At 69.0% G+C, this 56,757-nt stretch carries 49 protein-coding genes, 1 tRNA gene and 1 riboswitch; of the genes, 26 read left to right on the forward strand and 24 right to left on the reverse strand.

Translation table 11 applies throughout. The annotated features are described in order from the left end of the window. Positions 1-31: 31 nt before the first annotated feature. Both E6C76_RS22270 and ilvA read left to right on the forward strand, forming a co-directional pair. Positions 32-1,648 (forward strand): GGDEF domain-containing response regulator, encoded by a 1,617-nt coding sequence (locus tag E6C76_RS22270; RefSeq protein ID WP_230976246.1) that lies wholly within the window; start codon positions 32-34, stop codon positions 1,646-1,648. Between the two features lie 74 nt (positions 1,649-1,722). Continuing rightward, on the forward strand, positions 1,723-3,243 hold the full coding sequence (gene ilvA / locus E6C76_RS11180) for a threonine ammonia-lyase, biosynthetic (RefSeq protein ID WP_136348334.1): 1,521 nt from the start codon (positions 1,723-1,725) through the stop codon (positions 3,241-3,243). On the opposite strand, the gene E6C76_RS11185 is transcribed toward ilvA, so the two are convergent. Continuing rightward, positions 3,222-3,839, reverse strand: coding sequence for a 5-formyltetrahydrofolate cyclo-ligase (locus E6C76_RS11185; RefSeq protein ID WP_136348335.1), 618 nt, complete (start codon positions 3,837-3,839; stop codon positions 3,222-3,224). The genes ilvA and E6C76_RS11185 overlap by 22 nt on opposite strands. 41 nt (positions 3,840-3,880) lie before the next feature. On the opposite strand from E6C76_RS11185, the gene E6C76_RS11190 reads away from it, so the two are divergent. The 3 genes from E6C76_RS11190 to E6C76_RS11200 all read left to right on the forward strand — a co-directional run bounded on the left by E6C76_RS11190 (position 3,881) and on the right by E6C76_RS11200 (position 8,209). Continuing rightward, positions 3,881-5,812 (forward strand): lytic transglycosylase domain-containing protein, encoded by a 1,932-nt coding sequence (locus E6C76_RS11190; protein ID WP_136348336.1) that lies wholly within the window; start codon positions 3,881-3,883, stop codon positions 5,810-5,812. A 220-nt stretch (positions 5,813-6,032) separates the two neighbouring features. Further along, the gene (locus E6C76_RS11195) at positions 6,033-6,995 is read left to right on the forward strand and encodes a complex I NDUFA9 subunit family protein (RefSeq protein WP_136348337.1); all 963 of its coding nucleotides are present in this window, start codon (positions 6,033-6,035) and stop codon (positions 6,993-6,995) included. Beyond that, positions 6,995-8,209 carry a multifunctional CCA addition/repair protein gene (locus E6C76_RS11200; RefSeq protein ID WP_136348338.1) on the forward strand — a complete coding sequence of 405 codons (1,215 nt, stop codon included), beginning with the start codon at positions 6,995-6,997 and terminating at the stop codon, positions 8,207-8,209. Before E6C76_RS11195 ends, E6C76_RS11200 begins: the two co-directional genes overlap by 1 nt. On the opposite strand, the gene E6C76_RS11205 is transcribed toward E6C76_RS11200, so the two are convergent. The 4 genes from E6C76_RS11205 to E6C76_RS11220 form a co-directional block, all read right to left on the reverse strand. Continuing rightward, positions 8,187-9,305, reverse strand: coding sequence for a metal-dependent hydrolase (locus E6C76_RS11205; RefSeq protein ID WP_136348339.1), 1,119 nt, complete (start codon positions 9,303-9,305; stop codon positions 8,187-8,189). The two genes, E6C76_RS11200 and E6C76_RS11205, sit on opposite strands and share 23 nt — an antisense overlap. 63 nt (positions 9,306-9,368) lie before the next feature. Next, on the reverse strand, positions 9,369-10,769 hold the full coding sequence (gene adeC / locus E6C76_RS11210; RefSeq protein WP_136348340.1) for an AdeC/AdeK/OprM family multidrug efflux complex outer membrane factor: 1,401 nt from the start codon (positions 10,767-10,769) through the stop codon (positions 9,369-9,371). Continuing rightward, positions 10,769-13,933, reverse strand: coding sequence for an efflux RND transporter permease subunit (locus E6C76_RS11215; RefSeq protein WP_136348341.1), 3,165 nt, complete (start codon positions 13,931-13,933; stop codon positions 10,769-10,771). Before E6C76_RS11215 ends, adeC begins: the two co-directional genes overlap by 1 nt. Before the next feature lie 11 nt (positions 13,934-13,944). Next, a complete protein-coding gene (locus E6C76_RS11220; RefSeq protein ID WP_136348342.1) occupies positions 13,945-15,123 on the reverse strand; it encodes an efflux RND transporter periplasmic adaptor subunit in 1,179 nt (392 codons plus the stop codon). A gap of 169 nt (positions 15,124-15,292) precedes the next feature. On the opposite strand from E6C76_RS11220, the gene E6C76_RS11225 reads away from it, so the two are divergent. The 4 genes from E6C76_RS11225 to E6C76_RS22060 all read left to right on the forward strand — a co-directional run bounded on the left by E6C76_RS11225 (position 15,293) and on the right by E6C76_RS22060 (position 21,344). Then, positions 15,293-15,946 (forward strand): TetR/AcrR family transcriptional regulator, encoded by a 654-nt coding sequence (locus E6C76_RS11225; RefSeq protein WP_136348343.1) that lies wholly within the window; start codon positions 15,293-15,295, stop codon positions 15,944-15,946. A gap of 161 nt (positions 15,947-16,107) precedes the next feature. Then, the gene (locus E6C76_RS11230; RefSeq protein ID WP_168734318.1) at positions 16,108-18,114 is read left to right on the forward strand and encodes a TonB-dependent receptor plug domain-containing protein; all 2,007 of its coding nucleotides are present in this window, start codon (positions 16,108-16,110) and stop codon (positions 18,112-18,114) included. Between the two features lie 313 nt (positions 18,115-18,427). After that, positions 18,428-19,117, forward strand: a complete 690-nt coding sequence (locus E6C76_RS11235; protein WP_168734319.1) for an ABC transporter substrate-binding protein — start codon at positions 18,428-18,430, stop codon at positions 19,115-19,117. Positions 19,118-19,283: 166 nt separating this feature from the next. Continuing rightward, the gene (locus tag E6C76_RS22060) at positions 19,284-21,344 is read left to right on the forward strand and encodes a diguanylate cyclase (RefSeq protein WP_230976271.1); all 2,061 of its coding nucleotides are present in this window, start codon (positions 19,284-19,286) and stop codon (positions 21,342-21,344) included. A 19-nt stretch (positions 21,345-21,363) separates the two neighbouring features. Here E6C76_RS22060 and E6C76_RS11245 read toward each other — a convergent pair whose 3' ends face one another. The 5 genes from E6C76_RS11245 to acuR all read right to left on the reverse strand — a co-directional run bounded on the left by E6C76_RS11245 (position 21,364) and on the right by acuR (position 25,625). Then, the gene (locus E6C76_RS11245; protein WP_211090196.1) at positions 21,364-21,534 is read right to left on the reverse strand and encodes a DUF1127 domain-containing protein; all 171 of its coding nucleotides are present in this window, start codon (positions 21,532-21,534) and stop codon (positions 21,364-21,366) included. Between the two features lie 166 nt (positions 21,535-21,700). Beyond that, positions 21,701-23,224 carry an AAA family ATPase gene (locus E6C76_RS11250; RefSeq protein WP_136348346.1) on the reverse strand — a complete coding sequence of 508 codons (1,524 nt, stop codon included), beginning with the start codon at positions 23,222-23,224 and terminating at the stop codon, positions 21,701-21,703. A 112-nt stretch (positions 23,225-23,336) separates the two neighbouring features. Continuing rightward, entirely contained in the window at positions 23,337-23,915 is a 579-nt protein-coding gene (locus E6C76_RS11255) for a peroxidase-related enzyme (RefSeq protein WP_136348347.1), read from the reverse strand. Positions 23,916-23,956: 41 nt separating this feature from the next. Then, positions 23,957-24,940: an acrylyl-CoA reductase (NADPH) gene (acuI, locus tag E6C76_RS11260; RefSeq protein ID WP_136348348.1), complete on the reverse strand. Its 984-nt coding sequence runs from the start codon at positions 24,938-24,940 to the stop codon at positions 23,957-23,959. A gap of 49 nt (positions 24,941-24,989) precedes the next feature. After that, complete coding sequence (gene acuR / locus E6C76_RS11265) at positions 24,990-25,625, reverse strand: acrylate utilization transcriptional regulator AcuR (protein WP_136348349.1); 636 nt, start codon at positions 25,623-25,625, stop codon at positions 24,990-24,992. Positions 25,626-25,714: 89 nt separating this feature from the next. Continuing rightward, a riboswitch (cobalamin riboswitch) is annotated at positions 25,715-25,932 on the forward strand. Between the two features lie 164 nt (positions 25,933-26,096). Between acuR and cobO the strand changes: the two genes are divergently transcribed. The 10 genes from cobO to E6C76_RS11315 all read left to right on the forward strand — a co-directional run bounded on the left by cobO (position 26,097) and on the right by E6C76_RS11315 (position 37,860). Continuing rightward, complete coding sequence (gene cobO / locus E6C76_RS11270) at positions 26,097-26,708, forward strand: cob(I)yrinic acid a,c-diamide adenosyltransferase (RefSeq protein WP_136348350.1); 612 nt, start codon at positions 26,097-26,099, stop codon at positions 26,706-26,708. Then, positions 26,708-27,568 (forward strand): ABC transporter substrate-binding protein, encoded by an 861-nt coding sequence (locus E6C76_RS11275; RefSeq protein ID WP_136348351.1) that lies wholly within the window; start codon positions 26,708-26,710, stop codon positions 27,566-27,568. The genes cobO and E6C76_RS11275 overlap by 1 nt, the downstream gene beginning before the upstream one ends. After that, positions 27,565-28,575 (forward strand): FecCD family ABC transporter permease, encoded by a 1,011-nt coding sequence (locus E6C76_RS11280; protein WP_136348352.1) that lies wholly within the window; start codon positions 27,565-27,567, stop codon positions 28,573-28,575. Before E6C76_RS11275 ends, E6C76_RS11280 begins: the two co-directional genes overlap by 4 nt. Continuing rightward, positions 28,572-29,396 carry an ABC transporter ATP-binding protein gene (locus tag E6C76_RS11285; protein WP_136348353.1) on the forward strand — a complete coding sequence of 275 codons (825 nt, stop codon included), beginning with the start codon at positions 28,572-28,574 and terminating at the stop codon, positions 29,394-29,396. The genes E6C76_RS11280 and E6C76_RS11285 overlap by 4 nt, the downstream gene beginning before the upstream one ends. A 22-nt stretch (positions 29,397-29,418) precedes the next feature. Then, the gene (gene cobW, locus E6C76_RS11290; RefSeq protein ID WP_136348354.1) at positions 29,419-30,495 is read left to right on the forward strand and encodes a cobalamin biosynthesis protein CobW; all 1,077 of its coding nucleotides are present in this window, start codon (positions 29,419-29,421) and stop codon (positions 30,493-30,495) included. After that, entirely contained in the window at positions 30,495-34,265 is a 3,771-nt protein-coding gene (gene cobN / locus E6C76_RS11295) for a cobaltochelatase subunit CobN (RefSeq protein WP_136348355.1), read from the forward strand. Before cobW ends, cobN begins: the two co-directional genes overlap by 1 nt. Next, positions 34,262-35,287, forward strand: coding sequence for an ATP-binding protein (locus E6C76_RS11300; protein ID WP_136348356.1), 1,026 nt, complete (start codon positions 34,262-34,264; stop codon positions 35,285-35,287). The genes cobN and E6C76_RS11300 overlap by 4 nt, the downstream gene beginning before the upstream one ends. Positions 35,288-35,499: 212 nt before the next feature. Beyond that, positions 35,500-35,943: a vWA domain-containing protein gene (locus E6C76_RS11305; RefSeq protein WP_230976247.1), complete on the forward strand. Its 444-nt coding sequence runs from the start codon at positions 35,500-35,502 to the stop codon at positions 35,941-35,943. Positions 35,944-35,995: 52 nt separating this feature from the next. Continuing rightward, positions 35,996-36,676, forward strand: a complete 681-nt coding sequence (locus tag E6C76_RS11310; protein WP_136348357.1) for an energy-coupling factor ABC transporter permease — start codon at positions 35,996-35,998, stop codon at positions 36,674-36,676. A gap of 218 nt (positions 36,677-36,894) precedes the next feature. Continuing rightward, positions 36,895-37,860 (forward strand): magnesium and cobalt transport protein CorA, encoded by a 966-nt coding sequence (locus E6C76_RS11315; RefSeq protein ID WP_136348358.1) that lies wholly within the window; start codon positions 36,895-36,897, stop codon positions 37,858-37,860. Between the two features lie 53 nt (positions 37,861-37,913). Here the strand turns inward: E6C76_RS11315 and E6C76_RS11320 are convergent. Continuing rightward, a tRNA-Arg gene (locus E6C76_RS11320) sits at positions 37,914-37,990 on the reverse strand. 146 nt (positions 37,991-38,136) lie between these two features. Between E6C76_RS11320 and E6C76_RS11325 the strand changes: the two genes are divergently transcribed. Then, positions 38,137-38,598, forward strand: a complete 462-nt coding sequence (locus tag E6C76_RS11325; RefSeq protein ID WP_136348359.1) for a c-type cytochrome — start codon at positions 38,137-38,139, stop codon at positions 38,596-38,598. A 69-nt stretch (positions 38,599-38,667) separates the two neighbouring features. Here the strand turns inward: E6C76_RS11325 and E6C76_RS11330 are convergent, their stop codons facing one another. Then, positions 38,668-40,656 (reverse strand): UvrD-helicase domain-containing protein, encoded by a 1,989-nt coding sequence (locus E6C76_RS11330; RefSeq protein ID WP_136348360.1) that lies wholly within the window; start codon positions 40,654-40,656, stop codon positions 38,668-38,670. Between the two features lie 7 nt (positions 40,657-40,663). Continuing rightward, complete coding sequence (locus E6C76_RS11335; protein ID WP_136348361.1) at positions 40,664-41,347, reverse strand: DUF4197 domain-containing protein; 684 nt, start codon at positions 41,345-41,347, stop codon at positions 40,664-40,666. A 29-nt stretch (positions 41,348-41,376) separates the two neighbouring features. On the opposite strand from E6C76_RS11335, the gene E6C76_RS11340 reads away from it, so the two are divergent. Both E6C76_RS11340 and E6C76_RS11345 read left to right on the forward strand, forming a co-directional pair. Further along, complete coding sequence (locus E6C76_RS11340; protein WP_136348362.1) at positions 41,377-41,874, forward strand: TlpA family protein disulfide reductase; 498 nt, start codon at positions 41,377-41,379, stop codon at positions 41,872-41,874. Between the two features lie 11 nt (positions 41,875-41,885). Continuing rightward, the gene (locus E6C76_RS11345) at positions 41,886-42,077 is read left to right on the forward strand and encodes a YqaE/Pmp3 family membrane protein (RefSeq protein WP_136348363.1); all 192 of its coding nucleotides are present in this window, start codon (positions 41,886-41,888) and stop codon (positions 42,075-42,077) included. Positions 42,078-42,141: 64 nt separating this feature from the next. Here E6C76_RS11345 and lipA read toward each other — a convergent pair whose 3' ends face one another. The 11 genes from lipA to E6C76_RS11400 form a co-directional block, all read right to left on the reverse strand. Further along, positions 42,142-43,089 (reverse strand): lipoyl synthase, encoded by a 948-nt coding sequence (lipA, locus tag E6C76_RS11350; protein WP_136348364.1) that lies wholly within the window; start codon positions 43,087-43,089, stop codon positions 42,142-42,144. Between the two features lie 49 nt (positions 43,090-43,138). Next, positions 43,139-43,798 (reverse strand): lipoyl(octanoyl) transferase LipB, encoded by a 660-nt coding sequence (gene lipB / locus E6C76_RS11355; protein WP_136348686.1) that lies wholly within the window; start codon positions 43,796-43,798, stop codon positions 43,139-43,141. 8 nt (positions 43,799-43,806) lie between these two features. After that, positions 43,807-44,088 carry a YbeD family protein gene (locus E6C76_RS11360; RefSeq protein ID WP_136348365.1) on the reverse strand — a complete coding sequence of 94 codons (282 nt, stop codon included), beginning with the start codon at positions 44,086-44,088 and terminating at the stop codon, positions 43,807-43,809. Then, entirely contained in the window at positions 44,081-44,938 is an 858-nt protein-coding gene (locus E6C76_RS11365) for a D-amino acid aminotransferase (RefSeq protein ID WP_136348366.1), read from the reverse strand. The genes E6C76_RS11360 and E6C76_RS11365 overlap by 8 nt, the downstream gene beginning before the upstream one ends. A gap of 28 nt (positions 44,939-44,966) precedes the next feature. Beyond that, complete coding sequence (locus E6C76_RS11370; RefSeq protein ID WP_408003480.1) at positions 44,967-46,097, reverse strand: D-alanyl-D-alanine carboxypeptidase family protein; 1,131 nt, start codon at positions 46,095-46,097, stop codon at positions 44,967-44,969. A 112-nt stretch (positions 46,098-46,209) separates the two neighbouring features. Continuing rightward, positions 46,210-47,145 (reverse strand): septal ring lytic transglycosylase RlpA family protein, encoded by a 936-nt coding sequence (locus E6C76_RS11375; RefSeq protein ID WP_136348367.1) that lies wholly within the window; start codon positions 47,143-47,145, stop codon positions 46,210-46,212. Positions 47,146-47,160: 15 nt separating this feature from the next. Next, positions 47,161-48,303: a rod shape-determining protein RodA gene (gene rodA / locus E6C76_RS11380; RefSeq protein WP_136348688.1), complete on the reverse strand. Its 1,143-nt coding sequence runs from the start codon at positions 48,301-48,303 to the stop codon at positions 47,161-47,163. Continuing rightward, positions 48,303-50,186, reverse strand: a complete 1,884-nt coding sequence (gene mrdA, locus E6C76_RS11385) for a penicillin-binding protein 2 (protein ID WP_136348368.1) — start codon at positions 50,184-50,186, stop codon at positions 48,303-48,305. Before mrdA ends, rodA begins: the two co-directional genes overlap by 1 nt. 12 nt (positions 50,187-50,198) lie before the next feature. Then, on the reverse strand, positions 50,199-50,720 hold the full coding sequence (gene mreD / locus E6C76_RS11390) for a rod shape-determining protein MreD (RefSeq protein WP_136348369.1): 522 nt from the start codon (positions 50,718-50,720) through the stop codon (positions 50,199-50,201). 3 nt (positions 50,721-50,723) lie between these two features. Further along, complete coding sequence (gene mreC / locus E6C76_RS11395; RefSeq protein WP_136348370.1) at positions 50,724-51,611, reverse strand: rod shape-determining protein MreC; 888 nt, start codon at positions 51,609-51,611, stop codon at positions 50,724-50,726. 54 nt (positions 51,612-51,665) lie between these two features. After that, entirely contained in the window at positions 51,666-52,709 is a 1,044-nt protein-coding gene (locus E6C76_RS11400; protein WP_136348371.1) for a rod shape-determining protein, read from the reverse strand. Positions 52,710-52,904: 195 nt separating this feature from the next. Between E6C76_RS11400 and gatC the strand changes: the two genes are divergently transcribed. Genes gatC through gatB form a run of 4 tightly spaced genes read left to right on the forward strand, consistent with a single transcriptional unit; the run spans position 52,905 to position 56,710 of the window. After that, positions 52,905-53,192, forward strand: coding sequence for an Asp-tRNA(Asn)/Glu-tRNA(Gln) amidotransferase subunit GatC (gatC, locus tag E6C76_RS11405; protein ID WP_136348372.1), 288 nt, complete (start codon positions 52,905-52,907; stop codon positions 53,190-53,192). A 54-nt stretch (positions 53,193-53,246) separates the two neighbouring features. Next, complete coding sequence (gene gatA, locus E6C76_RS11410) at positions 53,247-54,704, forward strand: Asp-tRNA(Asn)/Glu-tRNA(Gln) amidotransferase subunit GatA (RefSeq protein ID WP_136348373.1); 1,458 nt, start codon at positions 53,247-53,249, stop codon at positions 54,702-54,704. Positions 54,705-54,709: 5 nt separating this feature from the next. Then, positions 54,710-55,216 carry a hypothetical protein gene (locus tag E6C76_RS11415; RefSeq protein ID WP_168734321.1) on the forward strand — a complete coding sequence of 169 codons (507 nt, stop codon included), beginning with the start codon at positions 54,710-54,712 and terminating at the stop codon, positions 55,214-55,216. Between the two features lie 24 nt (positions 55,217-55,240). After that, positions 55,241-56,710, forward strand: coding sequence for an Asp-tRNA(Asn)/Glu-tRNA(Gln) amidotransferase subunit GatB (gene gatB / locus E6C76_RS11420; protein ID WP_136348375.1), 1,470 nt, complete (start codon positions 55,241-55,243; stop codon positions 56,708-56,710). The last annotated feature ends 47 nt before the right edge of the window (positions 56,711-56,757 follow it).

Here is a 56,757-nt window from a genome sequence, read left to right on the forward strand (position 1 = left end):
ATAATCAGTGGCTGTGCGAGACCGCTTTTTGATGAACACCCAGCCTCTTTCCCACTTCGACGACCGTCTGCACGCCCTGCGCGAGCGCTGGGAACAATACGTTGCCGGCGGACAGCTGGAGCAGTTCGTCGAGTTCGCCGTGGCGCTCAACAGTCTGGTCGAGCATTTCGCCCGTCTGCGCCTGCCCGGCCTGACGCGCTTGTGCGAAGGACTGGAGAACGCCGTGCTGCCCCATATCGGCGATCCGTCCGCGCACCCGCTGGGCCCGCAGGCGGTGGCCTCGCTGCAGCGCCAGCTCGATGCGCTGTTCGGCTCGGTGAGTACCTCGCGCAACGGTTCGGTGCCGGTGCGCCGCCAGACCGAGGGCGTGCCGGTGCGCGACGGCGAGTGGGTGAAGCCACGCGAGGTGTGGATCGTCAGCGCCGCCGCGGACGACGAGGTGGCCGACGGCCTCAGCCGCCAACTGCGCTTCTTCGGCTTCAAGATCACCCGGGTGGATTGGCACAACGTGCCCGAGGACACGGAGCTGCCGCTGGCCGTGCTGTTCGTTCCGGCGCGCGCGCGGGCCGAAGTCGATGCCGAGGCCCTGCGCCAGATCGCTGTGTTCCGCGCCGCATGCCCTGCCAGCCAGTTGTTCTACCTGGGCGTGGCGGCCTTCATCGAGCCCATCGTCGCGCTGATGCGCGCGGGGATCGATGTGGCGGTACCGGCCGACGAGCAGCCGGCCATGGTGGTCAATCGCATTCTCGACCTGATCCAGACCGAGGAACAGGACAAGTACCGCGTGCTGGTGGTGGAGGATTCGCGCGTGGCCGCGACGCTGATCCGCCGTACGCTGGCCGAGCACGGCATCGACAGCCACGCCATCGCCGACCCCGGCACCCTGCTCGACACCCTGAAGGACTACCGTCCCGACCTGATCCTGATGGACATGTACATGCCGCGCTTCAACGGCGTGGAGGCCACCCGGGTGCTGCGCCAGATGTCGGCCTATCACACCCTGCCCATCGTCTATCTGTCGGGCGAGTCCAACATCGGCATGCAGGTCGAGGCGCTGCGCCTGGGCGGCGACCAGTTCCTCATCAAACCCTTCAACCCGGTGCTGCTGGCCGCCGTGGTGAAGACCAAGATCGCCCGCTTCCGGGAGATGCAGCGTTCCACGCAGGTGGATGGACTCACCGGCCTGCTCAACCATTCCGCCGCCAAGGCGAGGCTGAAGGCGCTGGTGGAGGCCGCCGGCTACGAAGGGCGGTTCACCGTGGCCATGCTCGACATCGACCATTTCAAGTCGGTCAACGACACCTACGGCCATCCGGTGGGCGACCAGGTCATCCGCGGGCTGGCCTGGCTGCTCAAGGCGCGCCTGCGCGAAGGCGACCTGATCGGCCGCTATGGCGGCGAAGAGTTCATCGTTGCCCTGCCGGGTACCGACGTCCTGCTCGCACAGGCGGTCTTCGACCGCATCCGCAGTGATTTCGCCGCGCTGCCGCACACCCATCCGTGCGGTGTGCTGTACGCCACCTTCAGCGCCGGGGTAGCCGGCTATCCCGCCCAGGACAGCGCCTCGGCGCTCACCGAGGCCGCCGACCAGGCGCTGCTGCAGGCCAAGAGCCTGGGGCGCAACCGGGTGGAAGCCGCGCCCGACTGAACGTGCGCCCTTGCCGCGGCGCATCATCGGCTGCTACGCTCGATCCCTTTCGCCGTACGCGCACAGCCTCCGCCATGACCGCCGCCAGCCCGGATTATCTGGAACGCATCCTCAATGCCCAGGTATACGACGTGGCCGAGCCCACCCCGCTCGAACTCGCCGACAACCTGTCCGCCCGCCTGCACAACCGCATCCACTTCAAGCGCGAGGACATGCAGCCGGTGTTCAGCTTCAAGCTGCGCGGCGCCTACAACAAGATGGCGCAGCTTTCGCCGCAGGCCCTCAAGCGCGGAGTGATCTGTGCTTCCGCCGGCAACCACGCCCAGGGTGTGGCGCTGTCGGCGCAGAAGCTGGGCGTGCGCGCGGTCATCGTCATGCCCACCTCCACCCCGCAGATCAAGGTCGACGCGGTGAAGGCGCGCGGCGGCGAGGTGGTGCTGGCCGGCGATTCGTATTCCGACGCCTACGCCCGCGCGCTGGAGCTGGAGAAGGAGGAAAAGCTCACCTTCGTGCACCCTTTCGACGATCCGGACGTGATCGCCGGGCAGGGCACCATCGGCATGGAGATCCTGCGCGATCACGCCAAACCCATCCATGCGATCTTCTGTGCGGTGGGCGGCGGCGGGCTGATCGCCGGGGTGGCCGCCTACGTCAAGCGCCTGCGCCCGGAAACCCGCATCATCGGCGTGGAAGCGGTGGATGCCGACGCGATGACCCGCTCGCTGGCCGCTGGCCGCCGGGTAGAGTTGGAGCAGGTCGGCCTGTTCGCCGACGGCGCGGCGGTGAAGCTGGTCGGCACGGAAACCTTCCGCCTGTGCCAGCAGTATGTCGATGAGATGATTCTGGTGGATAACGACGCCATCTGTGCGGCCATCAAGGACGTCTTCGAGGACACCCGCTCCATTCTCGAACCGGCCGGCGCGCTGGCCGTGGCCGGCGCCAAGGAATACGCCAAGCGCAACAAACTGCGCGACAAGAGCCTGGTGGCGGTGTGCTCCGGCGCCAACATGAACTTCGATCGCCTGCGCTTCGTCGCCGAGCGCGCCGAACTGGGCGAGCAGCGCGAGGCCGTGCTGGCGGTGAGCATTCCGGAAAAGCCGGGCTCCTTCCGCAAGTTCATCGGCGTGCTGGGCAACCGCAACATCACCGAGTTCAACTACCGCTATGCGGACGCCGCCACCGCGCACATCTTCGTCGGCGTCACCGTGCACAACCGCGCCGAGGCCGGCCGACTCACCGAGATGCTGGCGCGCCATGAGCTGCCGGCGGTCGATCTGACCGACGACGAGATGGCCAAGACCCACGTGCGCTACATGGTGGGCGGCCGCGCCCCGCAGGTGGACAACGAACTGATCTACCGCTTCACTTTCCCCGAGCGCCCCGGCGCGCTGATGAACTTCCTCTCCAACCTGCATTCGGACTGGAACATCAGCCTGTTTCACTACCGCAACCATGGCGCCGACTTCGGCCGCGTGCTGGTGGGCATGCAGGTACCGCCGGGGGATCGTGGTGCCTTCCAGGAATTCCTCGACCGCCTGGGCTACGACTACATCGACGAAACGGCCAACCCCGTCTACCGGCTGTTCCTCGGCTGATCCACGCCGGGGCGGAACACCCCCGCCTCGGTGACCAGCCAGTCCATCGGCCGGTCGTGCGACTGCGGCAGCACGCTGTCCGCGCGACCCAGTTCGAAGCCCACGCCGATCGCCACCATGGGCAGCGCTGCCAGGGTGCGGTCGAAATACCCGCCGCCATAGCCCAGCCGATAACCGGCCGCGTCGAAGGCGTTCAACGGGATCAACACCGCATCCGGCACGAGGGCCTCGCCGCTTTCCGGATAGGGGATGCCGTGGCGGTCGACCGCCATCGGTACGTCCACCGACCAGCGCCGGAACACCAGCGGGTGGTCGCGCTCCAGCACCACCGGCAGCGCCGCCGTGCGCCGTGCGCCGCCCGCCTGCCAGCGGCTCATCCACGCGCGCAGATCCGGCTCTCCCCGCCACGGCCAGCAGAACGCCAGCACGCCCGGCGAGAGATCTGCGCACAAGGTATCGAGGTGGGTTTCGATACGCGTTTCCAGACCGGCTCGCGTATTGGCATCCAGCGCTTCGCGGCGTGCCACGGCCTGCGCGCGCAGCCGCCTGCGGGCGTCTTCCGGGGCAGGTGTAACAGCGCTGGAGGCGTCGTTCATTGTGATAACTTGGTCAGCTTATGTGCGGGGGATGGTAAGCGATGGTGAAGCGGTTGTGGGGAGGGCTGGCGCTGATCGGCTGGCTGCTGGCGAACGGATCGGCAATGGCGCAGAGCGGCGACGCGCGCATCCTTGCCGCGCGCGAAGCCTTGCGCACCGGCGACCGCGCCACCCTCGAACGCCTTGCCGCGCAGCGCCAGCCGCATGAGCTGGATGCGTATGTGCAGTACTGGCTGCTGTTCAACCGCCTGGCCCGCCCTGAACCGCCCCCGGCCAATGAACTGCGCGAGTTCCTCGCCGCCCACGAGGGCACCCTGCTGGCCGAGCGCCTGCGCGGCGACTGGCTGCGCCGCCTGGCCAAGGACGGCGAGTGGCGCGAGTACCTGAACGTCTACGCCGGCCTGCAGCGCCCCGACGATGAGCTGACCTGTCAGTCCTGGCGCGCCCGCCAGACCCTCGGGGATGCCCAGGTGGTGGCCGAGGTCGCCGCGCTGTGGAACGAGCGGGTGAATCACCACGCCGCCTGTGAGCCCGTGCTGCGTGCGCTGGCGCTGGAGCGGCGCGTCTCGGTGGACGACATCTGGTCGCGCATCCGCCGCCAAGTGGAAGGGCGCGATACCGCGCCGGCCAGCGTCACGTTGAGCTGGCTGCCGGTCGGCGAGGCGCCCTCGCAGGCCGATTTCAACCGCGCACTGGGCAATCCGGGCCAATACCTCGCCGCCTTGCCCGCCACTGCGCTGGAGCAACGCGCCGGGCGGGAACTGGTATTGGCGGCCATCGTGCGTCTGGCGCGCGAGAACCCCGAGGAAGCCTATTTGCACCTGCTGCGGCTGGGTGACCGGCTGGGCGCCGAGAAGGCCGCCCAGGCCCACGCCGCGCTCGCCCTGCGCGCGGCCTACCGCCAGCTGCCGCAGGCGGTGGACTGGTTCGTCGCGGCCGGGGATGCGCCGCTGTCCGCCGAGCAGCGTGCCTGGCGCGTGCGCAGCGCATTGCGCGTGGGCGACTGGGGGCGGGTGCGGCAGGGCATCGAGGCCTTGCCGGCCGCCGAGCGCGAGCGGCCCGAATGGATTTACTGGCTGGCACGCGCCCATGTGGCGCTGGGCAGTCCGGAGCTGGCCACGCTGCTGTACGAGCGCATTGCCGCCGAGCCGAATTTCTACGGCCTGCTGGCCGCCGAGGAGCTGGGTAGCCGTTTCGTGCTGCCGGGGCGCGCCGGTGGCGTGATGGCGCCCGACCGTGCGCGGGCCGAGGGCGATCCGGGGCTGCGCCGTGCGCTCGCGCTGTACCGCCTGGACATGCGTCTGGACGCGGTGCGTGAATGGAACTGGGCGCTGCGTGGCCGCGACGAGGGTTTCCTGCTGGCCGCCGCCGAGCTGGCGCTGCGCAACGACATCTACGACCGCGCGATCAACACCGCCGAACTCGCGGGCGCGGCGGCGCATTTCGAATTGCGCTTCATCACGCCGTACCGTCAGGTGATCGAACCGCAGGTGCAGCGCCAGGGGCTGGACATGAGCTGGGTGTATGGCCTGATGCGCCAGGAAAGCCGCTTCATCGCACCCGCACGTTCGAGCGCCGGCGCGCAGGGGCTGATGCAGGTGATGCCGGCCACCGGCAAATGGGTGGCGGGCAAGATCGGCCTGCGCAACTACCATCCGCGCATGCTGACCGATCCGGACACCAATGTGCTGCTGGGCACCAGCTACATGCGCCTGATCCTGGACGATCTGGACAATCATCCGGTGCTCGCCTCCGCCGGCTACAACGCCGGGCCCGGCCGTGCGCGCCGCTGGCGCGACGATCGTCCCATGGAAGGGGCGATCTATGCGGAAACCATTCCCTTCGACGAAACGCGCGATTACGTCAAGAAGGTGATGGCCAACACGGTCATCTACGCGGCCATGCTCGAAGGCCGCCCGCAGTCCCTGAAGAGCCGCCTGGGGGTGGTGGCGCCCCGTCCGCCCGGCAGTTGAGCGGTGGGGTCGGTGCGGGTCCGTGCAAGGCAGGCCGGCAAGGCGCGCGCTGCCACGGCGTGTTGACCATGGCCATACTGCTGGAAGCCGTCGCAAGCTCAAGCCGTTTTACGCCTTCGCCAGGCGTCACCGATCCAGTGGGCGCGTCCAACTGCGGTTTCTAGGATAATCGGCCGCATGGTGGTGGCTGCCGCTGCCCCGCCGATTGGAGGATGCGCGCATGAACCCGGAACAAGTCGTACTGGTCGGAGGCTCCGGCTTTCTCGGTGCCGCGCTGGCGAACCGCCTGTGCGCGACCGGGGTCGCGGTGACGGTACCCACGCGGCGGCGTGCGCGTGCGGGGCATCTTCTGCTGCTGCCCAACGTCACGGTCGTGGAAGTCGATGTACGGAGCCCCGGCGTGCTGGAGGGCTTGTTCACGGGCGCCGACGCGGTGGTGAACCTGGTCGGTGTGCTGCATTCGCGTCCCGGCACGCCATGGGGGCCGGGTTTCGAGGAGGCCCACGTCGCCCTGCCGAAACGCATCGTGGCGGCCTGCGAAAAGGCCGGGGTGGGGCGTCTGGTGCATGTCAGCGCGTTGGGCGCCGATGCCGCCGGGCCGTCCGAATATCTGCGCTCCAAGGCGGCCGGCGAGGAGGCCGTCCGCGCCGCCCATCTGTCCTGGACGATTCTGCGTCCGTCCGTGGTGTTCGGTCGTGGCGACCGCTTCCTGAATCTGTTCGCCACGCTCGCCAGGCGGTTTCCGCTGTTGCCGCTGGCCTGCGCCGATGCGCGCTTCCAGCCGGTGTGGGTGGAGGACGTGGCCGAGGCCGCGTGGCGCTCGCTGCGGGAATCCGCGGCGGCCGGACAGGCCTGCGAGCTTGCCGGGCCGCGTGTCTATACGCTGCGGGAACTGGTCGCCTATGCCGCCGAGGTGGGTGGTCGCCCGCGTCGCATCGTCGCCTTGCCGAACGCCCTGGCAACCTTGCAGGCCGCGCTGATGGAGCTTGCGCCCGAGCCGCTGATGAGCCGCGATAATCTGCGCTCCATGCGGGTCGACAGCGTGGCCAGCGGCGCGCCCCTGCCCTTCGGCCTGACGCCGACGCCGCTGGAGGCGGTGGCGCCGGGCTGGCTGGGCGATGGAGGCGCGAGCCGACGCTACGACGACTTTCGCCGCGGCGCACGGCGTGGGGGCGTGCGTTGATGCGTTGCTACGTGGTGGGCGGCGCGGTGCGCGACGAACTGCTCGGCCTGCCGGTGCGCGACCGGGACTGGGTGGTGGTGGGCGCCACGCCGGAAGATCTGCTGGCGCGCGGATTCCGTCCAGTGGGCAAGGATTTCCCGGTGTTCCTGCACCCGGAGACCCATGAGGAATACGCGCTGGCGCGTACCGAACGCAAGACCGGACGCGGCTACAAGGGCTTCGCTTTCCACACCGAGCCGGACGTGACGCTGGAAGAGGATCTGGCACGCCGCGACCTGACCATCAACGCCATCGCGCGCGCCGAGGACGGCACGCTGGTCGATCCCTATGGCGGGCGGGCCGATCTGGCGGCGCGGTGCTTCCGCCACGTCGGCCCGGCCTTCGCCGAGGATCCGGTGCGCATCCTGCGGGTGGCGCGTTTTGCGGCGCGCTTCGCCGATTTCGCCGTGGCGCCGGAAACCCTGGCGCTGATGCGCGGCATGGTCAGCAGCGGCGAGGTGGATCACCTGGTGCCCGAACGGGTCTGGCAGGAACTCGCGCGCGGGCTGATGGAGGCCAGTCCGTCGCGGATGATCCGGGTGCTGCGCGATTGCGGCGCGCTGGCGCGCATCCTGCCGGAAGTGGATCGCCTGTTCGGCGTGCCGCAGCCGGAGAAATATCATCCCGAAGTGGACACCGGCGAACACGTGCTGCGCGTGATCGACCGGGCCGCCGCGGCCGGCCAGCCGTTGGCGGTGCGCTGGGCCTGCCTGCTGCACGATCTGGGCAAGGCCGACACGCCGGCGGCACTGCTGCCGCGCCACCATGGGCACGAGGCGCGCGGCGTGCCGCGCGTGCGCGCGCTCTGCGAGCGCTTGAAAGCGCCTGCCGATTGCCGTGAGCTGGCCGAACTGGTGGCGCGCGAACACGGTGTGCTCGCGCTGGCCGAAGAGCTGCGCCCGGAGACCATGGTGAAGGTGCTCGAACGCGTCGACGCCCTGCGCCGCCCCGAGCGTTTCGAACTGGCGCTGGCCGCCTGTGCCTGCGACCACCAGGGCCGTCCGGGCCACGAGGAGCGTGAATACGCGCCAGCCGGCCATTGGCGCACGGCGCTGGCCGTACTGCGTGCGGTGGATGCCGGGGCGATTGCGCGTGAATGCGCGGACCGCACGCGCATCCCGGAACGCATCCACGCCGCGCGTGTGGAAGCCGTCAGGGCCGCGCGGCGGAAGTGAGCGGTGCGCGGCTGTCGTCGTCCAGCCAGCGTGCGCCGTCCCCGGAGAGTGCGTAGAGCCGCCATGGGCCATCCGCCGAGGGGGCGCACAGGCCGTAGCGGAACGGCCGATGATCGCGCTGCGGGATGTCGAAGCGCAGATCGCGGAAGGCGGCGCAGCGCTGGCCTTGCGGGCCGTCGGCGACCTGGTCGAGCACCGGGAACATGGAAAACCAGCGGAAGAAGGCGAACTCGTCGGCCTGCCACACCGCGCGCGCGAAGGCTTTGTCCCCGGCGCCGCCGAACATCGGCAGGCGGATCCACCCGGCCTGGGCCACCGGCAGATAGGGCGCGGAAAAGCGGCGGATGAAGGAAGCGTCCGGGGTGACGGTGAGCGCCTCGGTGCGCCGCGTGTTGAGGTGGGTGAGGTGATAGGCGCTGCCATCAAACAGCACCACCGTCCAGTTGAACGGCGAAGCCGGACGCGGCGCGGCATCGATGTGTTCGATGGCGATGCCGTGCGCGGCGGCGTAGGCCCGTCCGGCATCGATGGCTTCGCTGCGTCCCTGCCAACTGAGGCCGACCCAGCCGGCCAGCGCGGCGAAAGCGAGCACGGCGGGCAGCCGGCTGCGTCGCCAGACGGCGCTGGCGAGCAGGCCGGCGATCAGGATGCCGGTGAACACCAGATCGATGATGAAGGTGGTGCCCAGGCCGAAGCGCCAGTCGGAGAACGGTGCCAGCATCATGGTGCCGAACTGGGTGATGAAATCGCCGGCGATGTGGATCAGCACACCGCCCAGGGCCACCGGGTAGAAGCCGCGCCAGGAAGGCCGTCCGGCGGTGCTCCAGGCCGCCAGCCGTGCCATCAGCCAGGCGAGCGGCAGGGCCCACAGCGGGGCCAGCAGCAGCGAATGGGTCACGCCGCGGTGGCCGCGCAGATAGGTGATCTCGGAGATGTAGCCGAGAACGAAGTCGATGTCTGGAAAGGCTCCGGCGGCGGCACCGGCGAGCACCGCGGCCAGCGCCGCCGGGCGCCGGTCATCGGCGGGTGCGCCGGCCGGGCGTGCCATCACGCGGCCGAGCAGGGCGCCGGACAGGGCGTGGGTGAGGGTGTCCATTGTGGGGAAAGGCGCGGTGGCTCGCGCGGCAGGATGCGCGAGCCACCGTGGCCGGCCGGCGGTTTAGTGCCAGCCGCCGCCCAGCGCCTTGTACACCGCGATGCGGTTGCCGGCCTCGGCCAGGCGCGCCGAGATCAGCTGCAGTTCGGCACTGTACAGCGTGCGCTGTGCGTCGAGCAGGGTCAGGAAGCTATCCACGCCGGCTTCGTAGCGCGCTTCGGAGAGGCGATAGCTGTCCTGCGCCGCCTCCACCGCCTTGCGCTGCGCATCGAGGGTTTCATCCGCGTTGGCGCGGTCGGCGAGTGCATCGGCGACTTCGCGGAAGGCGGTCTGGATGGTGTTCTCGTACTGCGCCACGGCGATGTCGCGGCTGACCTCGGCGACGTCCAGGCTGGCGGCCAACCGGCCGGCCTGGAAGATCGGCAGGGTGAGTTGCGGGATGAAGGTCCACGCGCGCGTGCCGCCGTCGAACAGGCCGCTCAGTTCCGGGCTCACGCTGCCCGTCGTCGCAGTCAGCGAGATGGTCGGGAAGAACGCCGCGCGGGCCGCGCCGATGTTGGCGTTGGCCGCGCGCAGGGCGTGCTCTGCGGAGACCACGTCGGGGCGGCGGACCAAGACCTCGGCGGGCAGGCCGGCCGGCAGTTCGGCCAGGCGGGTGGCCTGGGCGTCCAGGCGCTCTGGCAGCCATTCGGCGGGGATCTGGTCGCCGGCCAGCAGGTTCAGCGCATTCAGCGCGCGCGCGGCCAGCGCGGTGTAGCTCGCCACGTTGGCGCGCGCGGTTTCCGCCGCGCTTTCCGCCTGGCGCAATTCCAGGCGGGAGGAGGCGCCCACGTCGAAACTGGCCTGCACCAGTTCCAGCGTCTTGCGGCGGGTTTCCAGCGTGCGTTCGGCCAGCGCGAGATTCTCGCGGTCGGCGGCCAGTTGCAGCCAGGCCGTGGCGACCTCGGCCACCACGCCGAGGCGGGTGGCGCGCTGGGCTTCCTCGGTGGCCAAGTATTGCTCCAGCGCGGCGTCGCGCAGGCTGCGCACGCGGCCGAACAGGTCGAGCTCCCAGCTGGCGATGCCCACGTTGACGCCGTACTGGCGGCTGATCACCGTTTCACCGGTGGTGCTCACGCTTTCCGGCACGCGCTGGGCGTTCTGGTTGGCGGTGAGGCCCAGCGAGGGGAACAGGTCGGCGCGCTGGATGCGGTACTGCGCGCGGGCCTTCTCGATGTTGAGCACGGCCACGCGCAGGTTGCGGTTGTGCTCCAGCGCGCGTTCGATGACCTGGCGCAGGCGCGCGTCGGTGAACACCTCGGCCCACGGGCTGTCGGCGTCGATGGCAGCTTCACCGCCGGTGGCCGGTGCGTTCCAGGTGGCCGCCACGGGGGCGGCCGGGCGCACGTAGTCGGGTGCAAGCGTGGTGCAGGCGCTCAGGCCGGCGGCGGCCAGCGCGAGGGTGAGAATGCGGAGCCGGTTCATCAACGGGCCTCCCCGGTATCGGTATGTGCGGCCGTGGTCTGTTCGGCCGGCTTGTCCTTGAAGATCCGCTTGATCACCACATAGAACAGCGGAATGAAGAAGATGCCCAGCGCGGTGGCGGAGATGGTGCCGCCCAGCACGCCGGTGCCGATGGCGTTCTGGCTGCCGGCGCCGGCGCCGGTGGCCTTGGCCAGCGGCAGCACGCCGAGGCCGAAGGCCAGCGAGGTCATCAGGATCGGACGCAGACGCATGCGCACTGCTTCCAGGGTGGCGGCGACGAGTTCCTTGCCTTCGCGTTCCATCTGCTCCTTGGCGAATTCCACGATCAGGATCGCGTTCTTCGCCGACAGACCGATGGTGGCGAGCAGGCCGACCTGGAAGTATACGTCGTTGGACAGCCCGCGCCCGGTGGCCGCGAGGATGGCGCCGAGCACGCCCAGCGGCACCACCAGCATGACCGCGAACGGTACCGACCAGCTTTCATACAGTGCGGCCAGGCAGAGGAACACCACGATCAGCGAGAGTGCGTACAGCGCCGGGGCCTGCGAGCCGGAACGGCGTTCCTCGTACGAGGTGCCCGTCCATTCGTAGCCGATGCCCGGCGGCAGCTTGGCGATCAGCTCTTCCATCGCGGTCATGGCCGTACCGGACGAAACGCCGGGTGCGCCCTGGCCCTGGATCTGCACCGCGGGCTGGCCGTTGTAGCGCTCCAGGCGCGGCGAGCCGAAGGTCCAGTGCCCGGTGGCGAAGGCGGACAGCGGGACCATCTCGCCGGCATTGTTGCGTACGTACCATTTGTTGAGATCCTCGGGGGTCATGCGCCCCGGGGCGTCCGACTGCATGTACACCTTCTTGATGCGCCCGCGGTCGATGAAGTCATTGACGTACAGGCCGCCCCAGCCGGTCGACAGCGTGGCGTTGATGTCGGCCACGCTGATGCCCAGCGCGCCGGCCTTGGCGTGGTCGACGTCGAGCACATACTCCTGCATGTCTTCCTGGCCGTTCGGGCGCACCGCCACCAGACGGGAATCCTGTCCGGCCATGCCGAGCAACTGGTTGCGCGCGGCGATCAGCGCATCGTGGCCGAGGCCGCCGCGATCCTGCAACTGCAGGTCGAAGCCGTTGGCGGTGCCCAGTTCCAGCACCGCCGGCGGCACGAAGGCGAACACCATGGCTTCCTTGATCTGCGAGAAGGCGGCCATGGCCCGGCCGGCCACCGCATTCACGTGCCCGGTGGCGCCCGCGCGCTCATCCCAGTCGCGCAGGTGCACGAAGCCGATGGCCATGTTCTGGCCGGAACCGGCAAAGCTGAAGCCGGCCACGGTGAAGATGGACTTGGCGTAATCCTTTTCGTCCACCAGGAAGTGCTCCTCCACCTTCTTCAGCACTTCCACGGTGCGTTCCTGGGTGGCGCCCGCCGGCAGGGTGACCTGTGTGAACAGGATGCCCTGGTCTTCTTCCGGCAGGAAGGAGGTCGGCATGCGCAGGAACAGGAAGGCGAGCACGCCGAAGATCACCGCATAGATCAGCAGGAAGCGCCCGGTACGGTGCAGGATGCTGTTCACCGCCGATTCATAGCGCCGGGTGTTGCGTTCGAACATGCGGTTGAACCAGCCGAAGAAGCCGGAGAACCAGCCGCCCTCGGAGATGCTGTGGCCCTTTTCCACGGGTTTCAGCATGGTCGCGCACAGCGCCGGGGTGAACACGATGGCCACCAGCACCGACAGCCCCATCGCCGAGACGATGGTGATCGAGAACTGGCGGTAGATCACCCCGGTGGAGCCGCCGAAGAAGGCCATCGGCACGAACACCGCCGACAGCACCAGACCGATGCCGATCAGTGCGCCGGTGATCTGGCCCATCGACTTGCGGGTGGCTTCCTTGGGTGGCAGCCCCTCCTCGCTCATGATGCGCTCGACGTTCTCGACCACCACGATGGCGTCGTCCACCAGCAGGCCGATGGCGAGCACCACACCGAACATGGTCAGCGTGTTGATCGAGAAACCGAAGGCCGCCATCATGCCGAAGGTGCCCAGCAGCACCACCGGCACGGCGATGGTCGGGATCAGCGTGGCGCGCAGGTTCTGCAGGAACAGGAACATCACCAGGAAGACCAGCACGACGGCTTCGATCAGGGTCTTCACCACCTCCTGGATCGACAGGCGCACGAACGGCGTCGTGTCGTATGGCAGGACGACCTCCACGCCTTCCGGGAAGTAGTGCGCCATCTCCTCGATGGCCTCGTTCACCGCCTTGGCCGTATCGAGCGCATTGGCGCCCGCCGCCAGCTTGATGCCGATGCCGGCTGCCGGCTGGCCGTTGTAGCGTGCGGTGAAGCCGTAGCTTTCCGCGCCCATTTCGACGCGGGCCACGTCACGCAGGCGCACCTCGCCGCCCTGGGCGGAAGTTCTCAGCAGGATGTTCTCGAACTGCTCGACCGTCTGCAGGCGGCTTTGCACCGTGATCGAGGCGGTGAAGCCCTGCCCCGGCAGCGACGGCGCGCCGCCCAGCGAACCGGCGGAGACCTGGGCGTTCTGCGCGGCCAGCGCGGCCTGCACGTCCGAGGGCATCAGCTTGTAGTTGTTCAGCCTGGCGGGGTCCAGCCAGATGCGCATCGAGTACTGCGAGCCGAACACCTGCACCTCGCCCACGCCGGTCACCCGCGACAGCGGGTCCTGCACGGTGGACACGAGGAAGTCGGACAGGTCGGTGTTGTCCAGGCTGCCGTCCTTGGAGACGAAGCCCAGCACCAACAGGAAGTTGCGGGTAGATTTGGCCACCGTCACACCCTGCTGCTGCACCGCCTGGGGCAGCAGCGGCAGCGAGGTCTGCAGCTTGTTCTGCACCTGCACCTGGGCGATGTCCGGATCGGTGCCGGCGTCGAAGGTCAGCGTGACGGTGGCGCGGCCGTAGGAATCCGAGGTGGAGTTCATGTACAGCAGGCCGTCCAGACCGGTCATCTTCTGTTCGATGATCTGCGTCACGGAGTCCTCCACCGCCTTCGCGGTGGCGCCCGGGTAGGACGCATTGATGGCGATCTGCGGCGGCGCGATGGCCGGATACTGGGAAACCGGCAGCTCCAGGATGGACAGCGCGCCGGCCAGCATGATGACGATGGCGACCACCCATGCGAAGATGGGTCGGTCTATGAAGAAACGGGCCATGGATCAGCTCCTTAGTTGGCCGGCGCGGCGGCAGGGGGCGTTGCGGCTGCGGCCTGGGGATCGACCACGGCGCCGGCGCGCACGCGCTGCAGACCCTCGATGATCACCCGTTCGCCATCCTTGAGGCCGGCGCGCACGACCCAGCGGTCTTCCAGCGCACGCTCCACCTCCACCGTGCGGGCTTCCACCTTGTTCTCGGCATTCACCACCATGACCAGGGCGTTGCCCTTGGGGTCGCGGCTGAGCGCGGCATGCGGTACCAGGATCACGTCGTTGCTGCTGCCGTGTTCGATGCGCGCACGCACGTACATGCCCGGCAGCAGTTCCCCGTTGGGGTTGGGGAATACCGTGCGCAGGGTCACGCTGCCGGTACCCGGATCCACGGAAACCTCGGAGAACTCCAGATGGCCGGGGGTGGTGTACTCGCTGCCATCCTCGAGCAGCAGGCGGACCGGCACGCTGTCGGCGGTTTCCGTGCTGACGCGGCCGTCGGCCAGATCGCGGCGCAGCTTCAGCAGTTCGGTGCTCGATTGGGTGAGATCCACGTAGATTGGATCCAGCTTCTGGATGGTCACCAGCGCATCGGCCTGATTGGCGGTGACCAGCGCGCCCGGCGTCACGCTGGAGCGTCCGGCACGGCCGGCGATCGGCGCGGCGACCTTGGTGAAGGCCAGATCCACGCGCGCCTTGTCCAGCGCGGCGCGCGCGCTGGCCACGTCGGCTTCGGCCAGTTTGAACGCGGCCTGGGCTTCGTCGTTGGCCTGCTTGCTGACAGCCTGGATGTTGATCAGCCCGGCATAGCGTTCGGCCGTCAGGCGGGCGACGTCGCGATTCGCTTCGGCGCGGGCGAGCGAAGCGGCTGCCGCGTCATAGGTGGCCTGGTAGGTGGCAGGATCGATCTGATAGAGCAACTCCCCGGCCTTGACCTCGGTACCTTCGCGGAACACGCGCTGCTTGACCAGGCCGGTCACCTGCGGGCGTACCTCGGCGATCAGGGAAGGCGTGATGCGGCCCGGCAGCTCGAGCACCAGCGGCACGCTGGCGGACCGCACCTCGACCACCGACACCTTGGGGGCCTGGGGCGCGGCGGCGGCCTGCTCGGATTGCCCCTTGCCGCAGGCGGCGAGGCTCAGGGCGGCGGTCAACGCCAGTACCAGCACGGCCGGCTGCCGGCTCTTGTCGATCTGCATGGGGAAACCTCTCGTCATATTGAAAGCGGCCGGTACGCGCGAGCGGGCCGGCCGATGGAACACATGGGTTAGAATGCTTATTCTAGATTGAGCGCTCATTCTATGCTAGCCTTCGATCACCCGCAAGTACGGCGAATCAGTAGATGTTGCAACGCAATAGGAGTTCCAGATGAGCGCAGATCCGTGCTCCCAGACCGAATGTTCGCGGAGCGAAGCCCGCCGGACGCAGATTCTGGATGCGGCCAGGGACTGCTTCCGGCAGTATGGTTTTCATGGCGCGAGCATTTCGCGGATTTGTAAACAGGCTGGTATGAGCCCCGGCCATATCTACCACTATTTCGAGAACAAGGAAGCGATCATCGCGGCCATCGTCGAGCAGGATCTGAGCCGCCTGCTCACCATGACCGCCGGGCTGCACCAGTGCACGGATCTGCACAATGTAATTCGCAACTGCAGCGCGGAAGGCGTGCATGAGAACCTGAACGGCGACGTTGCCGCACTCAAGCTGGAAATATACGCCGAAGGCTCGCGTAATCCGCGGGTGGCCGAGATTGTGCACGCCGCCGACCGCAGCACCCGCGAGACCATGAAAGAAACCATGCGGGCCACCCGCGCCAGTTTCGGCTTTCACGATGACGATTCCTGGCTGGACGGCCTGGTGGAATTCTTCGCCACGCTCTATGACGGCCTGCTGGTACGTTCGGTGCGCAACCCACAAGTCTCCCGCGAGGCACTCGTGACCCTGTTCCAGCGGGTCACCATGGATCTGTTGACGTCGCCTGCGCTCGACAACGGAGTTTCGTCACACGCCAGGTCGCGTTAAGCATTGACCGGGTCTTCCTCTCATGCGAGCCTGCAATCCGTGCAATGTGTTGCGGAATGTATTCGGCAGGGAGGAGGCACTTGGATTGCTTGGGACGGCGTTCGGTGGGCTGGCGCAGGGATGGCGTGCGGGCTCGTCTGCGCGGCCGGCTTCCAAGGCGCTTGCTGAGCGGCTTTCTGTTTTCGTCCCTGACGGTGTCCGGCGGACAGCTGCAGGCCGCGGAAGAAGTGTTCTTCACCGATCTGCCCATCGTCGCTTCGGTGAGCCGCCTGCCCCAGCGGCTGGCCGATACGCCTTCGTCGGTGACGGTCATCGACCGGGAGATGATCCGGGCCTCCGGTGCCCGCGCGCTCAACGACGTGCTCCGCCTGGTACCTGGCTTCCAGACCTTCACCGCCAGTGACAAACCCACGCGGGTCAATTACCACGGCATCACCGACGACTCGGATTTCTCCCCGCGCGTGCAAGTGCTGGTCGACGGCCGTTCATTGCATTCGCCGCTGTTCCGCGGCGGCATGAACTGGGAACTGCCGCCCGTCGCCTTGGAGGATATCGAACGTATCGAGGTGGTGCGCGGTTCCAATACCACCTCCTATGGAACGAACGCGTTCCTCGGGGTGGTGAATATCATTACCACCGATCCCGCCCTGGCTCACGGCACTTCCATTTCAGCCAGCAACGGCACCCAGGGCGTGCGCGACTACACGCTGCGCACGGCGGGCGCGCTGGGGATGGCCGGGCACTTCCGGCTGACGATGCAGGAGCAGGCGGACGAGGGCCTGGATCATCGTGCCGTTCCCCTGGAGGATCAGAACTGGCGGGACAGGAACCGTACCCGCCTGCTCGATCTGCGCGCCAATTTCCAGCTGGACACCCGCAATCACCTCGACCTGCAATTCGGCCGGGTGGAAAACCGCCGCCTGACCGGCCGGGTGGATGTGTCGACGGGAGCGCCCAGGCCCAGCGACCCTTTGCGGCCACTGGACCAGTCATCGACCTGGATGCAAGGGCGCTGGCTGTACACCATCTCCCCGGAAGCCGATTTTTCCCTGCGCTATACCTACAACGAGGATCGGCTGGAGAATGCCGTCATGCTTCCGCAGTACGGGAAGTACGATCCAGGCGGAGGGCGTGGCGTACGCCATGAAATCGAGGCTCTGCACACACTCCTGCCCAGTGAACATACGCGCTTGGTGTGGGGGGCGAGTTGGCGGTACGACACGCTGAAGTCTCCCTCCATGCTGGACGATGTGGGAGAGGTCAGCCGGCGGGTTGGCAGAGTCTTCGTGAATGGCGAGTGGCGGCCGTGGGCCTGGTTCACCGGTAACCTGGGCGTATCGTACGAATACGATGCGTTTGCCGGACGACATACCGCGCCGCGTGCCAGCGCGGCATTCCATCTGACGCCGGAGAACACGCTGCGCCTGGGCTATTCGCGGGCATGGCGCAATCTCGACACGCTGGACTACCGTGCCCGGCAGCGAATCAGCCCGACGGAGTTCGAGTGGCTTGGCAACCCCGATTTGCCCGCCGAAGGCCTGGAGAGCTGGGAACTGGCCTATCTGGGCGACTGGCGGGCGCTGCGGATGAGTCTGGATGTGCGCCACTTCCGCGAGCGCGTGTCGGACCGTCCGATCCAGCGCATCAGGGCTGTCGCCGGCGAGCCCTACACCGTGCAGCCCGTCCACGATCTGCTCGTCAAAGGCTATGAATTCCAATGGAAATGGCAGCCGGTCAAGGATACCCGGCTCGCCGTCTCCCATGCCCGCGTCCGTATCGACGGGGAGCTTACGAGTGTCGGGCGGCGTCTGGCGGATCCGGCCACGGGCAGCAATTTCTCGAGGCCTGCCAACCTTATCCTCTATATGGATCTGTCCGAGCAGTCCGCGCCGAGCCGATCCTCTTCGCTGCTGCTCATGCAAAGGCTGCCCTGGGGGGTCGAATTCTCCCTGGCGCGCTATTGGGTGCGCGACATCAAATGGACGCGCAATACGAACACCGGAAAGTACAACCGGACGGATGCGCGGATCGGCTACCCGTTCGTGATCGGCCGGCAGCGCGGGGAACTGGCCTATACCGTCCAATCGCTGGATGGCGCGCATGCGGAGGAACGCATGGAGCGCATCGTTGAGCGGCGGCACTGGATGACACTACGACTCGACTTCTAGGGCTGTTGATGCTCAGGCCGTGTGCCCCATGAAACGCATGTTAACAGACCCCAGGCCGCGTGCCTTCTCCGGGAGCCGAACAGGGCATATGCTTCTCGGGCTCCGATGTCTCGCCGTGGCATGGCTGGCCGCCACCCTGGGTGCGGCGCCAGCCCATGCGCTGGATGTTGCGCTCGTGCTTTCCAATGGCGGAGGCGTGTACTCCCTGTTTGCGGAAGCGATGCAAGCGACGAGGCCGGACGCGGGATACTCCATTACTGCAGCGGGCAATGTGGAAGATGGCGTGGATGGTCGGGTCTTGGAGAGCGCGGATTTGATCCTTGCCGCCGGTGCGCCGGCGGCCGAGGCCGCGCTGAGTCGTTCCCGGACACCCGTGTACGCTGTGCTGATCGGGCAGAAAGTGTTCCAGGATCTGCGCCTGCGCTATCCGGATGCCAAGTTGTCCGCCGTACTCCTCGACCAGCCCCTCGAACGCCAGCTTGCCCTCATGCGCGCGGTGCTGCCCGAAGCGCAGCGGGTTGGCGTGCTGCTGGGGCCGGATACCGGGGCGCTGCGTGGGCGGCTGGAAAATGCGGCGGCGGCGGCGGGCCTGCGTCTGGCTGCCTGGCCGGTATCCACGCAGGCGGAGATACTGCCCGCGCTGGAGCGGGCGCTCGACGCTTCCGACGCGCTGCTCGCCTTGCCGGATCCGTTGGCTGCCGGCCCGGGCGCCGCGCGCACCATCCTGCTCACCAGCTATCGCTACCGCAGGCCGGTGTTCGCGTATTCGCGCGCCTATGTGGAGGCCGGCGCGCTGGCGGCGGTGTTCAGCACACCGGGCGATGTCGCACGCGAGGTGGCGGACTGGCTGCGCGGCACACGCGGCGGCGTCCGCCTGCCGCCGCCGCGCCCCGCACGGCATTTCGACGTGGCGCTCAACCGGCAGGTGGCGCGCGCACTCCATCTCGACCTGCCGGACGAAGCCACCGTGCTCGCCCGTCTGCGCGAACGGGAGCAGCCATGAGCGCCCCCGCCCGGCCGCCCGAAGGGGGCGCTCGCCCTCCCTTGGGGAGGATGTCGCGCAGCGACAGGAGGGTAGTCCAGTGAGCGCCCCCGTCCGGCCGCCCGGGTTGCAGGTGGCCTCCCCTGTGGAGGCGGTGCATGACGAAAGGAGCAGGCGCCCGTTGAGTGTGCTGCCCCGCCTCACGCTGCGCCAGCGTCTGTTGCTGGTGGTCCTGCTGCCGGCCGCCGTGCTGGCTGGCGTGATCGCCTCCCTGTTTGTCGCGCGTGGCACCCAGGCCGCCGATGACGCGCTCCGCGAGCGCGGTCTGGCGATCGTCAGTTTTCTGGCGCCGGCCGCCGAGTACGGGGTGATCTCGGGCAATCGCAGTACCCTGACGACGTTGATCCAGGCGGTACTCGAACAGCGCGATGTGGCCGCCGCGGCGATCTACGACCGTGCCGGCGAATTGCTCGCGATCAGTGGACGGCCGCGCCTGGCGGCGCCGGAGCGCATCCGTGCCGCGAGCGAGGCGGGTGTGCTTGAAAAGCGCGACGACCGCCTCACCCTGGCCGCGCCGGTGATCACCGCACCGCTGGTGGTGGATGACCTGGATGGCGGCTTTGCGGGCAGCCCCGCCCTGCAACCGGTCATCGAGGTGGGCTGGGTGTATGTCGAACTCGACACCCGTGCGCTGAGCAGTGAAAAGCGCACCATCGTGTTCACCACCCTGGCGCTCTCCCTGGGGGTGCTCGCGCTGACCGCCGCGCTCGCGGTGCGCCTCGCGCGCGCGGTGACCGAACCGGTGGGCAGGCTCGCCGCCGCGGTCAGCAGCGTGGCGGCCGGGCGCCGCGAGATCACCGTGCCGGACAATGCCGACATCGACGAGATGCGCGCCCTGCAGCGCGGCTTCAACGCCATGGCGCGCTCCATCGACGAGGCCCAGCAGACCCTGCAGTCCAAGGTCGATGAGGCCACCGCCCAGCTTGCCTACCAGGCCATGCACGATCCGCTGACCGGCCTGCCCAACCGGCGGGCCTTCGAACAGGCGCTGGAGGAATCGGTGGCCGGTTCGCGGCGTATCGGCGATCAGGGGGCGCTGTGCTTCATCGATCTGGACCGCTTCAAGGTCGTCAACGACACCTGCGGTCATGCCGCCGGTGACGAACTGCTGCGCCGCATCGCCCGCCTGATCCATCAGCGCGTGCGCGCCAACGATCTGATCTGCCGGGTCGGCGGCGACGAATTCGCGTTGATCCTGCACGGCTGCAACGCCGAGGAGGCGCTGCACATCGCCGAAGGGCTGCGCGAAACCGTCGCGGCCTTCCGTTTCAACTGGCAGGGCCGGCGTTTCTCGGTGGGGGCCAGCGTGGGGCTGGTGCGCATCGACGGTGCGCTGGACAGTGCCTCGGATGTGCTGGTGGCGGCCGATCTGGCCTGCTATGCGGCCAAGAAGAGCGGGCGTAACCGCGTGGTGGAGCACGAGCATGCCTGCGGCCCGGCGTGCCATGGCGGCGATGGGCCGGCGGGCGGCGACGTGCTGTCGTTCGACCGCCTGCATCTGTTCGTCCAGCCCATCGTCAGCTTGCAGGGCGATGCGGCGATGCCCTGGCACGAGGTGTTGTTGCGTGTGAGCGATGAGAAGGCCGGCGAGGCGCGCTCGTCCGGCGATCTGCTCGCGCGCCTGGAAAGCGCGGCGGCAGGCTATGCCCTGGACTTGTGGGTTGCCGAGCAAACCTGCCGGCGTCTGGCCGTGGAAACCGTCGAGGGGGGAGAGGCGCTGGCGCGTTGCGGCCTCAATCTCACGCGTGCGACCTTGCTGCGTGCCGGGCAGTATCTGCAGGAGCTGGCTGCCACGCTGCAGCGTTACCACGTGGCGCCTGCACGGATACTGCTGGAGTTTCCCGCCGCGCTCGCGGAACAGTGCCCGGCGGAGAGCGCCGAGCTGGTGCGCGGCGCGCGCGAACTGGGTTGCGGCGTGGTGCTGGAGCGCCTGGACGGCGGCAATGCCGCCGTGCTTGCCAGGCTGCGCCCGGACTATGCCAAGATCAGCCTGAAAATGCTCGCCGAGCATTACGGCCTGGAGGCCGCCAGCAATCTCGCCCAGGCCCTGTGCAGTACGGCCGCCGTGCTGGCCATCTCGACCATCGCCTCGGAAGTGGAGGACGAGGCCCAGCGCGAATCCCTGCGCGATTTCGGCTTCGACTGGGTACAGGGTTTTTCGGCAGGGGTGCCGCGCCCCCTGGACTGACCGGGGCGCGGGCCGTGTTTCAACGGCGCCAGAACGGCTTGTCGGCCTCGCGCAGCGCCTGTTCCCGGCTGATCCCCACGTCGCGCAGCAGGCGTTCGTCGAGTTCGCGCAGTTCCCTGCGCGCCGCGTTCCGCCTGGCCGCTGCATTCAGCGCATTCCGCAATGCGCACGCCAGTTGCACCATCCACATGACATGTATCCCCAGGCAGAAACCATCGACGGGTCTACGATAGGGCGGCGGCGTTCTTGGTTACAGCTTCAGTATCATAGAATTGTGCAGGATACAGATTAGAGGCAGGACACACTGTTTGGCCGACGCCGGACCACATCTGTGCCCGTGTGGATCCGTGGGGCCTTCAATCGGCCAGCACGCAGCGTTCATGCGCCCAGGCACGCAGCGCCGCGACGCGTTCGGCCATCACCACCGAGAGCGGGCGGGTGCGTGCCAGTTCGGCGAGCAGCATGGCCATGTCCGGCTCGCGTCCGTCCGGCAGGGCCTCGTAGATGGCCGATACCACGGCCTGCTCGATCTCCGCACCGGACATGCCCGTGGAGTGCTCCGCCAGCGCGCGCAGGTCGAATGCCGCCAGTGGCAGGCGCTGGCGGTTGAGGTGGATGCGGAAGATGGTCTCGCGTGCCGGGGCGTCCGGCAGGTCGACGAAGAACAGCTCGTCGAAGCGTCCCTTGCGCACCAGTTCCGGCGGCAGTTCGCGCACTTCGTTGGCGGTGGCGACGATGAACACGCGCGCCGTGCGCTCGGCCATCCAGGTCAGCAAGGTGCCGAGCACACGGCGCGACACTCCGCCGTCGTGCTCCGCCGAGCCGCTGGCCAGGCCCTTTTCGATCTCGTCGATCCATAGCACCGCCGGCTGCATGCCCTCGGCCGCGCGCAATGCCTCGCGCAGCTTGCGTTCGGTCTCGCCCTGGAACTTGTCGTACAGCGCGCCGAAATCCAGGCGCAGCAGCGGCACGCCCCAGGCGGCCGCGGTGGCCTTGGCCGCCAGGCTCTTGCCGGTGCCCTGCACGCCGGCGATCAGCACGCCGCGCGGCACCGGCAGGCCGGGGCGTTCGACCTCGCCGAGGAACACCGGGCGGCGCTGTGCCAGCCAGCGCCGCAGGCGCAGCATGCCGCCGATGGCGTCGGCGTTGTCCAGCACCACCTCCAGGCTCAGGCCGGGCAGGGATTGCTGCTTGTAGGCGGCGGCGCGCTGCAGGTCCTCGCGGGTCAGCGCGCCGTCGTCGCGGATCGCCAGGCGCAGCTGGTGGCGCACGTCTTCCTCGCACAGGCCGTTCACGTAGCGCACCATGGCGTCTTCCACGGCGCGTTCGCGCCGCGCCGGCCTGCCGCTCTGGCGCTCGTACAACTGGAATTCGCTGTCCAGCAACTGGCGGATGCGCGCTTCGTCGGGCAGCGGCAGGCTCAGCCGTGCGGCGTGGCGGGCGAGTTTGGCCGGCAGGGTGAGCGCGGGCGACACCAGCACCAGGCTGCGGCCGTCCACCGGGTGGTCGAGGGCGATCTCGCGCAGCAGGCGCACGGCCACCGGGTCTTCCAGATAGGGGTGGATGTCGAGCAGCACATACAGGCCGGGTTGCCCCCGGCCGTCGATGTGGGTCAGGGCGGCTTTCAGGCTGGCGGTGTCGTCGATGCGCCATTCGCGCGCATCGGCGGGGGCGGCCGGCGCGGTGCCGGGGATGGCACCGCCGTAGCGGAAGTTGGTGTGCACCAGCCCGCCGGCCGCCGACCAGCGGTACAGCGGCAGGCGGCGTTCCTCGGCGATGCCGGCGAGCAGGCGCAGGGCGCGCTGCTCTTCCAGGGTTTCGATGACGATGATCGGCACGCGGGCACGTACCAGGGCGGCGAGATCGCGCGAATCGTTCATGACGGGCGGGCAGGGCGGCAGAGGCGAACCGCGCCATTATGCGCGCCCGCCCGGCGCCGCGCATGTTTACGGCATCGGCCGCCCACGTGCCGCGCCGGCCCGCCGCGCGGGGTCAGCCCTTCGGCAGACGGCCCATCAGATAGAACGCCTCGTTGGGCGGCGTGCTGGTCAGGTGCACCAGCCGGTTGCTCATCGCGAAGAAGGCGGTGATCGCACCGATGTCCCAGATATCCTCTTCGTCGAAGCCCTGCGCGCGCAGGGCTTCCAGATCGCCGTCCTCCACCTCGGCGCCGCGCGTGCTCAGCTTGAGGGCGAAATCCAGCATGGCGCGCTGGCGCGGGGTGATCTCCGCCTTGCGGTGGTTGGTGGCCAACTGGTCGGCCACGCGCGGGTTCTTGGCGCGGATGCGCAGCACCGCGCCGTGCGCGATCACGCAGTACAGGCATCCGCCGGCCGCCGAAGTGGCCACCACGATCATCTCGCGCTCGGCCTTGCTCAATCCGCCTTCCTTCTCCATCAGCGCATCGTGGTAGTCGAAGAAGGCGCGGAATTCGGCCGGGCGGTGGGCCAGCATCAGGAACACGTTGGGGATGAAGCCGGCCTTTTCCTGCACGGCGAGCAGGCGCGCGCGCAGATCGTCCGGCAGCTGGTTCAGGTCGGGTACGGGAAAGCGGCTGATCGATGTGGTCATTTCGTGGGTCTCCTCCTGGTCATGGTCTTGGTTCGGGTGGTTCAGCGGTTCACGTCCACCACCACGCGGCCGCGCACCTGGCCGGCGAGCAGGCGGGGGGCGGTGTCGATGGTCTCGCTCAGGCCGATTTCGCTGGTGATGGCGTCCAGCAGGGCGACGTCGAGGTCGCGCGCGAGGCGCTGCCAGGCTTGCAGGCGCAGGTCGCGCGGGGCCATCACGCTGTCGACGCCGGCCAGGGTCACGCCGCGCAGGATGAAGGGCGCCACCGTGGCGGGGAAATCCATGCCCTGAGCCAGCCCGCAGGCCGCCACGGTGCCGCGGTAGCGCATGCCGGCGCACACGTTGGCGAGAGTGTGGCTGCCCACGGTGTCCACCGCGCCGGCCCAGCGTTCCTTGCCCAGCGGCTTGCCGGGCGCCGAGAGGGTGTCGCGTTCGATGATCTCGGCGGCGCCCAGGGTCTTGAGGTATCCGGCTTCCTCCGGGCGTCCGGTGGAGGCCACGACGGTGTAGCCCAGGCGCGCCAGCAGGGCCACGGCCACGCTGCCCACGCCACCGGCCGCGCCGGTCACCAGCACCTCGCCCTGGTCGGGCGTCACGCCATGGCGTTCGAGCGCCAGCACGCACAGCATGGCGGTATACCCGGCGGTGCCGATGGCCATGGCCTGACGGGCGCTGAAGGCGGCCGGCAGCGGCACCAGCCAGTCGCCATCGAGGCGCGCGCGCTGCGCCAGCCCGCCCCAGTGGGTTTCCCCCACGCCCCAGCCGTTGAGCACCACGGCGTCGCCGACGCGCACTTCCGGGTGGCTGCTGGCCTCCACCGTGCCGGCCAGGTCGATGCCCGGCACCATGGGGAACTTGCGCACCACCGGCATCTTGCCGGTGATCGCCAGCCCGTCCTTGTAATTGAGCGTGGACCAGGCCACGCGCACGCTCACGTTGCCCTCGGGCAGGGCGTCGTCGGCCAGTTCGGTGAGCCGGGCGCGGTAGCCCGCGTCGTCCTTGTCGATCAGTACTGCCTTGAACATGGGTCTGTCCTCCAGGTGGTGCCGGACGGGCTCCGGCGGGCCGTTGCGATCAGCGCGGCAGGCCGGCCAGGAAGCCGGCGGCGAAGCGCCGCAGCGGGGCCTCGCCGCCCACCAGCTTGGCGCGCAGCACCGCGCCCTCCCAGCCGATCCAGAAGAATTCGGCGAGCGCCTCGCAGTCGGCTTCGGGGGCGATCTCGCCGGCCGCGCGCGCGGCGCGCAGGCAGGCCGCGAGGCGGGCCTGCCAGTCGGCGAACACTTCTTCCAGACGGGCGCGATAGCTTTCCGGCAGCACAGCCATTTCCTGCCCGAGGTTGCCGATCAGGCAGCCCCGGCGGAAGCCGTGGCGTGCCATGCCGGCGCAGGCATCGTCGATGAAGGCGCGCACGCGGGCGAGCGGCGGCAGCGCGGGGTCGAGCAGCGCGCGGTCGAGCTTGCGGGCGAAGTAGGCGGCATAGGCGTCGATCACCGCCCGGCCGAAGGCTTCCTTGCTGGCGAAGTAGTGATAGAACGAGCCCTTGGGCACGCCCGTGGCACGCAGCACTTCGTCCAGGCCGGTGGCGGCGAAGCCCTTTTCGGTGAGCACCGCGGTGCCGTGCCGGATCAACGCCTCGCGGGTTTCGAGACGGTCGTCGATGCGCTTGGGCGGGCGGCCGGGCCGGCGGCGGGCAATGAGGTCTGCGGTCATGCGCCGAATATTAGACCGATCGTCTCTAAAAATACAGGCGCGCTTCACCGACGGCGTCGATTGCCGGGCTTCGGACGATTGCCGTATATTGGCGCGGTATCGATCAGGGAGCCCCGCCGCGCGTCCGCGCCCGGGGTGAAACGGGAAGTCCGGTGCCCTCGGCGAATCCTTCGCCGCGCATTCCGGCGCAGCCCCCGCTGCTGTAAGCCTGACGGAACCGCCACCCATGCCACTGGGCCCTGCCCGGGAAGGCGGCGGATTCCGGAAGACGGCGAGCCAGAAGACCGACCCCGGTCGATGACGAAGGTAGGTGCCCCGGGGTGTGGGCGTTCACCGACGGTCTTTGCGGCCCGCGCGCCGCTGTTTCTCCCAAGACCGCTCGATCTCGGCGTGCCGCCAGGCGGCGCGGCCTGCATGTGAACGCAGTGGCCATCGTGGGCATCTTGTGCAGCATGCCAGGAGTGCCCGGAGATGGATGAAGACCGCAAGCAGAGTCACAACGAGCGCATGCAGCGCAAGAAGGAAGTGGTCGATGCGGCGATCGGGCGGGCGCAGGAAGAACGCGGCATCGTCATCCTGATCACCGGCAACGGCAAGGGCAAGACCACCTCCGCCTTCGGCACCCTGTACCGCGCGCTGGGCCACGGCCAGCGTGCCGGCGTGGTGCAGTTCATCAAGGGCACCCAGGCCACCGGCGAAGTCATCTTCCTGCAGCAGCACCCGGCCACCGCCGCGGTGCAGTACCACGCCATGGCCACCGGCTTCACCTGGAACACGCAGAACTGGGAGGCCGACAAGCGCGCCGCCGACGAGGCCTGGGCGCACGCCCGGCGCATGCTGGCCGACCCGGCGCTGAACCTGGTGCTGCTCGACGAGCTGACCTACATGCTCAAGTACAACTATCTCGACACCGCCGAGGTCGTCGCGGCCATCCGCGCGCGGCCGGCCATGCAGACCGTGCTCGTCACCGGGCGCGCGGCGAAGCCGGAACTGGCCGAACTGGCCGATACGGTCAGCGAGATCGCCGACCGCAAGCACGCCTTCAGGGCCGGGGTGAAGGCGCAGGCCGGCATCGACTTCTGATGCGCCCGTGGCTGGCCGTGCTGTGCGGCGCGGCGCTTCCCCTGCTGGCCACGGCGGCCGACGCGCTGCCACGGGTGATGTCGACCAATCTGTGCGCCGACATCGTGCTGCTGTCGCTCGCCGACGCCGCCCAGGTGGTCTCGGTGTCGGCACGCAGCCAGGACCCGGCGCGTTCCTCGCTGGCCGCGCTTGCGCGCCGGCATGCGTCCAACGACGGCACGGCGGAGGAAGTCATCGCTGCGCGTCCGGACGTCGTGCTCGCGTCGCGGCGCTGGCAGGCCCGCCACCAGGGCGCGTTGCTCGCGCGCCACGGCATCCGCATCGTCACCGTGCCCTTTCCCGACGACTGGCCGGGCATCTTCGACAGCACCCGCAAGATCGGCGTAGCAATCGGCCGCGAGGCCGCCGCCGAGGCGCTGATCGCCGAACTCGAAGGGCGCCTGGCCGCATTGCGCCCGGCGCAGCCGGAAGACGCGCCGCGCGCCCCGCTGCGTGCTCTTTATCTGCGCCCAAACGGCGGCACCGCCGGGGCGAAGACGCATGTGGACGCGGTGCTGCGGGCCGCCGGCCTGGCCAACCACGCCGCGCTCGGCGGCCGCGTCGGCTGGGGCCGCGCCAGCCTGGAAGAGGTGGTGGCCGACCCCCCGGAACTGCTGGTCACCAGCCAGATGGTGCATGACACCGCCTATGCGCGCGCCGGCTTCTCGCGCCACCCGCAGCTGCGCGCCTTGGCCGATGGCCGGCCGGCGCTGGCGCTGGCCCACAACGACTGGGGTTGCAGCAACTGGCAGTTGATCGAGGCCGCCGAGGAACTCGCCGACGGCCGGCGCCGGCAGGCGCATGCCGGGGTGGCGCAATGAGTGCGCTGCGCCTCAACCTGCTGCTGCTCGCCGCGCTGCTCGTGCTCGGCCTCGCCTCGCTGGCGGTCGGCCCGGTGGCCATCGGCCCCGGCGAAGTCGCCCGCGCGCTGCTGCCGGCCGACCCCGCCGCCAGCGAGCTGGTGCAGCGCCAGCACACCATCGTCGCCGAAATCCGCCTGCCGCGCGTGCTGCTCGCCATCCTCGTCGGCGCCGCGCTGGGCATGGCCGGCGCCGCGCTGCAGGGCCTGCTGCGCAACCCGCTGGCCGAGCCCGGCCTGCTCGGCGTGAGCGCCAGCGCCAGCCTGGGTGCTGTGCTGTGCCTGTACTTCGGCCTGGCCGCGCTCAACATCTGGCTGCTGCCGGCGGCGGCGATGGGCTGCGCCGCGCTCGCCACCCTGGTGCTCTACCTGGTCGCCCGCCGCGGCGCCGGCAACCTCACGCTGATCCTCGCCGGCATCGCGCTGTCGGCGCTGGCCGGCGCGCTCACCTCGCTGGCGATCAACCTCGCGCCGAATCCGACCGACGTGCAGGACATCGTGCTGTGGCTGCTCGGCTCGCTCGCCGAGCGCAGCTTCGACGACATCGCCCTGGCCCTGCCTTTCGTGCTCGCCGGCCTCGGCCTGCTGCTGTCCTGCGCCCGCCAGCTCGACGCGCTGACCCTGGGCGAGGACGAAGCCGCCAGCCTCGGCGTCAACCTCGCCCGCCTGCGCGCCCGCATCGTGCTCGGCACCGCGCTCGCGGTCGGCGCCAGCGTCGCGGTGACCGGCGCGATCGGCTTTGTCGGCCTGGTGGTGCCGCACATGCTGCGCCGCGCGGTGGGCTACCACCCGGCCCGCCTGCTGGTCGCCAGCGCGCTCGGCGGCGCGCTGCTGCTGCTCGCCGCCGACCTCGTGCTGCGCCTGGTGAGCGGCGGCTTCGAACTGATGCTGGGCGTGGTCACCGCGCTGATCGGCGCGCCCTTCTTCCTGTTCCTGGTGCTGCGCGAGCAGCTCGGCGGCAGCGCATGAACGCCCGCACGCCCATCCCGCCCGAGGCGCCGGCGGCCATCGCCGGCGGCGCCAGCCTGCTGCGCGTCGACGCCCTGAGCGTGCGGCGCGGCGCGGCCACGCTGGTGGATGCGGTCTCGCTCGAACTCGAACGCGGCGAACTGTTCGGCCTGATCGGCCCCAACGGCGCCGGCAAGAGCAGCCTGCTGCGCGCCATCGCCCAGCTCATTCCGCACGGCGGTGCCTGCCGGCTGGATGGCGATGCGCTCGGCGCACTGCCGGCGGAAGTCCGCGCCCGCCGGCTGGCCTACTTGGCGCAGGGCGACCACGTGGTGTGGCCGCTGCGCGTGCGCGACTTCGTCGCCCTCGGCCGCCAGCCGCACGGCCGCAAGGATGCCAACGGCGCGGCGGCGGTGGAGGCCGCGCTTGCCCGCATGCACCTGCGGGAACTCGCCGGCCGCCGGCTCGACGCCCTGTCCGGCGGCGAACGCGCGCGTGCCCGGCTGGCGCGTGCGCTCGCGGTCGAGGCGTCGCTGCTGCTCGCCGACGAACCGGTGGCCGCGCTCGACCCCTACCACCAGTTGAGCGTCATGGAACTGCTGCGCCAGCAATGCGCGCGTGGCCACAGCATCGTCGTGGTGCTGCACGACCTCACCCTGGCCAGCCGCTTCTGCCACCGCGTTCTGCTGATGCACCAGGGCCGCGCGGTGGCCTGCGGCGCGCCCCGGCAGGTACTCACCCCGGCCAACCTGCAGCGCGTCTACCAGGTGCAGGCCATGCACGGCGAGCACGAAGCCCAGCCCTACGTGCTGCCCTGGCGCTGCGAACCCACCAACGGATAAGCCATCTTCCCCGGAGACCCCGATGAACACCCGAACCAAGATCCCCGCCACCATCGTCACCGGCTTCCTCGGCAGCGGCAAGACCACGCTGCTGCGCCACATCCTGGCGAATGCCGGCGGCCGCCGCATCGCCGTCATCGTCAACGAATTCGGCGAACTCGGCATCGACGGCGAGATCCTGCGCGGCTGCGGCATCGGCTGCGACGACAGCGGCAACGAGCAGGAAGGCCAGCTCTACGAACTGGCCAACGGCTGCCTGTGCTGCACGGTGCAGGAAGAGTTCTACCCGGTGATGCAGAAGCTCATCGCGCGCCGCGACGAGATCGACCACATCCTCATCGAAACCTCCGGCCTCGCCCTGCCCAAGCCGCTGGTGCAGGCCTTCAACTGGCCGGAGATCAAGAACGCGTGCACCGTGGATGCGGTGGTCACCGTGGTGGACGTGCCGGCCGCCGCGTCCGGCCAGTTCGCCGCCAACCCGGTGGCGGTGGATGCCCAGCGCCGTGCCGACCCCAACCTGGACCACGAATCGCCGCTGCACGAACTGTTCGAGGACCAGCTCTCGGCCGCCGACCTGGTCGTGCTCACCAAGACCGACCTCGCCGACGCCGCAGCGCGCGCCGCGGTCGAGGCCCTGTGCCGCGAAGAACTGCCGCCCGAGGTCAAGCTGGTGGCCGCCGACCACGGCCGCATCGACCTCGACCTGATCCTCGGCCTCGAAGCGGCCGCCGAGGACGGCATCCACCTGCGCCAGAGCCACCACGACCACGAGGAGGGCGAGGAGCACGATCATGACCACGATGCCTTCCAGTCGATCTCGGTGGACCTGCCGGCGGTGGACCGCGAACGCCTGCTCGCCATCCTGCACGAACTGGTGCAGGCCCACACCCTGTACCGCGTGAAGGGCTTCGTGGCGCTCGCCGACAAGCCGATGCGCCTGGTGGTGCACGGCGTCGGCCGCCGCTTCGACAGCTATTTCGACCGCCACTGGCAGGCCGGCGAAGCCCGCCGCACCCACCTCGTGCTGATCGGCGCGGACCTCGACGCCGCCGCGCTCACCACCGCGCTGCACGGCGCCGCGCTGGCCGAGGCCGCCTGATGCACCTGCTGGCCGCCCAGCCCGGCGGCTTCGTCGAGGACGACGCCATCGTCACCCGCATCGAACAGGATGCGGCCGACATCGTCATCCTCAGCGCCGCCGACACCACGCTGGCGCTGCTCGCCGCCGCCTGCCCGGCGGACGGCTTTCCCGCCGTGCGGCTGGCCAACCTGCTGCACCTGCGCCAGCCGGCCTCGGTGGACCTCTACGTGGACGAAGTGCTGCGGCACGCCCGCGTCATCGTCATCGACCACCTCGGCGGCGAGAGCTACTGGCCCTATGGCACCGAGCGCGTCGGCGAACTCGCCCGCGCGCGCGGCATCGCGCTGGCGATGTTCTCCGGCGACACCAGCGAAGACCTCAACCTGCTGATGAAAGGCACGGTGGGCATCGAGCTGGCGCGCACGCTGTGGCGCTACCTGCGCGAAGGCGGGCCGGCCAACGCGCGCAATTTCTACCACTGCATCGGCACTCATTTGCTCGGCCGCGCCGACCCAGTGGCGCCGCCGCGCGCGCTGCCCGCCGCCGCCATCTTCCATCCCCGCCACGAACTCGGCTCGGTCGAAGCCTGGCGCGCGGACTGGCAGCCAGGCGCGCCCTGCGTGCCGCTGCTGTTCTACCGCGCCCACCTGCAGGCCGGCAATACCGCCGCCTTCACCCACCTGTGCGAGGCCCTGCTGGCGCGCGGCATGAACCCGCTGCCGCTGGCGCTCACCTCGCTGAAGGATGCGGCCAGCCTCGACCTGCTGCGCCGGCTGGCCGCCGAGCACGAGGCCGCGCTGATCCTCAACACCACCGCCTTCGCGCGCACCGCGCTCGACGAGGCCGGCGACCACGCCTTGGCGGGCGATATTCCGGTGCTGCAACTGGTGCTGTCCGGCGGCAACGAGGCCGCCTGGCGCGCCGACGCCCACGGCCTGGCGCCGCGCGACATCGCCATGCACATCGCCCTGCCCGAGGTGGACGGGCGCATCGTCACCCGCGCGGTCAGCTTCAAGGGCCTGGACCACCATTGCGAACGCACCCAGAGCGACGTGGTGCAGTACCGCGCCGAACCCGGCCGCATGGCCTTCGTCGCCGAACTGGCGCGGCGCTGGTGCCGGCTGCGCGCGCTGCCCAACGGCGACAAGCGCCTGGCACTGATCCTCGCCAACTACCCGACCCGCGAGGGGCGGCTGGGCAACGGCGTGGGCCTCGACACCCCGGCCTCGGTGGTCACCATCCTGCGCCGCCTGCGCGACGAAGGCTACGCGGTCGAAGACATCCCGGCCGACGGCGACGCGCTGATGGCGCTGCTCAAGGAAGGTGTCACCAACGACCCGGAACAATGGGCGCTGCGCCCGGCGCGGCAGAGCCTCGCACTGGCGGACTACCTGCGCTTCTTCGACACCCTGCCGGCCGCCAACCGTGCCGCCCTCGTCGAACGCTGGGGGCCGCCGCAGGCCGACCCGATGCTGCGCCAGGGCCGTTTCATGCTCGCCGGCCTGCGCTGCGGCCGGATCTTCGTCAGCATCCAGCCGGCGCGCGGCTACCAGCTCGACCCGATGGCGAGCTACCACGACCCCGACCTCGTTCCGCCGCACCACTACCTCGCCTTCTACCTGTGGCTGCGCGAGCACTGGGCCTGCGATGCCATTGTGCACGTCGGCAAGCACGGCAACCTGGAATGGCTGCCGGGCAAGAGCGTGGCGCTGTCCGAGGAATGCTGGCCGGACCTCGCCTTCGGCCCCATGCCCCACCTCTACCCCTTCATCGTCAACGACCCCGGCGAGGGCACCCAGGCCAAGCGCCGCGCCCAGGCGGTGATCATCGACCACCTGATGCCGCCGCTGACCCGCGCCGAAAGCTACGGCCCCACGCGCGACCTGGAACGCCAGGTGGACGAGTACTACGAGGCGCTGATGCTGGACCGCAAGCGCGCCACCGTGCTGCGCCGGCAGATCCTCGACCACATCCTGCGCCACGACCTGCACCGCGACCTGGGCCTCGCGCCGCCGCGCAATGCCGAGGAAGAACAGCAACTGCTCAACCGCACCGACACCTATCTGTGCGAACTCAAGGAAGCGCAGATCCGCGACGGCCTGCACGTGTTCGGCGCCTCGCCCACCGGCCGGCTGCGCCGCGACACCCTGCTCGCGCTCGCCCGCCACCCGGTCGGCGACGGCCACGGGCCGCACCAGGGCCTGACCCGCGCGCTCGCCGCCGATCTCGCGCTGGGCGAAGGCTTCGACCCGCTGGACGCCGACTGGGGCGCGCCGTGGACCGGCCCGCGCCCCGCCGTGCTGGCGGACCTCGACAACGGCCCGTGGCGCAACACCGGCGACACCCGCGAACGCCTCGAACTGCTGGCCCTGCACATCCTGGCGCACGGCCTGCCGGAGCGCGCGGACACCGGCTGGCCGGCCACCCGCGGAGTACTCGCGCGCATCGACACCGAACTGCGCCCGCGCCTGGACGCCTGTGGCGAACAGGAACTGCTGCAACTGACGCGCGGGCTGGCCGGCCGCTTCGTACCCGCCGGCCCCAGCGGCGCACCCACGCGCGGGCGCCCGGACGTGCTGCCCACCGGGCGCAACTTCTACTCCATCGACACCCGCGCGGTGCCCACCCAGACCAGCTGGACGCTGGGCCTGGCCTCGGCGGCGCGCATGATCGAACGCTACGTGCAGGAGCATGGCGACTACCCGCGCGCCATCGGCCTGTCGGTGTGGGGCACCGCCACCATGCGCACCGGCGGCGACGACATCGCCCAGGCTTTCGCGCTGATCGGCGTGCGGCCGAAATGGGCCGACGGCAGCCACCGCGTGGCGGACTTCGAAATCCTGCCGATGAGCCTGTTCGACCGCCCGCGCATCGACGTCATGCTGCGCGTCTCCGGCTTCTTCCGCGATGCCTTCGCCAACGTCATCCGCCTGTTCGACGCCGCGGTGCAGGCGGTGGCCGCGCTCGACGAGCCGGAAGACGTCAACCCGATCCGCGCGCGCATCCTGCGCGAAGCCGCCGCGCTGCAGGCCGACGGGCTGGACCCCGCCAGCGCCCGCCGCCGCGCCGGCCACCGCGTGTTCGGCGCCAAGCCGGGTGCCTACGGCGCCGGCCTGCAAGGCCTGATCGACGGCCGCCACTGGGACGACGACGCCGATCTCGCGCGCGCCTACCTGGAGTGGGGCGGCTACGCCTACGGCCAGCAGGACGACGGCAGCGCGGCGCGCGACACCTTCGCCCGCCGGCTCGCCGGCATCGAACTGGTGATGCACAACCAGGACAACCGCGAACACGACCTGCTCGATTCCGACGACTACTACCAGTTTCACGGCGGCATGGCCGCCGCCGTGCGCCACCTCGCCGGCAGCCAGCCGGCGCTCTACTTCGGCGACCACAGCAACCCCGGCGCGCCGGTGGTGCGCTCGCTGGAAGAGGAAATCAGCCGCGTGGTGCGCAGCCGGGTGACCAACCCGAAGTGGATCGCCGGGGTGAAGCGCCACGGCTACAAGGGCGCCTTCGAGATCGCCGCCACGGTGGACTACCTGTTCGCCTACGACGCCACCGCCCGCGTGGTGCGCGACGACCAGTACGCCCGCGTCACCGACGCCTATCTGGAAGACGCGGACACCCGCGCCTTCCTCGAACGCCACAACCCGGACGCGCTGGCCGAAATCTGCGAACGCCTGCTCGAAGCCATGGACCGCGGCCTGTGGGCGGCGCCCGGCGACTACCGCGAACGCGTCGAGCAGCACCTGCTCGCCGCCGAACAACACCAGGAACGAGGATGAACGACCCGCTCGCCGCCGCCCCGCCGGCCTTTCCCTTCAGCGCCCTGCACGGTCAGCCGCTGCTGCGCCGTGCCCTGCTGCTGGCCGCCATCGACCCGCTGATCGGCGGCGTGCTGGTCGAAGGCCCGCGCGGCACCGCCAAATCCACCGCCGCCCGCGCGCTCGCCGCGCTGCTGCCGGGCGGGTACTTCGTCAACCTGCCGCTGTCGGCCAGCGAGGAACAACTGGTCGGCTCGCTCGACCTGGAAGCCGCGCTGCGCGACGGCCAGGTGCGCTTTCGCCCCGGCCTGCTGGCCCGCGCGCACGAAGGCGTGCTGTATGTGGACGAGGTCAATCTGCTCGCCGACGGCTTGGTCGACCTGCTGCTCGACGTCAGCGCCAGCGGCATCAACCGCATCGAACGCGACGGCATCAGCCACGCCCACCCGGCGCGCATCGCCCTGGTCGGCACGATGAACCCGGAAGAAGGCGAACTGCGCCCGCAACTGCTCGACCGCTTCGGCCTGTTCGTGCGCCTGGAAGCAAACCTGCCGCCGGCCGAGCGCGAAGCCATCGTGCGCACCCGGCTCGCCTTCGACGCCGACCCGGCGGCCTTCGCCGCCCGCAGCGCGGCGGCCGAGGGCGAACTGGCCGCGCGCATCGCCGGCGCGCGCGCGCGGCTCGCCGCCATCGCCTTCGACGACGCCAGCCATGCGGAGGTCGCCGCGCGTTGCCACGCCGCTGCGGTGGAAGGCGTGCGCGCCGACCTGGTGATGCTGCGCGCCGCGCGCGCCCACGCCGCGTTCGCCGACCGCGACCACATCACCGCCGAGGACATCGACGCCGTGGCCGAACTGGTGCTCGCCCACCGCCGCCATGCGGATCAAGCCCCGACTGCCGAGCCACCGGCGCAGGGCGGCGAGACGCCGGATGCGGCGCCTGCGCCATCCAGGCGCGACGAAGACTGGGGCGCGCTGCCGCCGCAGGCGGTGCCGACCGCCACGGTCAAACCACTGAGGCCGCTCCATGCAAAAAAGCCCTGACGCGTCCGGCGGCCCCCGGCTGGGCCGCCGGACGCGGCCCCCATCCCGCGCAACGCGGCCGCAAGGCGCGCCGCCCCGGCACGCGCATCGACTGGCCGCGCACCCTGGCCGCCAAGGGCCCGGCGCCGCTCGCGCGCGAACACCTGCGCCGGCGCCCGCCGCCGGCCGGCGGCGCGCTGCTGCACTGCCTGCTGCTCGACTGCTCGGCCTCGATGCTGCGCGGCCGGCGCCTGGCGCTGGCCAAGGGCCTGCTGCAAGCCTGGGCCGCGCGCTGCTACCGGCGCCGCGAGACGCTGATGGTGATCGGCTTCGCCGGCGAGCAGGCGCGCCTGCTGCACGCGCCGGGCAAGGCGGCGGCCTTCAACGAACGCTGGATCGCGCCCATCGCCGGCGGCGGTGCAACCCCGGCGGCGTCAGCCATTGCGCTGGCCGACCGCGTGCTCGCGCAACGCCGGCGCAGCGCGGACGAGCGCGTGGAACTGTGGCTGCTGTCGGACGCCCGCTTCGCCACCTTGCCGCCCCGCCCGCAACGGGCCGACCACTGCACCGTGATCGACTTCGACGACGGCCCGCGCGCGCTCGGCCGCGCCGCCCGGCTGGCCGCCGCCTGGGGTGCGGACTGTTTGCCGGTCCGGGCTGTTGTCGCTTCACGCTGACCCGATTCACCCACGTTCCAGCCACCACGTTTCATCACAGGAGAAAACAACCATGCATATCGAACCCGGAATCGTCGAAGGCGGAAAGATTCTGCTGAGCTACGGCACCGCCGCCGCCGCCATCGGCTACAGTGCCAAACTGGCGGTGGATACCATCAAGCGCGACGGCATCGCCTCGCTGGCGGTGCGCGCACTGATCGCCGCCGTGCTCGTGTTCGCCTTCTTCGAAGTCCTGCCCACCAAGCCGGTGGGCGTCTCGGAGGTGCACTTCATCCTCGGCTCCACGCTGCTGCTGCTGTTCGGCGCGGCTCCGGCGGCCATCGGCCTGATGGCCGGCCTGCTGATTCAGGGCCTGTTCTTCGCGCCCGACGATCTGCCGCAGTACACCATCAACGTCACCACCCTGCTGGTGCCGCTGTTCGCCATCGCCGCGCTCGCCCGCCGCATCATCCCGGCGGAGACCGCCTACGTGGACATCCGCTACGGCCAGGCCTTCAAGCTGTCGCTGGCCTACCAGGGCGGCATCGTCGCGTGGGTCGCCTTCTGGGCGCTCTATGGTCAGGGCGTGGGCGCAGAAAACCTGCAGAACGTGCTGAGCTTCGGCGCGGCCTACATGGCGGTGGTGATCCTCGAACCGCTGGTCGACCTGGCCGTGCTCGCCGCCGCCAAGGCGCTGCACCAGCTCAAGGGCAGCATCGCGCTGGAGAAGCGGCTGTACGACACCGGTAACTGAGCTGCACGGGCCGAGAGGGGGCGTGGGCTGCCGAGACAGGCGGCCCGCGCCCCCTTTGTGTTTCGGACCCCGATCGGCAATTCAGCCGCGCGCGGCATCGCATGGAACCGGTATCGCATCGTGTGGCGGCTCTGCAACGCGGGCTTAGAATTGGCGCTCGGGCGGCTCGGGGCATGCGCGCGATGGGCAACCCCGCAGCCTTCGGAGAGGAGCCGGTCATGCTGATCAACTGCACTGCCTACCAGAATGGCCGCAAGCTGGCCGATCTGCCGACCGAGGAAATCGGCACCTATCTGCGCCTGCCCGGCTGCTTCGTCTGGGTGGCGCTGAAGGACGCCACACCCGAAGAGATGGCGAGCATGAAGGCCGCCTTCGGCCTGCACGAACTCGCCGTCGAAGATGCTGACCACGGTCACCAGCGCCCCAAGCTGGAGGAGTACGACAGCGACATGTTCGTCGTCATGCACCTGATCGAAGAGTCGAACAACCGCCTCAAGGTAGGCGAGATGCATGTCTTCGTCGGCGCCAATTACGTCCTGTCGGTGCGCAACCTCAGCGAGCAGAACCTGCTGGGCGTGCGCGCACGCTGCGAGCGTGAGCCGAAGATGCTCGCCAAGGGCTCGGGCTACGTGCTGTATGCATTGATGGACGCCGTGGTCGACCGCTACTTTCCCATCATCGAGAAGCTGGAGACGGAACTGGAAGCGCTCGAAGAACGCATCTTCACCAAGGGCGCGGCGCGCTCCAACATCCGTCGGCTGTACCAGCTCAAGCGCAAGGTCACCGTACTCAAGCATGCGGTCGCGCCCTTGATGGAAGCCGCCGGCAAGCTGCAGAGCGGGCGCGTACCGGAGGCCTGCGCCGGCAGCCAACATTACTTCCGCGACGTGTATGACCACCTGGCGCGTTCGAGCGCTTCCCTGGACAGTATCCGCGACACCATCACCACCGCCATCCAGGTCAATCTGTCTATGGTCGCCATCGATCAGACCGAAGTCAGCAAGCGGCTCGCCGCCTGGGCGGGAATCTTCGCCGTGGCCACCGCCTTCGCCGGCATCTGGGGGATGAACTTCAAGTACATGCCGGAGCTCGACTGGCGCTACGGCTATCTCTTCGGCCTGGGCATCATCGCCGTATCGAGCGGTTTCCTGTACTGGCGCTTCAGGAAAGCCCGCTGGCTGTGAGCGGAGCGCGAAAAAAGGGCCAGACCGACACTGGTCTGGCCCATCGAGATGTTTGGCGCGCCCGAGACGATTCGAACGTCCGACCCCTGCCTTCGGAGGGCAGTACTCTATCCAGCTGAGCTACGGGCGCGGGGGCTTTCAGAGGAAGATGAGCTTCCCCAAAGAGGCGGGGAAGCATATACCGGAACAGGGACGAAGTCCATGGCGCGCCGCCACAAGCGGCGGCTGGGCCGTTATAATCCGCGTTTCGTTTCCTGCCCAGTCAAAGGACCCAGCATGTCGGAACATCGCGCTACTCGTGCCGCCCAGCGGCCCCTTCGTCGTGCCCTGCCTGTTGTTGCCGTGGTCGCGGCCGCGCTGCTGGCTGGCTGTGGCAAGCAACAGGCGGTGGATCATGAAGTGACCGCCGCGGCCATCCTGCCGGTGGCCCAGCTTCATATCGTGCTGCAGAAGGCCACACCGGGCAGCCGTACCGGCGAGGAAATCTACAAGGCCGTGTGCACCACCTGTCACGGCGCCGGCGTGCTGGGCGCGCCGACGACCGGCGATGCCGACCAGTGGGCGCCGCGCATCGCCAAGGGGCTGGACGCGCTGGTGGCTTCGGTGCACGACGGCCTGGGTGCGATGCCGCCGAAGGGTGGCGCGGCCGATCTGACCGACGCCGAACTGGTGCGCGCCACCGCGTATCTGGCCAACACTGCGGGTGCCGGTTTCACCGAACCGCCGGTGGAGCAGTAAGCTTTTCGGTGCGGCCCCACGGGGCCACAGCAGATTCGGACGGGCGGCCTGCGGGCCGCCCGTTTGCGTTCACCTGCCGCCGCGCTCCAGCATGGCGCGCAGCGCCGCCGCGCGGTCGCGGCCTTCCTCGCGACTCAGCGGATCGTTGCTGCGGCGCTGGCCGAGCTTGAGGTCGCCGCCCATTTCGGCGACGAAGCGGCTGATCTCGCAGGGGCGGAACTCCTTGCCCATCTTGCGGCGCTCGCACCAGGTCAGCGTGAGTGTGCGCTGCGCGCGGGTGATGCCCACGTACATCAGCCGGCGTTCTTCTTCCACCTTGTCCTCGTCGATGCTGGCCTGGTGGGGCAGCAGGCCCTCTTCCACGCCCACCAGGAAAACGTGGGGAAATTCCAGCCCCTTGGAGGCGTGCAGGGTGGCGAGCTGCACGCCGTCGAAGTCCGGGTCTTCCTTGTCGAGCATGGAGATCAGCGTGAGGGTCTGCGCCAGTTCGACAAGATTCTTGCCGTCTTCGTCGCCCTTGCGCGTGAGCCAGCCGACGAAATCGCGCACGTTGTTCCACTTGGTTTCCGCCTCGCGGCTGTCCAGGTGCTCGAACAGCCAGGCTTCGTAGCGCGTGCTGGCGAGCAGGTCTTCCAGCAGGCGGCCGGCGGGTTCGCGCGTCACGCGGTACTTGAGCCGGTTGATGTAGTTGGCGAACTCGCGCACCGCTTCGAGCTGGCGGGCGTTGAGGTGCTCGGCCAGGTCTTCCTCGAACACGGCGGCGAACAGGCCGATGTGGCGCGCGCCGGCGTAGTGCCCCAGGGCTTCCAGGGTGGCGGCGCCGATGCCGCGGCGCGGAGTGGTGATGGCACGGATGAAGGCGAGGTCGTCGTCCTCGTTCTGCAGCAGGCGCAGGTAGGCGATCAGGTCGCGGATCTCGGCCTTGTCGAAGAAGCTCTGCCCGCCGGAGATCACGTAGGGAATGCCGGCGTTGCGCAGCGCCTGTTCGATGACGCGGGCCTGGTGGTTGCCGCGGTACAGGATGGCGTAGTCCTTGTACGCGGTGCGGGCTTCGAAGCGGTGGGCGTTGATCTTCATCGCCACCCATTCGGCCTCGGCGTCGGCCTCGCGGCAGCCATGCACGGCGATCTGCTCGCCGGGGCCGTGCTCGGACCACAGGCGCTTTTCGAAGAGCTTCTCGTTGTTGGCGATCAGCGTGTTGGCCGCTTCCAGGATGCGGCGCGAGGAGCGGTAGTTCTGCTCCAGCTTGATGACCTTCAGGCGCGGGTAGTCCTGCTGCAGCAGGCGCAGGTTCTCCACGTCGGCGCCGCGCCAGGCGTAGATGGCCTGGTCGTCGTCGCCCACCGCAGTGAACATGCCGCGCTCGCCGGCCAGCTGGCGCAGCAGGCGGTACTGGGCGCGGTTGGTGTCCTGGTATTCGTCCACCAGCAGGAAGCGCAGGCGGGCCTTCCAGCGTTCGCGTACTTCTTCGTTGGTTTCGAACAGGCGCACCGGCAGGCTGATCAGGTCGTCGAAATCCACCGCCTGGTAGGCGCGCAGGGTACGTTCGTACTCGGCGTAGGCGGCTGCGGCGGCTGCGGCCAGTTCGTTGTCGGCGAGCTGGCTGGCCTCGTCCGGGCCGATCATGGCGTTCTTCCACGAGGAAATCTGCCACTGCATCTGTTTGGCGATGCCCTTGTCGCTGTCCTTGGCGGCATCGGCGACGATCTGCACCGTATCGGCGGCGTCCAGGATGGAAAACTGCGGCTTCAGCCCGCAATGCACGGCTTCCTGGCGGATGATGCGCACGCCCAGGGCATGGAAGGTGCACACCGTGAGCCCCTTCGGGCTGCGCCCACCCATCAGGTGGGCGACGCGCTCCTGCATTTCCTTGGCCGCCTTGTTGGTGAAGGTGATGGCGGCGATGTTGTACGGCTCGAAGCCGCACTCGTTGATCAGGTAGGCGATCTTGTGGGTGATCACCCGGGTCTTGCCGCTGCCGGCGCCGGCGAGTACCAGCGAGGGGCCGTCCAGGTAGTGGATGGCCTCGCGCTGCGGGGCGTTGAGCAGGGCCGCCATCGACGCCTTACTGGATGGCGCCGAAGATACGCTTGGCCCAGGTACCGGCGGCCTGCACCGGGTTGGCGCGGATGGCGCGCTCTTCCTCGGCGATCATCAGGTACAGGCCGTCGAGTGCCTTGCGCGTCACGTAGTTCTCGATCTGTGCGTCCTCGGCCTTCAGCAGGCCCACGCTGGAAGCCTGGCCGGCCAGCTTGTTGTACTGCCCGGCCAGCGCCAGGCGGTCGGTGTTCTGCTTCACCACCGGCAGGAAGCGCTCGGTGAGCCGCGTTTCGGTGTGCTGGCGGAAGTACTGGGTGACCGAATCGTCGCCGCCGGTGAGGATCTTTTTGGCGTCTTCCACGGTCATTTGCCTGACTGCATCGGTGAGCAGCGTACGCGCTTCGGGCACGGCAGCCTCGGCGGCACGGTTCATGGTGGTCACCAGGTTGTCCAAGTCCTTGCCGCGCCCGGTCATGCGCAGCAGCGGCTCGGCCTTTTCCAGCACTTCGGGCAGCGGGATACGCACCTTGGCGTTGCCCAGGAAGCCATCCTGGCGGCCGAGTTGGTCGATGGCACGCCCGGCGCCTTGGCTGAGCGCCTCGCGCAGCGCGGTAGCCGTGTCGGCCTGGGTGAAGTTGCCCAGGCCGGAAGCCGCCCAGACCGGCGTGCAGATGACAAGCAGGGCGAAAGCTCGCAGAATCGGACCCATGGGGCACCCCCTCTTTGATTGGTAGGCAGATGAAGGTCAAGATTATCGCCGCGATCGCGGTCCTGGTTCTCGGCGTTGCCGGATTTTTCGTTTTTACCCAGAAACCGGTCGCGCCGGACGTGGCCTTCACCACGCTGCAGGGTGAAACCTTCCGTACCGCGGACCTGCGTGGACAAGTGGTACTGGTGAATTTCTGGGCGACCACCTGCACCACCTGCATCAAGGAAATGCCGGCGCTCACCAGCACGCACGAAAAATTCGCCCCGCGCGGCTACCGCACCATCGCCGTGGCCATGGATTACGACCCGCCCGCACAAGTGCGCGCCTACGTGGAACGCAGCGGCCTGCCGTTCACCGTCACGCTGGATGCCTCCGGCGACGTGGCGCGTGCTTTCGAAGGGGTGCGCCTGACGCCCACCACCTACCTGCTCGACAAGCGCGGGCGCATCGTGCAGAAGTATCTGGGCGAACCGGACTTCGACAAGCTGCACGCCCTGGTCGAGCGTCTGCTCGCCGAATCCGTCTGAAGGAGCACACCGTGCGGCTTGTTCTTGCGTTACTGCTTCCCTGGCTGCAGTTCTTCACGATCGGCAGGCCATTCGCTGGCATTTTCTGCCTCGTGCTGCAGCTCACGCTGATCGGCTGGATTCCGGCGGCGATCTGGTCCGTGTATGCGCTCAGTCAGTACAAGACGGACCAGAAAATCAAAAAGGCGCTGGAAGGCAGATAGTGCTGCCACCGAGTGCGAAGGTGGCGAAGAGCGGCCCCGCGGGGCCGTTCCGCAAGCTTGGAATTTACACGACCCCGGCGCCGTGGGCCTGCTGGTCCGCCCAGTAAGACGAGCGCACCATCGGGCCGCAGGCGGCGTTCTTGAAGCCCATCTTGAGTGCTTCGCTCTCGAACATCCTGAAAGTGTCCGGATGCACGTAGCGCAGCACCGGCAGGTGGCCGCCGGAGGGTTGCAGGTACTGGCCGATGGTGAGCATGTCCACGTCGTGGGCGCGCAGGTCGCGCATGACTTCGAGGATTTCCTCGTCGGTCTCGCCCAGGCCGACCATCAGGCCGGACTTGGTGGCAACCTCGGGCTGGCGGGCCTTGAACTCCTTCAGCAGTTTCAGCGACCAGGCGTAGTCCGCACCGGGGCGGGCCTGCTTGTACAGGCGCGGCACGGTTTCCAGGTTGTGGTTCATCACGTCCGGCGGGGCCTGGTCGAAGATTTCCAGGGCGATCTCCATGCGCCCGCGGAAGTCCGGCACCAGCACTTCGATGCGGGTGCGCGGCGAGGCGGCGCGGGTCTCGCGGATGCAGTCGACAAAGTGCTGCGCGCCGCCGTCGCGCAGGTCGTCGCGGTCCACCGAGGTGATCACCACGTAGTTCAGGCGCATGGCACCGATGGTGGCGGCCAGCTCGCGCGGCTCGTCGGGGTTGAGCGGATCGGGGCGGCCGTGGCCGACGTCGCAGAACGGGCAGCGCCGCGTGCAGATGTCGCCCATGATCATGAAGGTGGCGGTGCCCTTGCCGAAGCATTCGTGGATGTTCGGGCAGGAGGCTTCCTCGCACACGGTGTGCAGCTTGTGGTCGCGCAGGGTGCCCTTGATCTCGTTGAAGCGTTCGGCTTCCATGCCGGCGCCGAGCCGGATGCGGATCCACTCGGGCTTTTTCAGGCGTTCCGCGGGGACGATCTTGATGGGGATGCGGGCGGTCTTGTCGGCGCCGCGCTGCTTGCGCACGGGGGTTTCCATGAGCGGTTCTCTGTGTTGTTGCGCGTGGGGTGGGCGTTATTGTGCCCGTTTATGCGCCGGCCGGCACATCGGGGGAAACCGCGCGGCGGCCGGCATCGACCGGCGGCAGCCGGCGCAGCAGGTGGGCGAGCAGGCGTTCGCCCACGGCGGCCACGTCGTCGGCCACGCCGAAATCCTTCAGGCGGATGGTCTGCAGGCCTTCGTAGCCGCAGGGGTTGATCCAGCCGAACGGCGCCAGATCCACATCCACGTTGAGCGCCAGGCCATGGTAGCTGTGGCCGTTGCGCACGCGCAGGCCGAGTGCGCCGATCTTGGCGCCATCGATATACACGCCGGGGGCGCCGGGCTTGCGTTCGGCGGCCAGGCCGTACTCAGCCAGGCAGTCGATGATGGCCTGTTCCATCAGATTGACCAGCTCGCGCACCTTCAGGCGGCGGCGCGCCAGGTCGATCAGCAGGTAGGCGACGAGCTGGCCGGGGCCGTGGTAGGTGATCTGTCCGCCACGGTCGATATTGACCAGCGGAATGCCGGATGCGCGTCCGGCGGGCAGCAGGTGCTCGGGCCGCCCGGCCTGGCCCAGGGTGTACACCGGCGGGTGTTCGAGCAGCCAGATTTCGTCGTCGGTGTCGTCCCTGCGGGTCGCGGTGAAGTGGCGCATGGCCTCCAGGGCCGGGGCGTAGTCCACGCGGCCCAGGTGCTTCACGCGCAACCTGGCGGTCACAGCACCACCTTGACCATGGGGTGCGCGGTCAGCTCCCGGTAGAGGTTGTCCACCTGGTCCTGCGACAGGGCGCGGAAGGTACAGGTGATGGCCAGGTAGTTGCCCTTGGCGGAGGGGCGCATTTCCGCGCTGCCGGCGTCGAAGTCCGGCGCGTGGCGCTGCACCACCTCGACCACGGCCTGGGCAAAGCCTTCCACGCGCAGGCCCATGGCCTTGATGGGAAAGTCGCAGGGGTATTCGATGAGGGTCGTACGGCCCCCGGCGGGTTGGTCAGCCACTGCGCATCACCGTGTTCTTGAAGTCCTGATACAGGGCGTGCATGCGCCGGCCCAGCGGGCCGGGCCTGCCGTCGCCCACCGGGCGGCCATCCAGCGTGGTGACGGCCAGCACTTCCTTGGTGGAGGACGTCATCCAGATTTCGTCGGCGCCGCGCACTTCGTCTTCGAGGATTTCGCGTACCTCGTGCGCCACGTCGTGGCGGGCGGCCAGTTCCAGCACCACGTCGTAGGTGATGCCGGGCAGCATCAGGTGGCTCTTGGGCGGGGTGAGCACCACGCCGTCGCGCACGATGAAGATGTTGGAGGCCGAGCCTTCGGTGAGGAAGCCGTCGCGGAACAGGATGGTTTCCGCGCAGCCCTGCGCCACCGCGTGCTGGCGCAGCAGGCAGTTGGCCAGCAGGGCCACGGTTTTCAGGTCGCAGCGCAGCCAGCGGAAATCCGCCGCGCTCACCGCCGCCACGCCGGATGCGAGCTGGTCGGCGGGCGGGGTGAGCAGCGCGTCGCTCATCAGGAACACGGTGGGGGTGACCTGCGCCGGAAAGGCGTGGTTGCGCTTGGTGTCGGCGCCGCGCGTGACCTGCAGGTACACCGACTGGTCTTCCCAGTCGTTCGTTGCCACCAGTTCGCGGATGATCACCGCCCATTCGCCGGCATTGTGCGGATCGGGCAATTGCAGCGCGGCCAGCGTGTTGCCCAGGCGGGCGATGTGCTCTTCCAGGCGGAAGGGCCGGCGCGAGTAGACCGGGATGACTTCGTAGGCGCCGTCGCCGAACAGGAAGCCGCGGTCCATCGGCGAGATGCGGGCTTGGTCCAGCGGCAGATAGCGGCCGTCGAGATAGCAGGTGCTCATCGGTGTCTCGGCAAGAGGCGGAAAGCGCTCAGAGGCTCTTGATCCACATGACCAGGGCGTCCCACAGGCGGCCGAAGAAGCCGGCCAGCGGCACTTCCTGCAGCGCCACCACAGGATATTCGCCCAGCACGCGGCCGTCGAGCGCCAGTTGCAGGGTGCCGACCTGCTGGCCCTTCTGCACCGGGGCGACGAGCGGTTGCCGGCTGGTCAGCGTGACGGCGATCTTGTCGGCCTGGCCCTTGGGCAGCGACATGACGAAATCGCTGGTGAAGCCCACCGGCACTTCCTTGGCCTTGCCTTTCCAGATCTGGAACTTGCTCAGTTCCTGCTCGGCGGCGTACAGCTGCACGGTGTCGAAGAACTGGAAGCCGAAGTTGAGCAGCTTGAGCGATTCCTGCGCGCGTACGGTGTCGGAGTCGGTGCCCACCACCACCGAGATCAGCCGGCGCGGGCCGCGCAGCGCGGAGGCCACCAGGCAGTAGCCGGCGCTGCTGGTGTGGCCGGTCTTCATGCCGTCCACGGTGCCGTCCAGCCACAGCAGGCGGTTGCGGTTGGGCTGGGTGATCTTGTTGTAGGTGTATTCCTTCTCCGAATACATGCCGTAGTACTCGGGAAAGTCGCGCACGATGGCGGAAGCCAGCGTGCCGAGATCCTTCACCGTGGTGTACAGCTGTTCATCCGGCAGGCCGGTGGAGTTGGTGAAGTGGGTGTTGGTCATGCCCAGGCGGCGCGCTTCGCGGTTCATCAGCTCAGTGAACGCGGCCTCGCTGCCGGCGACCAGTTCGGCCAGCGCCACGCAGGCGTCGTTGCCGGATTGCACGATCATGCCGCGCAGCAGTTCCTGCACGGTGACCGGCTTGCGCGGTTCGATGAACATGCGCGAGCCGACCTGCCGCCAGGCCGCCTCGGACACCGGCACCGGCTGATCCAGGGCGATGGTGCCGGCCTTGAGCGCCGAGAAGGCCACGTAGGCGGTCATCAGCTTGGTCAGCGAAGCCGGCTCGATGCGCGTATCCGGTTCGTGCGAGGTCAGTACCTGGCCGGTGGCGTAGTCGAGCAGCAGCCAAGCGCGCGCGGCGAGCACCGGCGAGGGCGTGGTCTGGGCGGAGGCGGTGAGGGCGAACAGCGAAAGCAGCAAGGGCAGGATGAAGCGCAGCATGAGCGGGTGAACCTGTGGAAACTGGGAAATGCCGGGGAACGGCGTGCGGGAAAAAGTCAAAAACGATACACGCCCCAGCACGGACCGGGGCGCCGTGGGTTGGTTCAAAGTGTTACCGGACGACGACAAAGGGCTGCAGGTCGAGCACGCGGTGGATCTGCTCGGCCACGCCGCGCGCCTCGCTCTCGCTGTGCCAGGGGCCGACCTGCAGGCGGAAGCGCTCGCCGTCGGCGAACAACTGCACGCGGTCGGCCATGCTGGCCATCTCGCGCATGATGCGGCCGCGCAGATCCTCGGCATTGGTGCGCGAGGAGAACACGCCGACCTGCAGGAACACGCCCTGGCCGGGCAGCATGGCGACCGGCTCGTTGCGCGCCACCGCCGGCGCCGCCGGGGTGTCGGTGCTGGCGGCGATGATCGACTGCCCGCCGCCGGGCACGATCAGTTCGACTTCGACTTCGGCATGCCCGGCGTTGATGTAGCCCAGCCGGTGGGCCGCCGCGTAGGACAGATCCATGACGCGTCCGCGCAGGAAGGGGCCGCGGTCATTCACGCGCACCACCACCGAGCGCCCGTTGGCCACGCTGGTGACCCGCGCGTAGCTCGGGATGGGCAGCGTGGGGTGGGCGGCGGTCATCGCGTACATGTCGTAGATTTCGCCGCTGGAGGTCGGCTTGCCGTGGAAGCGCCGGCCATACCAGCTCGCCACCCCACGCTGGCGGAACGGGCGCACCGAGGTGGCCGGTACGTACCGTTCGCCGAACACGCTGTACGGGCGGTTGGCGAAGCGGTGCAGGGGTTCGGCGCGCGGCACCGCATCGGGAATGCGGTCGAGGTTGGGCGGCGGGTTGTTGCCCGGGCCGTCGTCCTTGTAGTAGCCGCCGCCGCGCGTCGGTGCGCTGGCGGTGGAGGACGGCGAGGATTCGCCGGCGCGCGATTCGGGCGTGCGCGGGGTGCTGCCGCAGGCTGCCAGCAGCAGGCTGAACAGGGCGGCGGCCAGCGGCGCGGCGGCGCGGCGGGCGAGATGGAAGCGGGGGGAAATCGTCATAGGGAGGGCTCGGCGTCAGTCCGGGGAACTCGCCCGATGGCGGTGGATGCTCATCAGGATACCTACCCCCAGACACAGCGTCACCAGTGCGGTTCCCCCGTAGCTGATGAAGGGCAGCGGCACCCCCACCACCGGCAGGATGCCGCTGACCATGCCCATGTTCACGAAAGCGTAGGTGAAGAAGATGGCGCTGATCGACCCCGCCATCAGGCGACTGGCCAGCAGCGGGGCGTGCAGCGCGATGTGGAAACCGCGCAGGAACAGCAGGAAATACACGCCCAGCAGCACCAGCGCGCCGACCAGGCCGAACTCTTCGGCGAGCACCGAGAAGATGAAGTCGGTGTGGCGCTCGGGGATGAACGCCAGGTGGGTCTGCGTGCCTTCCAGCCAGCCCTTGCCGAACAGGCCGCCGGAGCCGATGGCAATGGTGGACTGGATGATGTGGAAGCCCTTGCCGAGCGGATCGCGCGTGGGGTCGAGCAGGGTGCACACGCGCTGCTTCTGGTATTCGCGCATGCCGTGCCAGTCCACGTCGGGTTGGCACAGCTGGTCGCCGAAGATGACGATGGAGCCGATGCCGGTCACGCCGAGGATCACCACCGGCACGATGAGCTTCCACGACAGGCCGGCGAAGAAGATCACGTACAGCCCGGCGCCGGCCACCAGCAGGCTGGTGCCCAGGTCCGGCTGGTGCAGGATCAGGGTGACCGGCAGCGCCAGCAGCATGCTGGCGACGAGGTAATCGCGCAGGTTGATGGCGCCTTCGCGCTGCTGGAAGTACCAGGCCAGCATCAGCGGCATGGAGATCTTCATCAGCTCCGAAGGCTGGATGCGGGTGATGCCGATGTCCAGCCAGCGTTGCGCGCCCTTGGTGGTCTCGCCGAAGAATTCCACGCCGAGCAGCAGCACCACGCCAACCAGATACAGCGGCACGGCGAGCGACAGCAGGCGCTGGGGTGACAGGCGGGCGGCGGCCCACATGGCGCACAGCGCGACCCCGGTGTTGATCAGCTGGTTTTCCAGGCGCTCGGGCGAGGCCGACATCATCAGCAGGAAGGAGGCGCCCAGCAGCACCGCCAGGATCGCCAGCAGCACCGGATCGATGGGCCGTACGAAGGCGCGCAGCAGGTTCAGCGGGTGGAAGCGCTGCTCGGTCATCATTGGTTTTCTTCTGCCCCCTCGTCCTCGCTGGCGGGCTGGGTGGGCTTGCTGCCGAGCAGGTGGTAGTCGAGCACCTGGCGGGCGATGGGCGCGGCCGACTGCGAGCCGAAGCCGCCGTTCTCCACCAGTACCGCCAGGGCGATGGTCGGTGCCTCGGCCGGAGCGAAGGCGATGTAGACCGAATGGTCGCGCAGGCGCTCGGCCACCTTGCCTTCCACGTAGCGCTGCCCGCGCAGGGAGAACACCTGCGCGGTGCCGGTCTTGCCGCCCACTGCGTACGGCGCGCCGGCGAACGCGCGTGCGCCGGTGCCGGCCTTGTTCACCTCCACCATCGCCTTGCGCACCGCCTCCAGGTGGGCGGGCTTGAACGGAATCGTGCGCACGGGCTCGGGCGCCACCGCACGGCGCTCGCCGGTGGTGGCATCCACCACGTGGCGCACCAGATGCGGACGGAACACCTTGCCGCCATTGGCCAGCGTGGCCAGCGCGTGCGCGAGCTGCAGCGGGGTATAGGCGTTGTAGCCCTGGCCGATGCCCACCGAGATGGTCTCGCCGCCGTACCAGCGCTGCTGTTCCGGGGTGCGGAAGCGCCGACGCTTCCATTCCGGCGAGGGCAGCACGCCCTCGGCCTCGCCCGGCACGTCGATGCCGGTGCGCGAACCGAAGCCGAACTGGCTCATGAACCCGGCGATGCCGTCGATGCCCAGGTCGTTGGCCAACTGGTAGTAATAGGTGTTGCTGGAAACCACGATGGATTCGTGCAGGTTCACCGTGCCACGCGCCTTGTGGTCCATGAAGCGGTGGCCGCCATAGACGAAGAAGCCGGGGTCCGGCATGCGCTGCTCCAGCGTGCGCTTGCCGCTTTCCAGCCCGGCCATGGCCATGAAGGGCTTGAAGGTGGAGCCGGGCGGGTAGGCGCTGTAGATGGCGCGGTTGAGCAGCGGGTGATCGGGCGAATCGTTGAGGGCCTGCCAGTCCTGCGTGGAGATGCCATCGACGAACAGATTGGGGTCGAAGGTGGGCATCGAAACCAGCGCCAGCACCCCGCCGGTGGATGGCTCGATGGCCACCAGCGCGCCGCGCCGCTCGCCGAAGGCGGCTTCCGCCACCTTCTGCAGTTCGATGTCCAGTGTGAGTTCGAGGTCGTTGCCCGGTGCGGCGGGCTGGCGCGCCAGCAGGCGTACCGCGCGCCCGCCGGCATTCACCTCCACCTGTTCCACGCCGGTGGTGCCGTGCAGCTCGTTCTCGTAGGAGAGCTCCAGGCCTGCCTTGCCGATGTAGTCGGAGCCGCGGTAGTTGGCGGTTTCGCCGCGTTCCTCGATGCGCTGCTGGTCGCGCTGGTTGATGCGGCCGATGTAGCCGATCAGGTGCGAGGCCACGCTGCCCAGCGGGTAATCGCGGAACAGGCGGGCCTGCACCTCCACGCCGGGAAAGCGGTAGCGCTCGGCAACGAAGCGTGCCACCTCCTCGTCGCTCAGCCGGGTGCGGATCGGCACGCTCTCGAAGTTGCGGCTTTCCTCGAGGATCTTGCGGAAGCGCCGACGGTCGCGCGGCTGGATGTCGATGAACTGGGCCAGCGCGTCGATGGTTTCATCCAGCCTGCGCACGCGCGAGGGGTTGATCTCCAGCGTGTAGGCGGCGTAGTTGCGCGCCAGCAGCTGGCCGTTGCGATCCACGATGGTGCCCCGGTTGGGCACCACCGGCAGCAGGGCGATGCGGTTGTCCTCGGCGCGGGTGTGGAAGTACTCGTGGCGTACCACCTGCAAGTAGTAGAAACGCCCCGCCAGCACGCAGAAGCAGGCCAGGATGAACAGCAGCGCCACCACCACGCGATGGCGGAAGCCCTTGGTCTCCTGGTCGGGCGAGCGGAACTCGGTCATCGCGCTGCCGGCTCAGATCGGCCGGTTGTCATCGCGGTCCACCGGCTGGTACTGGGGCAGCAGCAGCAGGAAGGTGAGCGGCGTCCACAGCGCCGCGCCGCTGAAGCTGGAAAGGAAGTACCACCAGCCGGGGAACTCCGCGCCGGCCAGCAGGCGCGCGAGCACCATCAGCGCCTGGGCGAGCAGCAGCACGGGCAGCAGGTGCAGGGCCTGCAACAGCGGCGGGAACCACAGCATGCGGCGCGACAGCGCGCTGGCCAGATAGACCAGTACCACGTAGCTCAGCGCGTGCTGGCCCATTGCCGCGCCGTGGCCGATATCCACCAGCAGGCCGAACACGAAGGCGCTGCCCATGCCGATGCGCAGCGGCTCGCGGATGCACCAGAAGGCCAGCACCAGGGCGACGAAGTCCGGCACGGCGGGCAGGCGGCCGGTGGGCACGAAATTCAGCCCGAGCGCGACGATCAGGCTGAACCAGATGAACCACAGCTTGACCGGCAGCAGAATGCGGCGGGAGCGGTTGGTGGGCTGCATGGTTCAACGGCCTCCGCTGCTGCCGGCTGCGCCGGGGACGGGGGGCGGGGGCGGCAGCTCCTGGCGGCCCAGCACCAGCACCTGCACGCTGCGCTCGATGCCGGCGGCCGGTTCGCAGGCGATGCTGGCGAAGGCCTGGCCCTCGCGCTCCACGCTGCTCACCGTGGCCACCGGCAGGCCGGGCAGGAACACGCCGTCCAGCCCGGAGGTGAGCAGCGTGTCGCCCGCACGGATGTCCGCGCCGACCAGTACGAAGCGCATTTCCAGCTGGCCCTGGCCGGTGCCGAACAGCACGCCGCGCAGGCCGTTGCGCGCCACTTCCACCGGAATCGCCTGGTTCTTGTCGGTGAGCAGGGTGACGTCGGCCTGCACCGGATACACGCGGGTGACCTGGCCGATCACTCCGTGCGCGTCCACCACTGCCAGCCCGGGCTGGATACCGTGCTGCGCGCCGCGGTTGAGGATCACCTTGCGGGTGAACGGGTCCGGCGCGTTGTAGAGGATTTCCGCGCTCACGCTGATCACCGGCACGCGCTGCGCCATGCCGACCAGGCCGCGCAGCTCCTCGTTCTCGCGCTGCAGGTGCTCGAAGCGCAGCAGCGACTGTGCGGCCTCCAGCAACTGGCGGCGCAGATCGGCGTTCTCCAGCTGGACTTCGAGCAGGGTGGCAAAATAGCGCGAGGCGTTGAGCACCACGTCGGCCGGCGCGGCGGCGGCCATCTGCAGCGGGTAGGTGACCACCGACAGGCCCTGGCGCAGGACGTCGACATAGCGGTACTTGATGTCCGCCACCATCATCGCCAGGCAGATCGAGACGAACACGATCAGGCGGACCAGCGGGGTGGGCCCACGGCGGAAGATGGGAGGCGCCTGATGACCGACCAGGGACATGGTTCGTGTTCGGGCCAGGCCGGCGGTGAGGAGGTCCGCCGGCCGTGTGCAGCGTTACTCGGAGGCGAAGATGGACGCCAGCTTGTCCATTTTCTCCAAGGCCAGGCCGCAACCGCGCGCCACGCAGGTCAGCGGCTCCTCGGCGACGATCACCGGCAGGCCGGTCTCTTCCATCAGCAGGCGGTCCAGGTCGCGCAGCAGCGCGCCGCCGCCGGTCAGCACCATGCCGCGGTCGGCGATGTCGGCGCCCAGTTCCGGCGGAGTCTGCTCCAGGGCGATCTTGACCGCCGAGACGATCTGGTTGAGCGGCTCGTTGAGCGCTTCGAGGATCTCGTTGGAGGAAATGGTGAAGGAACGCGGAATGCCCTCGGCCAGGTTGCGGCCCTTGACTTCCATCTCGCGCACTTCCGAACCGGGGAAGGCCGAGCCGATTTCCTTCTTGATGTTCTCGGCGGTGGTGTCGCCGATCAGCATGCCGTAGTTGCGGCGGATGTAATTGACGATGGCGTCGTCGAACTTGTCGCCGCCCACGCGCACGCTGCCGGCATACACCATGCCGCCCAGCGAGATCACCCCCACCTCGGTGGTGCCGCCGCCGATGTCGACCACCATCGAGCCGGTAGCGTCGGACACCGGCAGGCCGGCGCCGATCGCCGCGGCCATCGGTTCTTCGATCAGATAGACCTGCGATGCGCCGGCCGCCAGGGCCGCGTCGCGGATCGCGCGGCGTTCCACCTGGGTGGAGCCGCAGGGCACGCAGACGATGATGCGCGGGCTGGGCGAGAACAGCCGCGAGTCGTGCGCACGTTTGATGAACTGCTTGATCATCTGCTCGGTGACGACGAAATCGGCGATCACCCCGTCCTTCATCGGGCGGATCGCAGTGATGTTGCCCGGCGTCTTGCCGAGCATCTGCTTGGCCGCGTGGCCGACGGCCTGGATGGTGCGCTTGGCGTTGGGGCCGCCTTCGGTGCGGATCGCCACCACCGAGGGTTCATCGAGCACGATGCCCTTGCCGCGCACGTAGATCAGCGTGTTGGCGGTGCCCAGGTCGATGGCCAGATCATTGGAAAAATAGGAACGCAGAATGCCGAACATGGAGTGAGTCCGAAACCGGTAGGGAGGTCTGGGTGGTGCGAGCGAATGCGGTGCAGAGAACCGATTGGGCGACGCGATGCGAAAACGGGCCGGGGGTCACCCTGCGTCCGAAGCCGGGAGCGGGCGGCCGAGCGGGCCCAAAAGCGGTTATGATAACCTACAAACCTTTGTGGCTTAAGCAGGTTTTGTTTCCCCATGTCGCTCTCCCTCGAAGAGGTCCGCCACGTCGCCCGGCTGGCCCGCATTGAACTCACCGACGCCGACGCGGCAGCCACCCAGGCCAAGCTCAACGGCATTTTTGCGCTCATCGAAGAGATGCAGGCCGTCGACACCACCGGGGTCGAGCCGATGAGCCACCCGCAGGATCTCGCCACCCGCCTGCGCGCCGACGCGGCCACCGAAGCCGACCGCCGCGATGCCTTCCAGCGCGTCGCTCCGCAGACCGAAAACGGGCTCTACCTGGTGCCCAAGGTCATCGAATAAGAAAGACGTTCCCCCGCGCGCCGTCGCCGGCCGCCCCCTACCGTTGCGCACACCATGATCAACGCCCCGCTTTCCGAACTGCGCCGCGCCCTCGACGCGCGCCAGATCTCCGCCGTCGAACTCGCCACGCTGTTCCTCGACCGCATCGACGCTGCCAATCCGGCGCTCAACGCCTTCATCACCGTGGACCGTGAGGGCGCGCTGGCCGCCGCGCACGCCGCCGACGAACGCATCGCCGCCGGCCGCGCCGGCCCGCTCACCGGCATCCCGCTCGCCCACAAGGACGTGTTCTGCACCGAAGGCGTGCTGACCACCTGCGGCTCGAAGATGCTGGGCAACTTCGTCAGCCCCTACGACGCCCACGTCGTCACCCTGCTGAAGAACGCCGGTGCGGTCGGCCTGGGCAAGACCAACATGGACGAATTCGCCATGGGGTCGAGCAACGAGAACTCCCACTTCGGCCCGGCCAGGAACCCCTGGGACACCGCGCGCATTCCCGGCGGCTCGTCCGGCGGTTCGGCGGTGGCCGTGGCCGCGCGCCTGGCGCCCATCGCCACCGGCACCGACACCGGCGGCTCGGTGCGCCAGCCCGCCGCCATGACCGGCGTCACCGGCATCAAACCCACCTACGGCGTGTGTTCGCGCTACGGCATGGTGGCCTACGCCTCCTCGCTGGATCAGGCCGGCGCCTTCGGCGCCTCGGCGGCCGATTGCGCCGCCCTGCTGACCGCCATGGCCGGCTTCGACGAACGCGATTCCACCAGCCTGGAACGCCCGGCCGAAGACTACGCCCGCGATCTGGACAAACCCCTGACCGGCCTGCGCATCGGCCTGCCCAAGGAATTCTTCGGTCCCGGCATGGCCGACGACGTGCGCGCCGCCGTCGACGCCGCGCTGGCCGAATACCGCAAGCTGGGCGCCACCACGGTGGAAGTCAGCCTGCCCAACGCCAAACTGGCCATTCCGGCCTATTACGTCATCGCCCCGGCGGAAGCCTCCAGCAACCTCAGCCGTTTCGACGGCGTGCGCTACGGCCACCGCGCGGCGGAATACGGCGACCTCGCCGACATGTACCAGAAGAGCCGCGCGCAAGGCTTCGGCGCCGAGGTCAAGCGCCGCATCCTGGTGGGCACCTACGTGCTCTCGCACGGCTATTACGACGCCTACTATCTCAAGGCGCAGAAGCTGCGCCGGCTGATCGCGCAGGACTTCCAGGCCGCCTTCCAGCACTGCGACGTGATCGCCGGGCCCACCAGCCCCACCACCGCCTGGGCCATCGGCGAGAAGAGTGAAGACCCGGTGCAGATGTACCTGTCGGACATCTACACCATCGCCGTCAACCTGGCTGGCCTGCCCGGCCTGTCGCACCCGGCCGGCTTCGGCGCCGGCGACCTGCCGGTGGGCCTGCAACTGATCGGCGACTACTTCGCCGAAGGCCGCCTGCTGAATGCTGCGCACCGCTTCCAGCAGGCCACCGACTGGCACACCCGCCGCCCGGCCGCCTTCGCCTGAACGCCATGCGGTACGCACGTCCGACCGGTACCGGCCTGCTCGCGGCGAGTGCGGCGGCGCTGATGCTGGCCGCCTGCGGCACACCCAGGGTGGCGCCGCCCGCGCCCCAGGTACCGGAAGAAGTGCTGGAACACCCTTCGCAAGCCCGCGAACGTCTGCGCCCGATGCCCGTGCGCCCGCTCGACGTGCAGGCCGAATGCCGCTTCACCGATGCCGCCGGCTACAAGGTCGACGCCAGCGTGGACATCCGCCAGTCCGACGTACGCGCCTTCTCCGCGCGCATCGACGTGCCCCGGCGCGGCGCCTGCCGCTTCGATCTGGCGGATTTCCGCCAGGTGCGCAAGGCGCCCAACGTGGAACTGCGCGCGGCGGACGGCTGTTCCGTGCTGGTGTGGGAACAGGGCGATCAGGTCACCGTCGGCTTCAGCCGCTGCGCCAGCCGCTGCGACCGGGGCACTTTCGATTATGTATGGCCGCTCCTGGTGGACCGGCCGAGCGGTCGCTGCAGCTGACCGCACGTCACAACGGAAACGATCATGAGCAGAACCGATTGGGAAGTCGTCATCGGGCTGGAAGTCCACGCCCAGCTCAACACCGCCAGCAAGATCTTCTCGGCCGCCAGCACCGCCTTCGGCGCCGAAGCCAACCGCCAGGCCAGCGCGGTGGATATCGCCCTGCCCGGTGTGTTGCCGGTGCTCAACCGCGGCGCGGTGGAGCGCGCCATCCGCTTCGGGCTGGCCATCGGCGCCACCGTGGCGCCCAGGAGCGTGTTCGCGCGCAAGAACTACTTCTACCCGGACCTCCCCAAGGGCTACCAGATCAGCCAGTTCGAACTGCCCGTGGTGCAGGGCGGCGCCATCACCATCCGCGTGGGAGAGGGCGACAAAGCCTATGAGAAAACGGTGACGCTGACCCGCGCCCACCTGGAAGAAGACGCGGGCAAGAGCCTGCACGAAGACTTCCACGGCATGAGCGGCATCGACCTCAACCGCGCCGGCACGCCGCTGCTGGAAATCGTCTCCGAGCCGGACATGCGCTCCTCGGCCGAGGCCGTGGCCTACGCTCGGGCGCTCCACGCCCTGGTGCGCTGGATCGACATCTGCGACGGCAACATGCAGGAAGGCTCTTTTCGCTGCGACGCCAACGTCTCCGTGCGCCGCCCCGGCGGCCCGCTCGGCACCCGCCGCGAAATCAAGAACCTCAACTCCTTCCGCTTCCTGCAACAGGCCATCGACTTCGAAGTGCAGTGGCAGATCGACACCCTGGAAGACGGCGGCAAGATCCAGCAGGCCACCGTGCTGTTCGACCCGGACACCGGCGAAACCCGCATGATGCGCAGCAAGGAAGACGCCCACGATTACCGCTACTTCCCCGACCCCGACCTGCTCCCGCTGGTCATCGAACCCGCCTGGATCGCCCGCGTGCAGGGCGAAATGCCCGAACTGCCCGGCGCCATGAAGGCCCGCTTCGTCGAACAACTCGGCCTTTCCGCCTACGACGCCACCACGCTGACCGCCAGCAAGGAAGTGGCCGAATACTTCCAGGCCACCGTCAGCGCCGCCGGCCAGGCACTCGCCAAGCTGTGCGCCAACTGGGTCATGGGCGACCTGGCCGCGCGCCTCAACAAGGCTGAACTGGACATCGCCGACTCCCCCGTCGACCCCGCCCAGCTCGCCGGTCTGGTGCGCCGCATCGCCGACAACACCATCTCCAACAACATCGCCAGGAAAGTCTTCGAAGCCCTGTGGAACGGCGAGGGCGGCACCGAAGCGGACGCCGCCGACCGCGTCATCGACGCCCAGGGCCTCAAGCAGGTCACCGACAGCGGCGCCATCGAAGCCATCGTGGAAGAAGTGCTGGCGGCCAACCAGAAGTCGGTGGAGGAATTCCGCGCCGGCAAGGAAAAGGCTTTCAACGCCCTGGTCGGCCAGGTCATGAAGGCCAGCAAGGGCAAGGCGAATCCGGCGCAGGTCAATGAAATTCTGCGGAGCAAGCTGGGCGGGTGAGTCGCCCCAGCCTGAAGGCTGGGGCTTGCTCATCACGAGCTTGTGGC

Source organism: Pseudothauera nasutitermitis (assembly GCF_004801295.1).
Classification (GTDB): Bacteria; Pseudomonadota; Gammaproteobacteria; order Burkholderiales; family Rhodocyclaceae; genus Pseudothauera; species Pseudothauera nasutitermitis.

Bases quoted from the DNA above. Each gene is read 5' to 3' on its own strand.
- E6C76_RS22270 (WP_230976246.1), top strand. From the start codon at position 32: ATGAACACCCAGCCTCTTTCCCACTTCGACGACCGTCTGCACGCCCTG.
- ilvA (WP_136348334.1), top strand. From the start codon at position 1,723: ATGACCGCCGCCAGCCCGGATTATCTGGAACGCATCCTCAATGCCCAG.
- E6C76_RS11185 (WP_136348335.1), bottom strand. From the start codon at position 3,839: ATGAACGACGCCTCCAGCGCTGTTACACCTGCCCCGGAAGACGCCCGC.
- E6C76_RS11190 (WP_136348336.1), top strand. From the start codon at position 3,881: ATGGTGAAGCGGTTGTGGGGAGGGCTGGCGCTGATCGGCTGGCTGCTG.
- E6C76_RS11195 (WP_136348337.1), top strand. From the start codon at position 6,033: ATGAACCCGGAACAAGTCGTACTGGTCGGAGGCTCCGGCTTTCTCGGT.
- E6C76_RS11200 (WP_136348338.1), top strand. From the start codon at position 6,995: ATGCGTTGCTACGTGGTGGGCGGCGCGGTGCGCGACGAACTGCTCGGC.
- E6C76_RS11205 (WP_136348339.1), bottom strand. From the start codon at position 9,305: ATGGACACCCTCACCCACGCCCTGTCCGGCGCCCTGCTCGGCCGCGTG.
- adeC (WP_136348340.1), bottom strand. From the start codon at position 10,769: ATGAACCGGCTCCGCATTCTCACCCTCGCGCTGGCCGCCGCCGGCCTG.
- E6C76_RS11215 (WP_136348341.1), bottom strand. From the start codon at position 13,933: ATGGCCCGTTTCTTCATAGACCGACCCATCTTCGCATGGGTGGTCGCC.
- E6C76_RS11220 (WP_136348342.1), bottom strand. From the start codon at position 15,123: ATGCAGATCGACAAGAGCCGGCAGCCGGCCGTGCTGGTACTGGCGTTG.
- E6C76_RS11225 (WP_136348343.1), top strand. From the start codon at position 15,293: ATGAGCGCAGATCCGTGCTCCCAGACCGAATGTTCGCGGAGCGAAGCC.
- E6C76_RS11245 (WP_211090196.1), bottom strand. From the start codon at position 21,534: ATGTGGATGGTGCAACTGGCGTGCGCATTGCGGAATGCGCTGAATGCA.
- E6C76_RS11250 (WP_136348346.1), bottom strand. From the start codon at position 23,224: ATGAACGATTCGCGCGATCTCGCCGCCCTGGTACGTGCCCGCGTGCCG.
- E6C76_RS11255 (WP_136348347.1), bottom strand. From the start codon at position 23,915: ATGACCACATCGATCAGCCGCTTTCCCGTACCCGACCTGAACCAGCTG.
- acuI (WP_136348348.1), bottom strand. From the start codon at position 24,940: ATGTTCAAGGCAGTACTGATCGACAAGGACGACGCGGGCTACCGCGCC.
- acuR (WP_136348349.1), bottom strand. From the start codon at position 25,625: ATGACCGCAGACCTCATTGCCCGCCGCCGGCCCGGCCGCCCGCCCAAG.
- cobO (WP_136348350.1), top strand. From the start codon at position 26,097: ATGGATGAAGACCGCAAGCAGAGTCACAACGAGCGCATGCAGCGCAAG.
- E6C76_RS11275 (WP_136348351.1), top strand. From the start codon at position 26,708: ATGCGCCCGTGGCTGGCCGTGCTGTGCGGCGCGGCGCTTCCCCTGCTG.
- E6C76_RS11280 (WP_136348352.1), top strand. From the start codon at position 27,565: ATGAGTGCGCTGCGCCTCAACCTGCTGCTGCTCGCCGCGCTGCTCGTG.
- E6C76_RS11285 (WP_136348353.1), top strand. From the start codon at position 28,572: ATGAACGCCCGCACGCCCATCCCGCCCGAGGCGCCGGCGGCCATCGCC.
- cobW (WP_136348354.1), top strand. From the start codon at position 29,419: ATGAACACCCGAACCAAGATCCCCGCCACCATCGTCACCGGCTTCCTC.
- cobN (WP_136348355.1), top strand. From the start codon at position 30,495: ATGCACCTGCTGGCCGCCCAGCCCGGCGGCTTCGTCGAGGACGACGCC.
- E6C76_RS11300 (WP_136348356.1), top strand. From the start codon at position 34,262: ATGAACGACCCGCTCGCCGCCGCCCCGCCGGCCTTTCCCTTCAGCGCC.
- E6C76_RS11305 (WP_230976247.1), top strand. From the start codon at position 35,500: ATGCTGCGCGGCCGGCGCCTGGCGCTGGCCAAGGGCCTGCTGCAAGCC.
- E6C76_RS11310 (WP_136348357.1), top strand. From the start codon at position 35,996: ATGCATATCGAACCCGGAATCGTCGAAGGCGGAAAGATTCTGCTGAGC.
- E6C76_RS11315 (WP_136348358.1), top strand. From the start codon at position 36,895: ATGCTGATCAACTGCACTGCCTACCAGAATGGCCGCAAGCTGGCCGAT.
- E6C76_RS11325 (WP_136348359.1), top strand. From the start codon at position 38,137: ATGTCGGAACATCGCGCTACTCGTGCCGCCCAGCGGCCCCTTCGTCGT.
- E6C76_RS11330 (WP_136348360.1), bottom strand. From the start codon at position 40,656: ATGGCGGCCCTGCTCAACGCCCCGCAGCGCGAGGCCATCCACTACCTG.
- E6C76_RS11335 (WP_136348361.1), bottom strand. From the start codon at position 41,347: ATGGGTCCGATTCTGCGAGCTTTCGCCCTGCTTGTCATCTGCACGCCG.
- E6C76_RS11340 (WP_136348362.1), top strand. From the start codon at position 41,377: ATGAAGGTCAAGATTATCGCCGCGATCGCGGTCCTGGTTCTCGGCGTT.
- lipA (WP_136348364.1), bottom strand. From the start codon at position 43,089: ATGGAAACCCCCGTGCGCAAGCAGCGCGGCGCCGACAAGACCGCCCGC.
- E6C76_RS11365 (WP_136348366.1), bottom strand. From the start codon at position 44,938: ATGAGCACCTGCTATCTCGACGGCCGCTATCTGCCGCTGGACCAAGCC.
- E6C76_RS11370 (WP_408003480.1), bottom strand. From the start codon at position 46,097: ATGCTGCGCTTCATCCTGCCCTTGCTGCTTTCGCTGTTCGCCCTCACC.
- E6C76_RS11375 (WP_136348367.1), bottom strand. From the start codon at position 47,145: ATGACGATTTCCCCCCGCTTCCATCTCGCCCGCCGCGCCGCCGCGCCG.
- rodA (WP_136348688.1), bottom strand. From the start codon at position 48,303: ATGACCGAGCAGCGCTTCCACCCGCTGAACCTGCTGCGCGCCTTCGTA.
- mrdA (WP_136348368.1), bottom strand. From the start codon at position 50,186: ATGACCGAGTTCCGCTCGCCCGACCAGGAGACCAAGGGCTTCCGCCAT.
- mreD (WP_136348369.1), bottom strand. From the start codon at position 50,720: ATGCAGCCCACCAACCGCTCCCGCCGCATTCTGCTGCCGGTCAAGCTG.
- mreC (WP_136348370.1), bottom strand. From the start codon at position 51,611: ATGTCCCTGGTCGGTCATCAGGCGCCTCCCATCTTCCGCCGTGGGCCC.
- E6C76_RS11400 (WP_136348371.1), bottom strand. From the start codon at position 52,709: ATGTTCGGCATTCTGCGTTCCTATTTTTCCAATGATCTGGCCATCGAC.
- gatC (WP_136348372.1), top strand. From the start codon at position 52,905: ATGTCGCTCTCCCTCGAAGAGGTCCGCCACGTCGCCCGGCTGGCCCGC.
- gatA (WP_136348373.1), top strand. From the start codon at position 53,247: ATGATCAACGCCCCGCTTTCCGAACTGCGCCGCGCCCTCGACGCGCGC.
- E6C76_RS11415 (WP_168734321.1), top strand. From the start codon at position 54,710: ATGCGGTACGCACGTCCGACCGGTACCGGCCTGCTCGCGGCGAGTGCG.
- gatB (WP_136348375.1), top strand. From the start codon at position 55,241: ATGAGCAGAACCGATTGGGAAGTCGTCATCGGGCTGGAAGTCCACGCC.